The sequence below is a fragment of the Rhizobium sp. BK313 genome, assembly GCF_014193655.1.
Lineage (GTDB): Bacteria > Pseudomonadota > Alphaproteobacteria > Rhizobiales > Rhizobiaceae > Rhizobium.
This window is the reverse complement of sequence record NZ_JACHZQ010000012.1, coordinates 1-57671: the sequence shown is the minus strand read 5'-3', so window position 1 is coordinate 57671 and position 57671 is coordinate 1. Positions and strand designations below refer to the sequence as shown.

The window sequence follows — 57671 nt, the reverse complement described above, 5'->3', positions numbered from 1 at the left end:
GAGGTCAACCTCAGCCAACCTAAGATTTGCTTCCGCGACCAACGTTTCGGCCTGGTTGCTTTGCAATGTGGCCATTGCCGCGTCATAGTTGAACTGGGCATCGTCGAGGTTCTGCTGCGTCGATGCATTGCTCTTGCGCAAGCTTTTTTGCCGAGAGAGTGCAGCGTCTGCCTGCTTGACCTGGGCCTTTGCCTTGAGAACGTTTGCTGTCGCGGATTCAAGGTTGGCTTGCGCGCTTTTGACGTCTGCCTCAAGCTTGTTGGTATCGAGGACAGCCAAGACCTCGCCAGGGCTTACGACGCTGTTATAGTCGGCATCGACCTCTCGCACGATGCCGGACAGTTCACTCGACACATCCACCTGTTTCGTCGGCTGAAGAGTTCCGGTCGCCGAAATATTGACTGTCAGATCGCCGAATTTTGCGGATTGGGTCTCGTAAGACGGTGTGTCCCCCTGTCGGGAAAGCAATCCGATTGCGGCGATGGCGAGCATGATGAGAAGAGCTGGTGCAATAACGTATAGAGCTCTTTTCTTTCGCTTTTGCTTTTCAATACCCCTTTTGGCAAAGATCAATTCGAGGTTCACCGGAGGGCGTTCGAACGACTCTTCGGGTTTCAAAGGTCGAAGTCCTGAGGTCGGCAAAAGCTACTCCTTTACACCGCGAGCATTTCTTCGGGCGTGATTTTTGCGGGCAACAGAGGCAACGTGAAAATCGATTTTGACCTACCGCGTCTATTGGCCAGCGATCTTTACCATAAGTAGAGCGGCCGGCTCCAAGATTCAGGCCGCTCGCCTTTCCAGTCGATCGCGTGACGGTGTCGACTAATCCCTAACCGGCCATTGATGGGTGTATATGCATGTCAGGGCTTCGATCCCGCTGAACATATACCACGGCTGAGGATCTCGGCAGCTAGTAGCCATGGAGGCCACGGCCGTACCCGACTGGGCGTTGGGTTGGGCATTGAGCGCCTGGCTAACGGCCTCGATTGAGAGCGTTGTGTTCTGACCAGCGACTGGAATCAAGGCGGAAGAATTCGGCGGGGTGGACGCCATCGCGCTCCCCGTACCAACGAGGACTGTCAATAGTCCAATTGTCAGCACTTTCATAATTTTCTCCTTCAAAGAATGGTTGAACATGCAATGGCAAACACTTTCGCGCTCACCATTCGCAGGAATCGCAATTTTGCTGATTGTGCGCGCGAAAGCGCTTGGAAGAATGCGCGCGACGACCGAATTCATCAACTTTCTAGGATCTCGACTGAGCCGAAGCAAAATCTATCGAGACAACCAACTTCGCCTCATTTGAAGTCTCCCCATATAACAGGTTATAGATGACGCCCGAGGCCGCAGCCTGGATCCTAAAGTCGATTGATGAGACACTCATTTCGGTGAATGCCGACTCAAAAGATACTGACCGTTCTATCCCATTGTCAATGGGACAGAATGGTTGTTGGCTGCGGATTGTGATGAAGTAGGGGGAATTAATGGACGGGGATGGACGTTTTCATGAGGCCTAGTAAACGCCAGCTCGTTGTCGACAAGGCAACAGAGCTATTTTCGCAATACGGCTTCCAAGCCGTTGGAATAGATAGCATTATCGAAGAATCCAATGTCGCGCGCATGACTTTGTATCGGAACTTTGAGGGGAAAGACGATCTTATTCGAGCCGTTTTGGAGCAGCGATACGCATTTATCGTCGACGATATCAGCGATAGATTGACGCGCGTAGATGATCCAACCGCTCGGGTGAAAACAATCTTCGATTGGTATGGTGCCTGGTTTGACACTCCCGAGTTCGCAGGCTGCCTTTTCGAACGGGCGCTGGCCGAATTCGGACCGGACCATCCTCAGATTTCGGACGTCGCGATCAGATATCGCCGCAAGATAACTGACTGGATGGAGGAACTACTAGTCGTCCTTATGCCCGCCGACGCAGCTCGCAAATTAGCTGAAGTGTTCATCATGCTGCTAGATGGAGCGACTGTGGAAGCCAGAGCTTCCAAAAGTTCCGCATCTGCCGGCCGCGCTTGGGCAGCAGCTTTGTCTCTTCTTTCTCGCGATGTCTAGCATAACAATGCCATCAGACGTGATTTGCCGGCGTCTGGCAAACTGCCCATCGAACTATTCCAAAGTACAACAGGTCCGAGCGATCTCGTCGAGCATGTGGATTGTGCCTCTTGGGTGTCAATCGTCCTGATAATGCAATTTTGCTTTTTGTTTGGAGACAAGCATTTAAGCAATTTCAAGAAGGGCGTCGATGGTTGGATTCCTATCAAGAGCAACGCTTCCTCATACAGCTGGTCTCTCGCGTCGCGCTCTGGCTATGTCTTTGCCAGGGTCAGTGCGGCTTGGACTCCACCTTCAATGATCTCCGCCGCCCTCGATGGATCGGAAACAGCTCGCGCTATCTGAAGTGTGCCCACCATTAAGCTGAAGATCGCCATTGCACGCTCGGATGGTGAGGTCGATGGCGAGGCTGGAAGATACAACGCAAGCGTTTCGATATAACGCGCCAATCCATTCTCATAAGCCTTTCGAGTCGGATCCGGTTGACGCCCGATTTCAGGCAAGAGTGCGGCCGATGGGCAGCCCTCTTCGCTTCCTTGCAGATGGGCAATATTCAGATAGTCACGAATGACATCCTCAATCCCCAAATCGGCTATTCCGGCCTGCTCCAAATTTGCGAGCCGATCATTCAGAGCGCTGACGACGGCCTCCCTCACGAGCGCCTCTTTTGAATCGAAATGCGGATAGAATGCCCCGTTTGTCAGGCCGGCCTCCGACATGATTCCTGCCAGGCCCGATGCTGCCGCACCTTCTCTGCGAAAACGCTTGGAAGCGACGTCGATGATTCGACGTCGCGTGCTTTCCTTGTGACCCTTTTCAAAGCGCATCTATGTGTTCCGTAAATGGTGACGCTTCTGCATTACATCGTTCTCGCGTTTAAAGCAGCGCCTTGCGACAGGCTACGATGCTGCAGATTCGAGCACGGCCTGCAGATCTCTATCAAGATTTCTAGCGACTTCGTGGACGTCGGGGTCCCCAAACTGGCCGAAGGTGGAGATCGGCCGATCATATTCGAATGCGACACCGTCGCTGTCCTCGCGCAGGAGCACTCGAATAGGTGCATAGAGGCCGGCAGAGATGCGGTGCCGGGTCATTTTTGTCGCGGTAAGCGGATTGCCAATGTCGTATTGTATCGCTAGGCGCTGAAGACCGGCTACTTGAACCGCAGCGCCATGATCTCGAAATCCGAAAATCGATAGCGGCGGGAGCGCCTCCAGTTCACGAAGCGCTCTGGTCGTTTCCCGATGACGAAGGAGCGTAAAGATCCCGTCGTCGATCCTGGGAATCATACTTTCCAAGTTCGACTTGACGGCGTCGAAGTCTTTGCTGGAGTGGATTGTAACGTGTTCTACTTCAATCTTCTGGATGTCGACCGTTTTGCTTGCCATTCTCATGGTCCTTCTACGTTGGGGTTCGTGATCTGGTCGTCTTGTGCTGCTTGTTCTTCAGAGAGACGAGATAGCGAGCGCCTCCACCCGACGGGCAACTGACAGCAACCTGCGATCCCCGCCAAAGGGCGCATCGATTTCAAGGCCGATGGGAAGGCCGTTGCCCGCCTTGCCGATCGGGAGGCTGATCCCCGGAAGCCCGGCACCACTTGCTGGGACAGTGTTCTTCGCCAAGGCAGCGAAGGTCACTTCCTGCCCTGCGATCAGAAACTGGTTTTCCTTACCGATCTGGGGTGCGGTGCAAGGTGTCGTCGGGAGGAGAAGCGCCTCAGCCCCGCTTGTCGCAAATGCTTCGCTGAATAAGCGCTGAAGTTTGGGCCGATCATTGGCCAATACCTCGTTATAGCCATCGTCGGACAGCCATTTGGAGCCACTTGGCAGAACATGGTGCTGCCACGCTTCCTTCAGACCCGGCTTGAGGTCCCGGTAAATTTCCTCGAAGGAGGTGGGAATACCGTTCTCTCTGAGAAACGCGGAAACCGCACCCATCGTCTCACGGAAGAAGATGCTCCAGGTTGTCGTGTCGGCAAGCGCTGAGAATTCCTCTCCGAAATCAATTTCGACGATTTCGGCGCCGGCATCGCCTAGTCTGTGAATGACGTTGTTGAAACGTCCCTCGACCTCGGGATCGATGAGGTCGAGATATTGCTTGGGCGCATAGGCGAACTTCACGCCCTTCAGGTCACCCAATTCGGTGGCCATCGGTGCAGGATCCTTCGTGACGACCTCATCGATGAGCTTGCAGTCTTCGACAGTGCGGGCGAACACGCCAGTGGTATCGAGAATATGGGAAATCGGCGCGACACCGTTTCGCGGCCAACGCCCTGTCGTGGGCTTGAAGCCAACCACTCCACATAACGACGCCGGCACTCGGATTGAACCGATGGTGTCTCCCCCGAATGCTGCGGGCACGATGCCAGCGGCAACGGCCGCCGCGGACCCGCTTGAGGACCCACCACTGACGCGATTAGGAGCGCGAGGATTTTTTACCTGGCCATATGGACTGTTGTCTCCCGTCAACCCAAAGGACATCTCGACAAGGTTGTTCTTTCCGAACACGATTGCGCCAGCTTGCCTGATCGCGCCAACCACCCCGGCGTCTTGCGATGGCACGTAATCCTTCAGATTGCTGACGCCAAGTGTCGTGCGCAGGCCGGCTGTCAGGTAGCTGTCCTTGACCCCCAGAGGGACGCCAAGCAGCGGGCTTGATGCGCCAGCGGATCGGGCCTTGTCAGCTTCGCGTGCGACGGCGACAACAGCCTCCTCGTCGATCGTGATGAAAGCCTTAAGATCCGATTGCTCCCGGGCACGCTGCAGGAGCGCTTCCGCGTATGTCTCTGCCGAGAAGTCGCCGCTGTTCATGGCGCGAACAGCTTCTGCGACACCGATGGAGGTCAGCCCTTCGGTTTCGGTGGCGTGGTGTGCTCTTACGTCGTCGTGCATAGAAAATCTCCAATCTGGACTAGTTTTGAAAGGGCACTTCGCCAAACATCGACCAAAGCGCCTCTGATTAAATTACGATCATAATATTACATTATGAACGTAATGCAATCGAATTCTGTCAATCTTTTTTGCCGCGATGCAAGTGCCGCGGAAGGATGCACCTGGCTGTGAAGGCGACGAATAAAGGGGTTCCATTCCGCAGCCGGAATTTGGTCGTGAGGCGTGGACGAAATTTGGAGATGAGATATCAGCTCAGCGGAAAGGGGACATTTGCCAGAACTCAGTGTGCCGTTCTGCTACCGGTGGCTGTCCCGGGAGGCGGCCGCCAGCTTGACGGCAGGCTTCCTTATCAAAAGGAGCCCCAGTGTGACCGGGAAGCTCTTGGCCGTCGACGCCGACGTCGTATTGGCGCGGAAGAGCCTTCATCTGCCATGAGAGTGACGGCGCGGATTGATCGACTTCTTGCCATCGCGTCGGCGACCCAGCGATTGTCTCATACTCGCGGAGACGGGGTGCAGGCTTAATTTCAGAAGCATCCAGCTCGACTATCGCCGCGCGCACCAGGGGTCCCGTCATCTGGTGCCTGACGCGCCCCGACCTGTTTTTTCCGGCACTCGCCCAGGTCGGGTTGAATGCCGACCGGGTGATCTTCGTCGAGTCCGACAAGGAAGAAGATGTGCTTGCCAATATGGAGGAGGGGCTCTCCGGTGGGCTTGGCGCTGTGGTGGGTGAACTCGCTCGCCTGCCAATGGTCGGCTCCCGCCGGCTGCAGCTGGCGGCCGAAAAAACAGGGACGATGGCGCTTGCCGTTCGGCGATGGCGCCGGCAGACGGAGGCGAATGACTTCGGTCAGCCGACGGCCTCGACCACGCGGTGGCGGGTCAGCGTCATGCCGTCGGAGGACTTGCCGGTGCCTGGCGTCGGCAGGGCCCAATGGTTCCTGGAATTGATGCGCGTGAAAGCGGGTGAATGTGCTGAGTTTCTCGTGAGGGCGTGCGATGACAAGGGTCGTCTCGATCTATCTTCCGGATCTGCCGACGGATCGTATTCGTCGCGCCGATCCCTCCATTCCACCTGACCAGGCGATCGCGGTGATTGCCAGGAGCGGTTCGAAGCGCTGGGTTTCGGCGGCAGACGCGGCGGCGCGAAAGTCCGGCGTTCGTATCGGCATGCCGGCAGCCAAGGCGCAGGCGCTGTTCCGTGGCCTGATGCTGGTCGATGCGGATCCTGCAGCGGATGCCGCAGCACTCGAACGCATCACGCTCTGGGCGCTGACGATCTACTCTCCGATTGTAGCCGTTGATGGCATCGACGGCATCGTCATGGATACCGAGGGTGCAGATCACCTGCAGGGCGGCGAACTGCCAATGGTGACGAAGATTGCCAATCAGTTCCTGGCCAGGAAGCTCACGGCCCGCGTCGCCGTCGCCGATGCTTGGGGGGCGGCTCATGCCTGCGCCCGCGCCATCAGCCGCGACACCGTCATCGTGCCTGCAGGTGAGACCGTTCGCCGAGCAGCAGGAGCCGGCGGTCGCACTTCGGCAGATGACGGACGGGCACAATGTCATCGAGGACTATAGCAATCTTGGACTGACGCAGCGGCAGCACCCGGTCGCCTTCCTTCGCAAGGACCTTTCCGCACGCAACATCATTACCTGTGCCGAGGCGATGACTGCGCGGGACGGGCGTTGGGTCTATACCGCCGGCCTAGTCCTTGTGCGGCAGAAGCCGGGATCGGCCCAAGGGCGTGATGTTCATCACCATCGAGGACGAAACGGGACCGGCCAATCTCGTCGTCTGGCCGACCCTGTTCGAGAAGCGTCGACGGGTCGTGCTCGGGTCGTCGATGATGGCGATCAATGGCAGGATCCAGCGGGAAGGGGAGGTCGTTCATCTTGTCGCCCAACAGCTCTTCGACCTGTCAGGCGACCTTGTCGGCATGGCTGGTCGCGATGAGGAGTTCAAATTGCCGACCGGTCGCGGTGACGAGTTCGCTCATAGCGGCGGCCCGGATCCGCGGGACAAGCCGAAGTCGGTTGTTGCCCCGCGCGACATGTTCGTGCCTTTATGCCGAGTTCGGCATAAAGGGGCGTTGGTGCGTGGATCGAGACTTGAACGGATGCCGGTCTTTGATGGAGCTGTTTACGCGGTGGCTCCATTACGGCGGACGGATTTCGGGCGTGCGCATTCGAGCATGCGGTTGAGGACTGTGCAGCCGATTGCGACTTCCGTCTGCTGAGCGTGGAACGAGCGGGCCCGCAGGCGCCGACCGATGATGACTTTGTACCGTCCGATTGCGGTCTCGACCAGCGCGCGCCTGCCATAGCCGGTGGAGATCTGCCACTTCATCCGGCCGTCTCTTTTGATTGTGGCGATATGCAGATCCCTTTGGCCGGGAGATCGATCATCGATTGGTTCGATTGCGTTGGCACGCGACGGAATGACGATGGCGGCATCGGCGCTGTGGTTGATGACAGCGTCGTAGGTCTGCTTTCCGTCATAAGCGCCGTCTGCGGTAAACTGTGCGATCGGACAACCGATCTGGTCGAGCAACGGTACCACCCGCGAGGCATCGCCCGTGTCTTGGTCTGTCATCGTATGGGCGATGATCTCGCCGTTATCGGCATCCAGCGCCAGATGCAACTTTCGCCAACTGCGGCGGGATCTGGTGCCATGTTTCTCTTCCAACCATTGGCCCGCGCCGTAAACCTCGAGTCCGGTGCTATCGACCAGAACATGCACCGGTCCGTCCGCTGGAAGCTGGCGATCATATTGTCTTCCGGGCGATCGCCATGTCCTTGCCCGGCGGCTCAGCGTGGTGTGATCGGGAACGGCGAGAGCCAGTCCCATCAATGACAGCAGTGATCCCAGGAACCCTTCCGTCTGGCGCAGACGCAGTCCGAATACCAGGCCCAGCGTCAACGTGGTTTCGATCGCCAGATCCGAATAGCGGGGATGCCCACCTCTCGTCTTGCGTCTTGGCGCTTGCCAGGACACAAGGGCTTCCGGCGTCAGCCACAGGGTCAAGCCGCCACGCCGACGGAGCCCTGCCTCGTACTCGGCCCAGTTCGTCACCTTGAATTTCATCTTGCCGATGTGATGGCGGCGGGTGCCATTGTGTTTGAAAGGCATGGTTGCGACAGACCAATTTGAGCTCCCCACCCGCCTACCCCAATCCGATTAACGATCCGCGCACCAACGTCAGTCTTGTTATGTAGATGCTACAACACGGAAAAAGAACGATAAATCGACATACTGCGTTGAGAAAACTGTCGATGGCCGCAAAATTTGCCCCACCATCCGACTGTCACGAAACGTAGATGAAGCATGCGATTTTCATCCGATCTGGAGTGTCACTCTAGCCGAAACTGCGCTGCGGGCCGTTACGAAGCCTACGTTCGGCGTGCGGCGGATGCCCGAAGAGCGCTTTGTATGCGCGGCTAAACGCGGCCTCGGATTCATAGCCAATGTTCAGACCAATTTGGCCCACCCTCATATCGCCCTTGACCAATAAATCTCGCGCCAGCGCCAGGCGCCATTCATTGTGGTAGCGTAGCGGCGATCGGCCCACCAGCCTCGTAAATCGGTCGCAAAAACTAGATTTGGACATTCCGGCGATCTCGGCGAGGTCCTTGATACGCCATCGCTGGGAAGGCCTTTCGTGAATGGCCTTCACTGCCCGAGCGACACGCGTATCGACCAGCCCCCCGAGCCATCCTGCGGTTTGGCCTTGCTGAACCCAAGTGCGAAGGGTCCGGATCACCACCAGGTCGATCAGGCGCGAGATCATCAAGGCTGCACCAGGTTGGAGATCGTCGGCCTCGATCATCAGGAATTGGATAATTCCCTCAATCCATCCGGCTGCCTCTGAGCGCCGGATGTAAATCCAGGGAGGCAACGCAAGGAGCATGCCGCGGAGGCTATCTGGATCAAACCAGAAATGACAGGCGACAAAGGCGGCAGGCGCGTTGTCTGGCACCAAACGTAGATCCGCCGGACCGTGCGGTAAAAGAAGCAAGCCCCCGGTCTCCAGGACCAGCTGAGTTCCTTGGTCGCCCTCAAGAGTTAGTGCGCCCTGCGTCACGATCACAACCTGAGCCGTTCCCGCCTCCAGTTCCGCCGCCTGACGGACTTGTAGCGTGCGAGAATAAAGCTTGTCGCCGGTGAGGCGAATTTGGGCAAGCACGTGGGACAACAAATCCGTCGACAGGGCCTCACGTACATTGGTGTCCGGATAAATGGTCAAGTTTTCAGGAAGGTCTATCATGGTTCATTTCACCGCTTAGCACTACACCACTGGTGCAATGGAGGTCGTATATAACTCAATATACGGCATCCTCCAGAGAGAAGCCGATTACCCTTGCCGCCTGCAAGCTCAATCAACATTTTGCCGATTTTCCGCTGCGGCTGCGCATCAAAGAGGACCTTCCAATGAAACTTCTGAACGTCGCCGCGGCCCTAGCCGCCATTCTGGGCATCACCAGCCCCGCCGTCGCCGAAACAGCCCCGGCCCGCAACGTGGTGCTCGTCCACGGCGCCTTCGCCGGCCCTTCAAGCTGGAACAAGGTTGCCGGTATTCTGCGCAAGAAAGGCTTCAGGGTTTCCGAGGTCGCCATCCCTCTCACCTCTCTAGACGCCGACATCGCCGCGACAAAAAGGGTACTAGCGGCACAGAAGGGGCCGACAGTTCTGGTCGGGCACTCCTGGGGAGGTGTGGTGATCGGCGAAGCCGGCGATAGTCCCAAGGTGAAGGCGCTGGTTTATGTGGCGGCCTTCGCGCCCGACAAGGGCGAGAGCGTCCAGGCACTATCGAGCAACGGCCCGCCCACCGAGGGACTGAAAGCGGTGCACGCAGACGCCAAGGGCTTCCTGTCGATTGATCCGCAGGCATTCCCCCGTGTATTTGTCGGCGACGTCCCAGCCGCTGAAGGCGCCGCGCTGGCCAAGGTACAGATGCCGATCAGCGCCGCGGCGTTTGGTGCCAAGGCCAGCATCGCCGCCTGGCACGACAAGCCCACCTACTACGCAATCTCCGGCAATGACATGATGTTGCCGCCTCAGGCTGAGGGGTTCTTTGCGCAGCGCATGAAGGCCAAGACCGTGACGATCCCGTCGAGCCATGCTTCACCGGTTTCCCACTCAAAAGAGGTGGCAGCGCTTATCGAAGAGGCCGCAAAGGGAAAGTGATCTCCATATAGACCGGCAATGAGCCTTGGGTAGATCATGCCCATTGGCTCATTGCCAGGAAACCATGGCAGCTTTGTCCTGCACGATCAGACTTTTCACGCTGCCTTCCGCCTCGGAACACCCGATCAAAACGCCATGCGATCGTCTTTCCCGCTACCGCCAAACAGACGGTTTTCTCGAGCATCTGGAGAATGACATGACCGAAATCAACGCTGCGGCGATCCGCGACAGCGTCGCGCTGGAATCAGCGCCCACCCAGTATGTCGAAGGCGACGGCATCCGCTTCGCCTATCGTCGCCTCGGCCCATCGACCGGAACTCCGCTGGTCTTTCTGCAACACTTCTCGGGCAATATTGACGCCTGGGATCCCGCCGTCGTGAATGCTCTTGCTAGCGATCGCCCGGTGATCGTTTTCGACAATGCTGGCGTCGGTTGTTCCACTGGCCAAACGCCTGACAATGTTGCGGCGATGGCCCGCGACGCGGTTACCTTGATCGATGCACTCGGCCTTTCCGAAGTTGACCTGCTGGGCTTTTCCCTCGGCGGCTGCGTTGCTCAGCAGATCGCCGCCGACCAGAAGCCCCTCGTCCGCAAGCTTGTTCTCGCCGGCACCGCGCCGCACGGCGGGGAGGAACACCTCCTATCAGTTCTACAGGAAGCCTTTTCCAAACAAGCGCCGGACGTGCGGCTGCCTTTGTTCTTCACGAAGTCAACCGCCAGCCAAGCAGCCGGTAAGGCGTTTCTGGATCGGGTTTACGCTCGGAAGGAAGATCGGGACGTCGAGAGCGACAATAGCGTGACTGATCCGCAGGCCATGGCGCTGATCAGCTGGTGCGCCACCCCTGATCCCGAGCACGTACTGTTGCGTGCCATTCGGCAGCCTACTCTTGTGGTCTGCGGCAGCAACGACACCATGCTGCCTGCTGACAATGCCTATACGATGTTCAAAGCCATGAGCAACGCGCACTTGATACTCTATCCCGACTCCGGCCACGGCGCTTTTTTTCAGCACCATCAGGCTTTTGTCAGCCACGTCCGCACCTTCCTCGACGGTTAAATGAGAACGCAATCGGCCCGGTCCATACATGAACGACCGAGCGAGCGGTCTCGCCCGAGTAGAAATTCTATCTTTTGCCGTGTGCGGGAGTAAAAAATGAACGAAACAATAGATGAGCGTCTTGATGCGGAATTCGCACGCGAGGTCGAAGAAAACCAACTTCAACTTCGCGGCGCTCTTCGAGCCACTTATGATTTCATCGTCTGCGGTTCTGGATCGTCTGGTTCTGTCGTCGCGCGGCGATTGGCCGAAAATTCAGACGTCTCGGTGCTGCTGATCGAGGCTGGCGGAAGTGACAGCGCCACCGAGGTACAGATAGCGGCGGCGTGGCCGCTTAATCTGGGGAGTGCGCGCGATTGGGCTTTCAATGCATTGCCCAATCCGTATCTCAACGGGCGGTCGCTCCCGATGAGTATGGGCAAGGTGCTGGGTGGAGGATCAAGCATCAACGTTATGCTTTGGGTCCGCGGCCATAAGAGCGACTGGGATTATTTTGCCGCCGAGGCAGGCGATCCTGCCTGGAGCTATGAATCCGTTCTGGGCATTTACCGCGAGATCGAGAACTGGCAGGGCGCACCCGATCCGGCCCGCCGCGGGCAGGATGGTCTCTTGTACGTAACGCCCCCGCTTGATCCACACCCCGTGGCGGCTGCGATGCTCGATGCGGCCAGCGAGCTCGATATTCCCGTCTTCGACGATTTGAACGGCGCCATGATGGAAGGCTCCGGGGGCGCTTCCTATTTCAACTTGCGAATTCGCGATGGCAAACGGCAATCGATCTTCCGATCCTACACTTTTCCGCTGATGAACCAGCCGAATCTCACGGTACTGACGGGAACTTTGGTCACCCGCGTAATCATCGACCGAGGAGCAGCGGTTGGCGTGGAGTGTATCCGCGACGGTCGGACTCAACGCTTCCTCGCGTCGCAGGAGGTGATCCTGTCCCTGGGTGCGATCCAGACTCCCAAGGTACTGATGCAGTCAGGTATCGGCGACGCCAAAGTGCTGACATCTCTCGGCATTCCGGTGGTCCAAGATCTTCCTGGAGTAGGCGCCAATTTCCAGGACCACGTCATGGTCTCAAGTTGCATTTGGGAATATCCAGACCCGTTACCCCCTCACGATAATGGTGGCGAAGCAACTATCTTCGCCAGGAGCACGTCGGAATTGGACAGTCCGGATATCCAATTGCTACAAATCCAATTCCCGGTCGCCACGCCCGAACTCGCGGCGCGTTACCCTGTGCAAGCCGGCTCATGGGGAATATTTCCAGCCCTGCTACGCCCGCACAGCGTTGGCCGCCTGCGCCTCACAGGTGCCAAGCCGGAAGATCCAATCCTGATCGACTCGCAGATCCTGTCCGATCCGGCAGACCTGATCGCATTGCGGCGATGCGTGGAGCTTGCTCGCGAGGTTGGCAACTCCCAGGCTCTTGAGAGTTTTGTGAAGCGGGAGGTCATGCCGCACACACGCTCCTCTGCCGACATCGATAATTTCATCCGCGACGGCCTGACGACCGTTTGGCATCAGAGCTGCACTGCCAAGATGGGGCAGGACGATATGTCTGTCGTGGATGGCCGCCTTAAGGTTTACGGCGTCGACAGGCTCCGTATCGCAGATGCTTCCGTGATGCCGCGGGTTCCCTTGGCCAACACCATGGCTCCCAGCGTCATCATCGGGGAGCAGGCAAGCAGGGCAATCGTGCGCGAGCGGCGCCTATAGCCATCCTGTGTTGAGGCGCAGGCTCAGCGGAATAGAACATCGCGAGCCCATTCCCACGCGGCAGGTACGCGCTGTGCAGTTAACTTGCTTGATTAAAAGGCATATCGACATGATTAAAAATTCTCCTATATCTGCAGACTTGCAGGACCTCGGTACGCTTGATGCCTTATCGGAATTTTTTTGGGCAACGGAGGCCACCTTCAGTCGATTGGCATTGCTAGTGGCCGAATTGAACGGAACACGTGATCACGCTCAGTGGTCTGAGGCAGTGCAGACCGTCATCTCCCGCTACCCTTTGATGTCTGCAAGCATCAGGAAGACTCCAGGCCAGCGACCCGTTTTCGTCCGATCACAGCTGACCGATCCAATCTGCGAGTTCCGGTGTTCCCAAGACTTGGATCTTGATCTGTTGATCGCTTGCCAGCTCGGTCAATCTTTCGGCCTAGGTGAAGATCGTCTCTATCGTTTTGTGATCATAGAGCATACCGACCGAACGGTTGTGATTTTTGTCGGCCATCATGCCGCGTTCGACGGTCGCACGAATATTTTGATAATGGGCGATCTCCTTCGAGCGAGGAAAGGCCAAATGACTGCCGTTCGTTTGCTACCGCCAACTCGCAGTGAACTACTCGGGTTACCAGCGCCATCGCCTTTTTATGACGAGTTGATGGCGCCGTCCGACGAATCAAAATCGGATCACACCGACGGTTTGAAGTAAAGAATTCGAAATGTACTTTGAATATCTACTTATTTATACGTTTTCCAGGCATTCCGACTAATTACAATGGATTAATGGTCCATTGATTTATATATTTGAAGTCAAGCGCAAATTTATTATCATGGTCGAGACACGATGAGGGTTTCGAGGCATGCCAATATCAGTTGCGTTTGTTGATGATCATCCAATTTTGCTCGAAGGTCTCGTCAGTATTTATTCCGGAAAGGATGATCTTTTTATTTCCGCTCAGGGCGAAAATGCAGTGGATGCGTTAAGGATCGCCGAGGAGCATCGTCCCGACGTTCTCGTCCTCGACCTTAATATGCCCGGCGACGCGATCGCGGCCATTGAAGTGATCATACGGAATTATCATTCGACCAGGATCATCGTCTTTACGGCGGCATCGAATATCGACACCGCCATTCGCGTACTCGATCTCGGTGTCAATGGTTATGTGCTCAAGGGGAGCACAGCGAGGGATTTGCACGAGGCGATCAGGATCGTTCATAGCGGCAACACCTTCATCACGCCGGGCTTCGCGACCAAGGTGATCCTGTCGATGAAAGCAGCTGAAATGCGTCGCAAGACTCAGGTTCAGAAGCAATTGAGCGCTCGCGAGGAGCAAATCGTCCGCTACCTGATGATGGGAAAGACGAACCGGGAGATTGCCCGGATGTTGGATATCAGCGAGAAGACGGTCAAACATTACATGACGCTGTTGATGCAGAAGCTTGATGCGCGCAATCGTCTGGAAGTCGTGCTCGCTGCGCAGAAATTGGACGTTTCCCCGGAATTTGCTGGCGTCGACGCGAGCGTACGCTTCAACTAGATTTGATCATAAGCTTCGGCCGCCGGCAGTGAGGCGATGACAAAGGTTCCGTTTTGGCGTCTGACGGTGCGCATGCATCCTCCGAAGGCATGTATTCGCCGCTTTTGGGTAAGCTTGCCGAGCTTGATCCGTTCGAGATTGCCCGTTGGCAAGGAATCTGATGAATTACCAATATCGGCAACGCTGATAAAGATCCGGCTTCCGTGTTTGGCGTAGCGAAGACAGAGCCGGTTGCGGGGCGCATGACGATGCGCATTCATCAGAGCCTCCTGCACGAAGCGATAAGCACAGATGTTGAGATGGGACATCAGGCGGGTCTCGTCGATCTCGCCCTCCATGTCGACCGGCGTCCCCACCAAATTCGTATGCCGCGCAATCGCCAGGCGGATGGTTTCGCTGAGACAGAGCCCTGTCAGCTCGGGGAGCACGAGACCCGTGGAGATATTGCGAAGATCATCGAGGACTTGCGTCGTCAGCGTTGCCAGTCTGTCGAGATTTTCCTTCAGCGGCCCATCGACAAGCCCGGATATAAGATCGCTCAATCGCAATTGTATGAGCGTCAGCACCTGTACTGGCCCGTCATGAAGTTCACCGCCAATCTGGTCGAGGATTTTCTCATTAAGCTTGCCCGCCTCCATTCGCGCATGTTCGGCGCCTATTCGCAGATTCTTGTTCTGCCTCGAAAGATTGAGGGCACGCCTCAGACTGTTCCGCAGGGCTTCATGCTGACGGTCGATAAGCTGACTGCCCCGCCGCACGAGCAGATAGAGAGCTGCGAGCATCGGTATCGTCACAGTTCCGACGATCAGCAAGGTCGATTCCCATGCGGTTGTCAGTTCGGATGACAGATATTCCGGCTCCTCATAAAATTCGCCGACCAGAACGATGGTACCGGAGGAATCGCGAACCAGCGGCGCATACACTTCTATGTACATCGCTGCTCGCTCGCCGTCGTCGTAGGGGTGCTTTTCTCCTTCTGTCGTGCGAGATACGACGATTTCGTCGCCCAGCGCTTGCTTAAGCTCGGGAAAGATCACCGGCTTTTCGATGGAACTGCCCGATGTCGAATAGAATAGGCTTCCATCGCTGTTCCATATCTTGATCTCCCGGACATGCTGCCCAAGCGCGCTGCTACCCAGCAATTCCTGAAGCCTGTCGCGGGCCTCCGGAGAAATGCGCCCGTCGCGCCAATCGCCTTTTTCGATAAGCGGAGCGACGAAAGTCTGCAAATAGCGGGCGCCAACCGTACCAACACCTTTCAGGGCCGCGCGCTCGAGACTGTTAGTGGTCCAGACGCCGAGCAAAAACATCAGGGCAACGACCACGATGGATGCGATGACAATGAACTGCGTCTCCAGGCGCAGGACGCGAAATTGTCTGGACAGCGAGCCAAGAAGGGTCCCATTTCGTCTATTGAGGGCGGCTGCAAAATCAGGTGCATCTGTCATCATATATGCCTTGTCATTGTTCCGAGGCTGACATGGGCTGTTTTAGGAAAGAGGCGTCAGCTTTGCTTGCCCAGCAACTTCTGCGCCGCCAGAGCGATTTCCACTCGATTTCTCGCGTTCATTTTCATCAGGATATTGGATACGTGAAATTTCACGGTCCGGAGTTGGATACCCGTCGATTCGGCGATGTGCTTGTTGCTCGAGCCCTCGCCGAGAAGCCGGAATATCTGCTGTTCCCGGGGCGATAACATGCCAAACTGCTGCGGAGTATCGCGCTGCTGCGACTGCGATTTCATGGCATTGAAAAGCAGTGCGCCGGCCTTTGGGTCGAGATAGGTCTCGTTCCTGCCGATTGCGGCCAGGGCGGCGATGAGGTCGGGCGCCGCGATGCCCTTCAGTATATACCCCACCGCGCCGGCCTCGAGAGCTTGCAGGACATCGTCCTCGTCTTCAGAGACGGTGAGCATGACAATCTTGACAGCCGGCCAGCGTGCGTGGATTTCCCGCGCGGCTGCAATACCGTTTCCTGGCATCGAAATGTCGAGAAGAGCGATCGACGGCGCTAGCGTCGCGACCAGCGAAATCGTCTCTTCCTTCGAGGCTCCTTCGCCGACGACCTCGATCTCACCATGGTCGGCCAACGCTTGCAGGACGCCTTTGCGGAAGAGTGCATGATCGTCAACAAGTATGAGAGATGCCGCTTTCCCCATTCAGAATTCCCACCTCCAAATCGAAACTCATTTTCAAGTGCGCTCCCCGACCGGCCCGACGTTCGAACGAGAGCCTGCCTCCAAGGCTTTCGATCCTTTGACGCAAACCATGTATGCCCATACCGGGATTGGATGTTACATCGGTCGTGCCTCGCGACCGACCGCTGTCATGGACGGAAACCTCCATCTTGCGCGTATCGATCCGACATCGAACCTGCTGCCCATTGCCATCGGCATGACGATAGGCGTTGTTGAGGCCCTCCTGTATGAAACGGTAGAGGCATGTTTTTATGGCTGCCGGCAGCTCGATGTCTGTACCGGCCGGTTTGAACTCCACGATCGTACGGGTTCGAGCCTCATGCAGTTTGATGGCTCTCATGAGGATTGCTTCGGCGTGCAGGTGTTCGATTTCGGGAAGCACCAGGGCTTTGGCGATGATACGGATTTCGGTGAGGGCACTATCAAGTGCGTCCGCCAAAGTCGCCAAGGCAGCCTTTCGACGAGGAGCGGTTCTAGCCGTGCGAACCTGCTCGATCTGAAGCATCGCAAAGCCAAGCATCTGCGAAGGACCGTCGTGCAGGTCGGCCCCGATACTGCGAATGAATTTCTCGTTGAGATTTGCAAGTTCCAAAGATGCGACGCGTGCGCGGTTTCTCAGCTCCGATATTTCCGATGAAATTGCCTCGGCCTCTTCAGCACGCTGTATCAAATGCCGCCGCTGCAGCTCTATCGTCCGGCTCCCACGCTGCACGATGCCGAAAAGGCAGGCCATCAAAAAAGCCGATACAAGCGCCACGGCTCCCCAACTTGTCCACTGCAACCGAGCCGCCTCCTCCGCCAGCACGGCTTCGTGAATTTCAGCAACGGCGATAATCCGTCCCGTAGAATGATCTCGGAGGGGACTGTAAATCTCCAGATAGCGTGTGTGAAAATTACGCAATGTGTGTTCGGGCGCAGTGAGATCCGCGTGATAGACGGCTACTTCACCCGACAGCGCCTGGGTTAACCCGAGCGGCGGATTGAAGTGGCGGCTTATCAGCTCTTTTGAAAGGGAATAGGCAACCGTTCCATTCGGCGTCCATATTTCCAGATGCGGAAAACGCTCCCGAAAGGCAGGATCGGCCAGCAGATTGTCGAGTTGGGCGATGTCCTGCGGCGGCAGGGTCTTCGCCGTTGCCAACTCCTGCACGATCGGCTCCGTCATGCTTTGCACGAAAAGGGCGGCGGCGCTCGCCTTGTTGCGGACAGCGCTGCCGGTGGTGATTTCGGAAATCAGATGGCCTGCGACCAGTGTTGCAAACAGGATGAGGACGCCGCTTGCTGCCAGAAATTGCATCGAGAGGGTTTGTGCCCTGAACCAGGCGAGCAGAGACCAGACCCCCGGTCGCGGCCGCTGTGATATCCGCTCCATGGCGTGAACGGTAGCAGTCGGCATTTCGACCATATTGAACAAGGCCCTCCCCGCGCGAGTCAACGGCCAATGATCGCAACATATTAGGGAAAATGAAAGCCCCGTCGATCCTGGCCGAAAGACGGGCCGGGAACTGACCTTTAGGCCAGTTTCCACCGTGTCTGCCGGACAAGGTCAGCGCTACCAAAGACGGATCGAAGCCGGGACGAAAATCGAAAACATCGTCGGACCATCCGCCGTTTCCTCATCGCCGCATTTGCGTGAGGATGACTCCACGGCGGAATGTTGCTGGAGAGGGGGACGATCCAGATCGCACGTAAAATGACCGGCCGGCGCCGCAAAGGCGTCTTGGGCCGAATGGCGAAGCTTTGACAGCGCACGGACGATGCCGCGCGACCAGCACTAGGGGGATATCATGGTACAGATCAACAAACACGACCTTACTTTCATCCTGAAGCAGATCAAGATTGCCGAAGCCAATTCGGCCGGCACGGCCTTGACCGAGATCTATGTCGACGACGCCGGCAATGTCGTTCCGGCCGGGACGCCTGGTGCGGTCCTTGCCATCAGCCACCCCCTGGCGCCCTATGGTCTGCGTACCGTCGATGGCAGCTACAACAATCTCATCGAGGGACGCGAACAATGGGGTGCTGCCGACAATCCTTTCCCGCATGTCGCCGACCCTTCGTATCGCGATGAGGACGACGATGCGATGCCGTTTCCGGGCTATGTCGGGCCTGATGCGACAATTCCGGATGCCAGCGGGCCATTGGTCGACCAGAACAACGACTACGGCACGCCGGGAAGCGTCGTCGATGCCGATCCGCGCATCATTTCGAACCTGATCGTCGATCAGACGCTCGACAACCCCGCTGCGATTTACGCGGCGCTGACCTATGCGGGCTATTCCGGTGCCGCTCTCAACACCGCGCTGACTGCCATAGTTCAGGCCAAGAACGCACTTGATACGGCGGTGACGAACGCCGGCACCGGTGCCGGATCGATTCCGGCTCTCCAGGCTGCCGTGACCGCGGCTCAGCTGGCGTCGGATAACGCGCAATCCCTTGCGATTGCCGCGAACGCGCAGGCCGCAGCCGATCAGGCAGCCTATGATGCTGCGCAGGCCGAGGTCGCTACCGCCACTCAGGGCCGGGACGCCGCGCTCGCAGCCTACACCGGTCTGTTGACGGATGCGGTGCCCAACGGAAGTCAGCTGGCGGAAATCGACGCGGCCCTTTCCGCATTCACGACCGCACAGGCGCTCTTGGAGCAGGAACAGGCGGAAGTCGCACCGCTGGGTGTCGCCGCCACTGCATCCGCGGAGGCCGCAGGCACGGCCACTGCGCAGGCCGCGGCCGCGGCACAGACGCTTTCGACCGCGCAGCAGGCGCTGCTCGACGCACAGAATGCGAATTCGGGAGCAGTTGCGGCCATCGCGGCAGCGCAAACCGCGCTGGATACGCTGCTTTCCACACACGGCGTCGAGATGGAAGGCAATTCCGTCATCATTCCGAACGTGTCGCCCGATGAAGGTCTGTCGGCGCCATACAACTCGTGGTTCACGCTCTTCGGCCAGTTCTTCGATCATGGTCTGGATCTGGTCGCAAAGCAGGGCGGCACCGTCTATATCCCGTTGCAACCGGACGATCCGCTCTACAATCCCGCAAGTCCGCGCACCAATTTCATGGTGCTAACCCGCACCACGCCTGATGCCGACAACCTGACCACCCCATGGGTGGATCAGAACCAGACCTACACCTCGAATGCGTCGCATCAGATGTTTCTGCGCGAATATGCCATGGTCGACGGCAAGCCGTTGGCGACCGGTATGCTGCTGCAGGGCGATCGCGGACTTGCGACCTGGGCTGACGTCAAAGAGCAGGCCGCGACCATGCTCGGCTTCAACCTGACGGACGCCGATGTCGGCAACGTTCCGCTTTTCGCAGTCGATGACTACGGCGAATTCATTCGCGGTCCGAACGGCTTCCCGCAGCTCGTCATTGGCCTTGGCGCCGACAACGCCTTCGGCACGGTCGATGACGTTCTCCTCGAAGGTAACCCAACGGCCAATGGCGGCATCGGGGTAACCATTCCTGCCACGGCCTTCCGCACGGGCCATGCCTTCCTCGACGACATCGCGCACAGCGCAAAGACCGTCAACGATCGCGGCCAGGTGCTGACCGCCGACGCCGACGACGCCGTTGGGCTAGCTGCTGGGACGCTCGTCTACGACGACGAGCTTCTCGACGCGCACTACATCACCGGCGACGGACGCGGTAACGAAAACATCGGTCTTTCGGCTGTCCACCATATTTTCCATTCCGAGCACAACAATATGGTCGAGCAGGTGAAGGAGCAGGCGCTTGCGTCCGGCGATCTGGCCTTCCTCAACGAATGGCTACGCGTCGATGTGGCGGTGATGCCGACCGATCCGGCTGCGATCGCCGCGCTGCAATGGGACGGCGAGCGCCTTTTCCAGGCGGCGCGCTTCACGACCGAGATGCAGTATCAGCACCTCGTTTTCGAGGAGTTCGCCCGCAAGGTGCAGCCTGATGTCGACGCCTTCGTCTTCAACCCGAGCACCGACATCAATCCGGCGATTTTCGCGGAATTCGCGCATGTCGTCTATCGGTTTGGGCACTCGATGCTGCGCGAGCAGGTCGCCGCGACCAATCCCGACGGCAGCGATGCGAGTCTCGATCTCTTCGATGCTTTCCTCAATCCATTGGCCTTCGGTTCCGAAACGATCGACCACGACGCGGCGGCCGGCGCGATCGTGCGCGGCATGACCAACCAAGTCGGTAACGAGATCGACGAATTCGTAACCCATGTGCTGCGCAACCAGCTTGTCGGCATTCCGCTCGATCTCGCGGCCATCAACATTGCGCGTGGTCGCGATGCCGGCATTCCGTCCCTTAACGAGGCACGCGCTCAGTTCAAGGAGGCCGCAAGTGGCGATACGCAGCTCGATCCCTACGAAAACTGGATCGATTTCGCGCTTAACCTGAAGAACCCGGCGTCGATCGTGAACTTCATCGCCGCCTACGGCACGCATGCTTCGCTTGCGAGTGCGGCAACCGTCGACGCCAAGCGCGATGCAGCCACCAAGCTCGTGTTCGGCGACGCTTCGCTCGACGAAGCGGATCGGCAGGACTTCCTCAACGGACGCAACAGCTATGCCAGCAATCTCGGCGGGCTCAATCTCGTCGATCTTTGGGTCGGCGGCCTTGCCGAAAAGAAGATGGCCTTCGGCGGTATGCTGGGCTCCACCTTCTCCTTCATCTTCGAACTACAGCTCGAAAACCTGCAGAATGCTGACCGCTTCTACTATCTGTCGCGCGTTCAGGGCCTGAATTTCCTGAACGAGCTGGAAAACAACTCCTTTGCCAAGATGGTGCTGAACAACACCGATCTCGGCGAGAGCGGCTATGCCGTACCGGGCGATATCTTCTCGGTGCCCGACCATGTGCTCTACATGGATCATGCCATGCAGAATGCCTTTGATTACGAAGACCCGCAGCAGGAAGATCCCTTCCTCGAGGTCCTCTCACCGATGGTCGAACGTCGCGATGCGGCCGGTAATCTGATCAATCCCGTCGACAACCCGGCGGCCGTCACAAGCTATATCCGCATCAACAGCAACGACCATGTGCTGATCCAGGGCACCAACAGTGCCGACCACATCGTCGCCGGCGGCGGTGACGACTCCGTCTGGGGCCGCGGCGGCAACGACCGGATCGAAGCCGGCTACGGCGTCGACAAGATCCATGGCGGCGAAGGCGACGACATTATCACCAACAACGGCACCGATATCGGCGAAGTCGATATGCTGCACGGCGAAGACGGCAACGACGTCATTCACGGCGGCTCGGGCTTGGCTTTGATCTTCGGCAACAAGGGCCAGGACTTCATCATCACCGGCCCTGACGGCAAGGAAGCTTTCGGCGGCGAGGGCAACGATTTCATCCTCGGCGGCGATGGCGGGGACTTCCTGCTCGGCAATGAAGGCGACGACTGGCTCGAAGGTGGCAACGGCTTCGACACCACCGCCGGCGACAATTCCGAGCTGTTCTTCAATTCGACGATCATCGGGCACGACGTCATGTTCGCCGGTGAGAACGAGCACGATTTCGACGCCGAATCCGGCGACGACATCATGGTCCAGGGCGAAAGCGTCATGCGCAATGAAGGCATGCTCGGCTACGACTGGTCGATCCACAAGGGCAACAGCCAGGCCGCGGACTCGGACCTGACGACGCCGATCTTCACCACCGACGAGCAGGATATCCTGCGCGACCGCTTCGATGCGGTCGAGGCGCTGTCCGGTTGGGAGAAGGACGACCGCCTCTGGGGCGACAACCGCGGCGATCTGAACGGGGAAGGCGAAATTGAAGGCAATCCCAATCTTGCAGGTGCAGAAAACACGATGGTGGGCCATGAGTTGACCCAGGCCGGCGTCGATCGCATCAGCGGGTTGCGCGCCGTTCTGGGCGACTGGGTCGCGGCAGCACCGGCCGATCCCGCTGTCGATCGCGAGAAGATAATCGCTTTCGACGACGGAAACATCCTGCTTGGCGGCGGCGGCGACGACACGATCGAGGGTCGTGGCGGCAATGACGTCATCGATGGCGACGCCTGGCTTAACGTTCGGATCAGCATCCGTGACACCAACGGCGTCCAGCTTGCCACCGTCGACAGCATGGCGGCGACCATCAGCGTGCCGCCGAACCATCCCTACTACTCGGCCTGGAACGGCAAGACGCTGCAGACACTGATGCTCTCGGGCGCGATCAATCCCGTGCAGCTCAATATCGTCCGCGAAATTCTCGATGGCGAACAGGCAGGGGATATCGACACCGCCGTCTATTGGGACGACCGGACGAATTACAGCTTCTCGACGGGCGCAGACGGTACGCTTCTGGTTTCGCATACCGGCTTCGACACTGCGAATGTGCCCGCTGGCGCGAACAATGTGTCCGATGGTCTCGATAAGCTGCGTAACATCGAACGGCTGCAGTTCGCAGATGGTGCGCTCAACGTGATCACCGGTACGGCCGGAAATAATACGGGGGCGACGGCCTTGAACGGTACGGCCGGGGATGACCTCATCATGGGGCTTGCCGGCAATGACACGCTCAACGGCAACGGCGGAAACGACATCCTGATCGGCGGTGCCGGCAACGATGCACTGAACGGCGGTGCTGGCGACGATACCTACGCGTTCGGTGTTGCTGACGGGACGGATACGATCACCGAAAGCAGCGGCACGGACCGGATCACCATCATGGGTGGGGCACTGACCGGGCTCAGCTTCTCCGAGACCACCACCGGCGCTGGAAACGACAACCTCGTCATCCAGTTCAACGGTCAGCAGATCACGGTGACCGATCATTTCGAGACTACGGGTGAAACAGTCGAATTCATCAACCTCGACGGCAGCACGTATGAAGGCTACGCCTTTGCCGGCGACTACGCGATCAGCACGGACGATAACGGCGACCGCACCGCGGCGGCGGGCGTCAATACGGTCCTTGCCGGAACGACTGCCGGGGACACGCTGCTCGGCGATACCGGTGACGACCTGCTATTCGGCAACGGCGGTAATGACGACCTCGATGGCGGCGCTGGCGATGACCTCCTGGTCGGTGGCACAGGCAGCGACGAGATGGTCGGTGGTCTTGGCGCTGATACGATGGTTGGTGGCGCCGACAGCGACACCTACACCGTCGACGATGCTGGCGATGTGGTCGTTGAAGCGACAGGGGGCGGCACTACCGATACCGTCGAAACCACGCTTGCCGCCTACACGCTGACGGCCAATGTCGAGAACCTGACCTATACCGGCGCCGGCGCTTTTGCCGGAACCGGAAACGACCTCGCAAACCGCATAGAGGGCGGGGCAGGGGTCGACACGCTGACCGGTCTTGGCGGCAACGACACCTATGTCGTGACGGCGGGTGACATCGTGGTCGAGGCCGCGAACGGTGGCACCGACACTATCCAGTCGGCGGCAAGCTATGTGCTTGGCGCCGAGCTTGAAAACCTCACGCTCACCGGCAACGCCGTCATCGACGGAACGGGCAACGGCCTGAACAACGTGATCGCGGGCAATACCGCCGCAAACCAGCTCTTTGGCGGCGCGGGCAACGACACCATCGATGGCGGCGACGGCAGCGACCTCATCGACGGCGGCATTGGCAACGATACGCTGAACGGCGGCGGTGGCAACGATACCGATACTATCATCGGGGGCGCAGGCAACGACGTGATCGATGTCAGCAACGGCAACGATGTCGTCGTCTACAATGCCGCCGGCTTCGGCAACGACACCATCAACAGCTTCGATGCAGCCGGCGGGACGGCAACGACCCAGGATCGTATCGACCTTAGCGCGCTCGGTATCACGGTGGCGAATTTTGCTTCGAGAGTGACGATCGAAGATGTGGTCGACGCCGGAACCGATGACACGCGCGTTACGGTCCGCGATGCGGCCAATGCCGTGATCGGCACGATCTTCATCGAAGAAGTGGATGGCCTTGATATCACCGCCAGCGACTTCGTTCTGGCCACGACGTCTGCCCCTATCGGGGGGGCGACCGCCGGCAACAACAACCTCAATGGTGGTGCCGGCAACGATACGATCGATGCCCTTGCGGGCAACGATACGGTGAATGGCAATGCCGGCAATGACACGATCGTCGGCAATCTCGGCAACGACACCATCAATGCCGGCGCGGGCGACGACACGATTATCTGGAACGCCAATGCAACCGGCGCCACGGACGGCAGGGATCTCGTCAACGGTGGAACGGAAACGACTGTTGGTGACACCTTCGTCGTCAACGGCAATGCCTCCGCCGAAACCTACCGCATTTACACACGGGCGGCTTGGGACGCGGTGCCGGGTAACGTGCTAAGCAGCCTGAATGCTGCGACGGAAATCGTGATCACTCGAAACGGCACGAACAATGCGGCAATCATTGCCGAGCTGACCGAGATCGAGGAAATCCGCATCAACGGTGCCGACCCCGCCGGGGCTGGGACTGCGGGTAACGACAGTTTCGAACTGATCGGCGATTTCTCCGGCACGCATCTGCGCCTGAACACCGTCACCATCGATGGCGACCAGGGCGACGATACGATCGACATCTCGGCGCTGACCTCGGCTCATCGTATCGTCTTCCGTTCGAACGGCGGCAACGACACGGTCGTCGGAACGCTGCGACCACAAGATGTTATCGAACTTCCGGCGGGCACGACGCTCGACGAATACACGATCAGCGAAACCGGCGGCGTGAAGACCATGACGAACGGGACGCACACCATCACCTTCGTCAGCGAGGGAATGCCGACTTTCCAGGATGAGAATGGAGAGGCTGAGGACGAAGACGACGATCATCCCAACGACGGCGACAGCGATGTCGAAGACAGTGATGATCCGAACGAGGGAACAGGCGGTTCCGACGATGAGGATGACGTCGATGAAAATGGAGGCAATGCGCCTGCGCCAATCGCCGCCCGGACGCTTGTAGGAACAGCCGGCAGCGACGTTCTGCTGGGCGCAGCGGCAGTCGATACGATCCTTGCCGGAGCAGGCGCCGACATCCTGGTGGGCGAGGAAGGCGACGACATCCTGCGTGGCGAGGATGGCGACGACGTCGTATCCGCCGGCGGCGGGGTCGATGTTGTCTCGGGGGGCACCGGAGACGATGAAATCCATGGCGGCGACGGCAATGACATGCTGTTCGGCAATGCCGGCAAGGACATGATCTATGGCGACGAGGGCAACGACATCGTCGAGGGCGGCGCTGATGACGACCAGATCTGGTCAGGTGCGGGCAACGACACCGTTCTAGCCACCAATGGCGACGGCAACGATCTCTATTGGGGTGGCGATGGCAGCGACACCTTGGACTATGCTGCCGCAACCGCCAATCTGACGGTCGATATCGGCAGCGGCTACATGCAGCGCGGCAGCGTGTCCGGCAGCGGAACCGGAACTGACGTGACCTATGGTTTCGAGAATTTCGTCGGCGGCTCCGGCCATGACGTGATTACGGCGTCGGTCGCTGCCAATGTCATCGACGGCGGTCTTGGAGATGATGTCTTCCGATTTACCTCGGTGGCGGCGGCTCAGGGCGATAAGATCTATGGCTTCCAGCCCGGCGACAAGATCGATTTCTCGCAGATCGATGCGGATACGGGCACGGCGGGCAACCAGCACTTCACCCTTGCCGCGGGCGCTACGCTCACGGCGGCGGGCCAGATCGTCGTCACGCACGATACCGTCAACGGCGAGGAACTCACCACGATCCGAGGCAATGTGGACGGCGATCCGGACGCGGACTTCGAACTGTTGTTGACCGGCACGCACAACCTCAAAGCCGCCGACTTCAACGGCGTCTCTTAAAGACGGGAACCGAGTCCCATGGCCTGCCCCGGCGGCCATGGGACCGAGTTTTGACGAGGGACGGAGGGTATCATGGTCAGGAAGAAAGCAGCGCCGCAACACAAGATCGAGGGTCTGCGCGGCATTTTTGTCTATCTGTTCGGATTGTCCGGCATCATCAACATCCTTGCGCTTACGGGCGCGTTCTACATGCTGCAAATCTACGATCGTGCGCTGACGAGCGGCAGCCTCTCGACGCTCCTCGCCTTGTCGGTCCTTGCGATCGGCCTCTACCTGTTTCAAGGGATCTTCGACATCATGCGCTCGCAGATCCTGGTGAGGCTGGGGGCGAGGATCGATACGCAACTTGCGCCGCTGGCCCATGAAGTCGTCATCGAGATGCCGCGTTACGGCTATTCCACAGCGGAAGCGGCCGAGCGCGGCCGCGATGTCGATACGCTGCGGGGGTTCCTAGCCGGCCAAGGCCCCGTCGCCCTCTTCGATCTACCCTGGATACCTGTCTATCTCGTCTTCGTCTGGCTGCTGCATCCCATGCTGGGCATGTTGACGCTCGGCGGAGCGCTCGTCCTCGCGATGTTGACGCTTGTGGCGGAGTTACTCACCCGTCACCACGCGCAATCGATGATCAAGGTGTCCGTGACCCGCAATTCGGTGATGGACTCCAATGCGCGCAACAGCGATGTGCTCCATGCCATGGGCATGACGCGTCGAGCCGTCGAGCGCTTCGAGCGGGCAAACACACGGCATCTCGAATGTCAGACCAAGACGTCGGATATCGGCGGCACTTTGTCTGGCCTTTCGAAGGTGCTGCGCATGATGCTGCAGTCGGCGATCCTGGGGCTAGGTGCATACCTTGCCATACGCGGGGATCTCTCCGCCGGCTCCATCATCGCCTCGTCCATCGTGACGGCGCGAGCCTTGGCGCCGGTCGATCAGGCGATTGCTCAATGGAAGGGCGTGGTCGCAGCCCGACGCAGCTATCGCCGGGTGAACGAAACGCTTGCGGTCCTGAAGGACAAGACGGGCGTTATCGATCTTCCGGCACCACAGCACAGCTTGACGGTCGACAATATCACCACCGTCGCTCCGGCCAGCGGTGCCGTTCTCGTGAGCGAGGTCAGTCTGGAACTCAAAGCCGGCCAGGCATTGGGACTTATCGGGCCGAGCGGCGGCGGCAAGACCACTCTCGCCCGCAGCATTCTCGGCATCTGGCCGGTGCTGCGCGGCTCGATCCGTATCGACGGCGCAGATCTCCGGCAATGGCCTGAAAGCTTCTACCGCGATCATGTTGGTTATCTTCCGCAGGACGTGGCGTTGATGGATGGCACGATCGCCGACAATATTTCGCGCTTTGCCGAGATTCCGGATGCCCGGAAGATCATCCAGGCCGCAAAGACCGCCGGCATCCATGAAATGGTCGTGCATCTCCGGGACGGCTATCAGACCGAGCTCGGTCCGCACGGCACGGCGCTTTCGGCCGGCCAGCGCCAGCGCATCGCGCTCGCGCGCGCGCTGTATGGTGATCCCTTCCTGATCATCCTGGACGAGCCGAACTCCAATCTCGACGCCGAAGGCGAAGAAGCGCTGACCAAGGCGATCACGGCGGTGCGCGAACGCGGGGGCATCGTCGTGATCGTCGCTCACCGGCCAAGCGCGCTGCAGGCGGTCGACATGGTCGGGCTCGTGCAGGGAGGACGGCTGACGGCCTTTGGTCCCAAGGAGCAGATCATCCAGCCGCCAAAGGCGCGTCCGCTCGTGGTCGAAAAGACGACAGGCATCGAGCGCCAAAAGTCGATGGTCGGCGAGTAACAAGGAACCGGGCGAGGGGAGGCCGCAATGGACAAGAAGCTGGTTCTGGAGTTGCCGGACGCACAGGCGGCGATCGCTCCCTTGACGAAATATCAAATTGCCGAGGGGAAGGAGAGGCGCAGGACCACGCTGCTCTTTCCGGTCGTCCTTTTGGGAGCGTTGGGCGCCGTCTTAGGCAAGATGCAGGCAGATCAGCCCGAGGTTGAAAAGCAGGCGCCCGCAGAGCCGGAAAATCCCGCGGCAGCTGTCGAAGAGACGAGTTCGGATATCGAGGTGATCGAAGAGGTTGCCGCATTTCTTCACGAAATGGCAGCGCAATCGATATTCGGTGGAATTGAAGAAGACCGTGAGAAGCGCCTTGCTTCCGTTCGCGTCGGCTTTGCCGATACCGGCGGCCTCGCGGCCGACAGCCGCACGTTCCGGGCAGGCAACGCCAACGACAACGATCTCGGCGTCATCGATCGCAGCGATAGTTTCGAATTCCCGCCGATCGGCTCGCAAGGCGGTGGCTCGCATCCGCCAGTCCAGGGTCCGAGGACCGGCTTACCCGGTGGCGATAAGACGCCGGCGAGCGGCGTTGGACTGTTTGAGCCGCCGATCGGAGACGGCGAAAGTCCGTTCCCAACCGTTGCCGAAGACGACGGGGATGATGCGCCGCTGCGCGTCAACCGCTTTCCATATGTGCTTGGGAGGACTCTCCTCGCCAATGGGCTGATGAATCTCTCCGTTATCATTATGCTGGACGATCTCCTGGCAATGACGCGCGATCCGGACGGAGACACACTGGCGGTAAAGAACCTCGGCGTCTCTAGTGGTACGATCCGAGCCTATGGCGACAACGCATGGATATACACGCCCGAGCGCGGTTACGTCGGCGAGGTAAGCTTTTCCTACGGTGTTTCCGATGGCCATGGCACGGTCGCTACAAAGGCGTTCCTAAACCTCCTCAAGCATCCGCCGCGCGAACTGATGGGCACGAGCGACGACGACATGCTGCTTGGGACGCCGCAGGAAGACATCATTGTCGGGCTTGACGGCAACGACACGATCCATGGCCGGGAATCGGACGACATTCTTGTTGCCGGTGACGGGGACGACCACGTGATCGGCGGCGATGGTAACGATGTGCTCTATGGCGACGACGGGCATGATCACCTCTTTGGCGGCAAGGGAAACGATGTCCTTTTTGGCGGGGAGGGGAACGACCAGCTCTTCGGTGATGAGGGTGATGACATCCTGATCGCGGGGGCGGGCGATGACGTCCTTCATGGCGGCAGCGGCGCGGACCAGCTCTTCGGCGATAGCGGCAACGACATGCTCTACGGAGAAGCGGGTAACGATCTTCTCGACGGCGGCGGTGGACACGATGTGCTGGTCGGCGGCGGTGGCGACGATGCAGTGGTGGCCGGCGCCGGTGACGATATGCTTCTGGCGGGTCTTGCCGGCGAAGAAGCGCGGGGCGCCGGAGTGCAACCCTCGGACGGAAATGATGTCTATTCCGGCGGCGAGGGCTTTGACCTCCTCGATGCCGCAGCCGCGACGAATGCGGTCACCATAGACCTCAGCGCCGGGACGGCAGTCGGCGAGGATATCGGCAGCGACAGGCTGGACGGTATCGAGGGCGCCGTCGGTGGCGCCAGCGCGGATGTGCTGACGGGCAATGCGGAGGCAAATAATTTTGACGGAGCAGCCGGCGACGATGTGCTGACGGGCGGGGACGGGGACGATGTCATAGCCGGCGGCGCGGGTGACGACATCGTGGTGGCCACCGCCCGAGATAGCGGCGATTGCGACGGTGATCATGATGACGGCGACGATGTTTATTCGGGGGGAGAGGGTTTCGATACGCTCGACCTGACTGCACTGGTTCAGGAAGTCCTCGCGGATCTTGAAGCCGAATTTGCCGATGGCGCGGAAATCGGTTCGGATCGCGTCCATGGCTTCGAAGCAGTTCTTGGCGGCAATGACGATGATTTGCTTCGCGGTAACGCCCAGGCTAACCTTCTTGCCGGCGGGGACGGCGATGACAGGCTCAGCGGCCGTGGCGGCGACGACATATTGATTGGAGGCGCTGGCGACGATGTTGCCTGGGGCGATGCCGGAAACGACACCGTCATCGTCGCGGTGGTTGCCGCTGGGGAGGGCGGCAATGACGGCGCGGATCGCTATGACGGCGGAGAGGGGTGCGACACCTATGACGCTTCCGATCTTTTGCAGGCTGTCGTCATCGATCTCGATCGCGGCACGGCAACGGGCTGCGATATCGGCATCGATCAGCTCGAAAGCATAGAAGCGGCAATCGGCGGGAGCGGGGCAGACACGATCGTTGCCAGCAATGCCGTCAACTTCCTTGCCGGCGGCGGCGACGCCGACGTCTTTGTTTTCCGCAGCGTGGAAGCCATTGTGAATGAAGAGCGCGGGCGCGACGAAATCAGGGATTTCGGCGTCGGCGACCGGATCGATCTGTCCGAATTGGCATCCGGTGTGGGCGGCCTCGTCTTTCGAAGCCTGCTGGAACAGGCCGACGAAGCCCATGTTAAAAGCGTGACCTTCTATCATCAAAAATTCGATGACGGCGAGCGGACAGTCGTGAAGGCAATCATAGACCTGGAGCGGGATCAGGACATCGAGATCCTGCTCTATGGACGTCACGAACTGACGGAACAGGACTTCATTCTCGCGGCACTTGAATCCGTTGCCGATGAGCCGACCGGCCGTGGCTGAAATACGTGTTAACGATCTTGGGGGCCTGATTATGGAAGAGAACAATCGCACGAAACCGAGGGACCAGTTCGGCATCTCCGCCAGGGTATGCTTTTCCGCGGTACTTGCCGGGGCTTTGGTCTTCGGCGTCGGGGGATGGGCAGCGCAAGCCAAACTCTCGGGAGCTGTCATCGCGCAGGGGCAGGTTATCGTCTCGCAGCAGGTCAAAATGATCCAGCATCGCGATGGCGGCATCGTCTCCGAAATCCTGGTTCGCAATGGCGATGCCGTCCGCAAGGGCGACGTGCTCCTGAGGCTCGACGAAACGCAGACCCGCGTGGAACTGGCAATCGTCCAAACACAGTTGCAGCAGCTTATGGGAATGGGCGCCCGGCTGGCAGCGGAGCGCGATGGAGCGGATCGCATCGATTTTTCCGGCTGGCACCTGCCGCCGGCGTTGATCGCAAGTGAGACCAAATTGTTCGAAGAAAATCGCCGGATGCTCTCGAATCAGCGCGAGCAACTCCGCCTGCAAGCGGCTCAGTTGCAGGAGCAGGTCAAAGGATTTCAGGCGCAGGGAGAATCGAACGATCGCGAAGGTGCGATCGTCAAACAGGAACTGGCAAAGATGGAGCGCCTGCTGAAAAACGGGCTTGTGCCCATCTCCCAACAGCGCGATCTGCTCCGCCAGATGGCTCGTATCGACGGGGCGAGAGGGGAACTCGCCGCCCGTATCGCCGAGGCCGAAGGTCAGATCAGCGAGACGCAGATGAAACTTCTGTCCATCGATCAGAATACGCGAAAGGAAGCGCAAACGGAGATCGTCGGCATCGAATCGAAAATCGCCGAGCTGCGAGAGCGCGAAGTGGCGGCTCGTGATCGGCTGTCGCGCATGGAGGTTCGCGCGCCGGTCGATGGCTTGGTCTACGACGTCCAGATCCACACCATCGGCGGTATCATCGGCGCCGGCGCGACGGTCATGTCCATTGCGCCGCAGAGCGAGGACATGAACGTAGAAATTCGTGTTGCCCCTGTCGATATCGACCGGATTGCGCCAGGACTGTCGGCGCGCATGCGGTTTACGGCGTTCAATCAACGCACGACACCGGAAGTGAACGGCAGTGTCGAGGTCGTCGCGGCCGCTACGACCGTCGACCGAGCGACAGGTCAGCCTTTCTATCTTGCAACGCTGTCGCTGGATGATGTTACAGAGCTGGGCAGCCGGGAACTCATGCCGGGAATGCCGGTCGAGGTTTACGTGCAGACCGAGGAGCGCAGCGCCCTATCTTATCTGACAAAGCCGTTTACCGACCAAATGATGCGCGCCTTCCGAGAGGACTAGACATAGTTTGGTCGCGGGCAGTTTGTCAGAACGTTCAGCCGGGCTGGTCGTTCGACTATGACAAGCCCTTGCATGGCGATGTCACCTTAACTTGAATTCAGTTGCGCGGGAGACGTTCTGCCTTGAGGATTGATCTCAGGCCGGGGCTCCGGCCGCAGCTATCCATTCTCCGATCGCATGGATGCGGTGAATGCGGTTTTGGAATGCGGAGCGTTGCGCGCGGGGTGGGACGAAGAGGTTACGGACAGCGGAGAAGACAGAGACGAAGCGCTGAAGGCCTCCCGGTGATCGAAAGCCTTGCATCATCCGCTGCCGTTTTCGCAACGGCACATGAGAATTCTCGGCCCGGTTGTTCAGACCCTTGTGGGATCGGTGTTGGACGTGCGGCATGACCTGTCGCCGAGCTGCTCCATAGGAGCGCAACTTGTCACTGATCAACCGCTTCGGTGCAATACCCTGCTTCTTCAGAAGGCGGGTCAGTAATCGTCTAGCAGCCTTGGTATTGCGGCGGTTCTGGACGATTTCGTCAAGCACATACCCGTCTTGATCGACGGCCCGCCATAGCCAGTGTTTCCTGCCGGCAATGGTGATGACGACCTCGTCCAGATGCCACACATCATTCCCGCTGGGCTTCTTGCGGCTAAGGCGACGCGCATAATCCGGGCCGAATTTCTTCCCCACCGGCGGATCGTTTCATAGGACACGACAATGCCGCGCTCCAGCAGCAATTCCTCGACAAGGCGCAGGCTCAGCGGAAACCGAAAGTAGAGCCAGACCGCGTGGGCGATGATGTGGGGTGGGAAGCGATGGCGCTTGTAGCTGACTGGCGAAGTGTTCATGCTCGCGCGTCTATCGCAGCCGCTCCTTACAAGGAATTACCGTGACATCGCCCAGCGGAGATTACATCCGTCTGGCGGCTTTTGATCGCCCGGTATCTGAGGCAAGACCTCACCTGTAAAAGTATTGTAAAAGTATTGCTTTTTGATGTAAACTGCCTCCTAACAAGGAGCGTTGACATGGCGAGAGCAAAGACATTTTCGTTGGGTGACAACTATGATGGCATCCTATCCGACCTCGTGAAAAATGGGCGCTTCGGTACGGAAACCGAAGCTGTGCGTGCCGGCATCCGCATGCTGGCCGACTACGAAATCAAGATGCGTTCGCTTCGTAACGACATTCAGGCGGCAGATGCTGAAATCGATGCTGGTCTTGGCAAGCGGTACGCCAATGGTAGGGACTTGTTCAATGACGTGATGAACGAAGGCTGAGACGATTAACACGAAAGCACTTGTTATCGCTCCGCTTGCTCTCGCCGACTTGCGAGGCATCCGACGCTACATCGCCGAGAGCAGCCCGCACTATGCGCTGGAGTTCCTTGCTGATCTAACCGCAAAAATATCCTGGATCGCGGAAGTGGATTTCACGGGCTCTCCGCGCGACCATATTTCGGAAGGTTTGCGCGCTTACCCTTATCGGCAGCGATGCATTTATTACCGATCTTATCCTGACAGGATTGTGGTTCTCCGCGTCATGCATGGCGCGCGAGATATCAAACCCCAGGACTTCGAATTCTAGATTCACGGAAATTTTGTGGATATACCTGACTGCCCGTGGGAACCATGCGTGGCGCTCTTGAGATCCCATGCCCTACCAAGTGTCGGAATCGGCGCGGGTGTCGGCCGTGGCGGCTTCGGGGACAGTCGATGTGGCAATTATGTATGCGCCCCAACATCGCCCGGCCTCAAAATCGATTTGCTCATGGAAGAAAAGCTTGTGCTTGCGACAACCGACTCCGGAGCGGAGGGTGCCGAGGTGGCTAGCTACATTTACATGGATTGGGGGGCGGATTTCGTGCTACATCACGATCTCAATTTCTCGGATGTCACACCCTACCTTTCCTTCGATCTCGGTTCCTTGGCGCTTAGCTATGTTCTTGCGAGCGGCGGCTCCGGCTATTTCAGGATGAGCGCGGAGGAGCATACAGCGGCGGGGCAACTCCACCTCGTGCTCGACATGCCGCAGTACTCCTACCCGGTTTACGCGGTTGAAATCTGCAAATGCTGACGAGAGCGTTGTGGCCCTTGCCCTGGTGGGGTTACTCGCCCTATCCGAGGACAACATGGCGGCCTGCAGCCAACTGCGATCGATGGAAACAGGAGATCGACCGTGGTTCCGGTTCCTGGCTCACTGGAAATGAGTAGATGCCCCCCGACCATCTGCGTAGTCGAGTATACCTGGGACAATCCCATCCCGACCGTTTTCGCCCCTAGTCTTAAGGAATGGACGTCCTGATCATAGCTCGTTCCACTTACGTTCCGGATGTCCAAGGGCTAGCGGTTATGTGGAATCTCGTCGAGATGGCTTATTGTAGCCTACCAGTTGGAGCGATGCCGTCCTCGGCGTTCTCCTTCACGATGGATAGGATGCCGCCCGTGGTGGTCGGCACAGCGAATACTCTAGTTTTGCCGCGGTGCAGATCCAGCAATAGTTTACCGAACTCTTCAAAGGATACGACCACGCCGGTCTCAATGAGCACGCGGACGAAATCCGGCATATCGAGAATAACCCGTTCTCGTTCCCCACCCTCTGTTATGACTAGCCGGAATCTGTGTTGATCCTTTTCGGTCGTGGATGAGGTCAAGGCTTATTCTAACGGAATCATTCATTTCGTTAGTCCAGTCGGAAAACCATGGCTCGAGCTTATCACAGATGAAAGCGTCCGGACTACCGGTGTCGCTCATCGTCCGCTCCGAAAAGGGTAGGGAAGAGTGGTCATGAAATTCATCGCCGCCCGGACAGGATCTTCCGTTTTGGCGAACTGCTGCTTCTCCTCGACCGTGATAGCAAACACCTGGCCGCCCATGCGCAGAAACAGCTTGTTGGGATCCATGCCAATCTCGGCCGAGCCGTCTTCTGGTAGTGCCGAGTGCAAAGCCTCACCGAGGTGATTGTAGACGTCGTTGCGCGTGGTCATCCGGTTTTCCTCTCGCGGGGCTGGTCCCAGCATAGCGGCGTGGTTGCGATCGTAGGCGCCTTTCACGTTGAAGACGAAGGATACCTGGTGCATTGCGTTCTCTCGATCTTGTCTATGCGTTCGTTATAGCAGCGGGCGCGCTGGCGCGACATCTGGTGATGAGTGGCTATTTCGTCAGGTCAGCGAACGGCAGAGGTGCGGCGTCGCCAGCCAGTTAGAGATGCGACACTGGCACCAACAGTCAGCCCCCGATCCGGCCGACGCGCGTTGTGCGCTTCGGTGCCTGCCACGACGACAAGGCTTTCGCGGTCATCCACAGTGTCAGGCTGCGCCGCAGCCGAAGGCAAGCCTTCATACTCCGCCCGAGTTTGTCATCTTGCCAATGCGATGGAGGTGGGCGGAGTTGTGTTTGAAAGGCAGCGTTGGAAAGTCCAGTTATTGAGCCTGCCACCCGCCCACGACGACGCGATTAACGATCCGCGCACCAACGTCCGATGCATCTCTTCCATCTAGACATGTCTATCAACGTGCGATTGGCCGGATCGGCCTCATAGGGCTTGCCGACATCGGTGGATACCTGCCACAACCTATTGCGAACTACCCCAAAAATTCGCGGGACCTTTCGGTGCGTCGGTGGGTGCAGTCCTCTGCCTTGTTTTCAGGACGGGGGTTCCACGCATAATATTGGTCTACAATCGCAGCATTGCCGTTCCGGGAGGAAACGATGTTTAGAATATGCGGTTTCTTAGTTGAGGCAGGGGTCTAAACGACGCTGGATATCCTTGACCAACTGGGCTGATTCCCCCGCGATTGCCGGTATTGTGCCCGATCGTCGCGAGATCGCAAAAGGCAGGCCGGCAAAATAAAGGCCAGCGGTCGTCACCGTCTGCCTTGTTACAGGGTCGGGTTGCTTGGAGCAAATTGAACGACGGCATCAACTCAAGGCAGTGCGGAGGCTGAGCCCCGTCAAAGCCAAAGAGATAGCGGCAAAGGATAAGGCTCGCCAGTCCATCGGGTTGCCGATCAGAAATCCGAAGCTGATAGAAATTCCTGCGTAGGCCAGTGTGGCTGCTGCCGTCACCCAAGCCAGCCCGAGGTCCTGGGGTCGATCGGCTCGCAGCCAATTCATCGCGGCCACAACAACAATGAGAACCGATACGCAGAGCGCCCAAAACAACGCATGCGGCTGACCCTTGTAAAACTTGAGCGACCCGATCGTGTGACCCGCAGCCCCCAGCACCAACAATCCTACTAGTGTCCTAGTCAACATTGTCATTCTCATCTCCGCCTGAATTTACGATAACCACCGCCGAAAAGCTCGATCGATTGATGGAGTCTTTTTAATTGAGGCGTCAATGCTGAGTTTTCAGTAACGCCGCTGGCCGCAACATCATCGAAGTCTTTTGGGCGTGTCGAGATCAAACCGATGCGTTTTGCAGTCTGTGCTCGATTTCTTCTAAGAAGCCGGGCAGTGGGTACCAGCTGGAATGGACGAGATGCAGCGCGCCGTTGATGCTTGAGACGCCAATGGTTTGCTCCGCATCGTGGCCTCGAAGGACCACCGGTGCCCAAAGGGCCTCGATCGTCAGATTCCCGATCGTAGATGAATACGGAACCTGCCCAAGATTGGAGACGAGCATGGTTTCGGAGAAGGCGTCTGCGTTGAAACGAGCGCCATCAGCTTCATCCATGTCAGTCGACATTGCCTCATAGACCGCGCTGAAGACGGGGGCTCCGCCCTCAAGCGTCTTCAGCGGAACTAAGGAAGCCGTGACTGATCTAGCCATCTCCCACGCATCGTCAGGTGCGTTGGGTTCGATCACCGTTGAAGCTTTTGCTATTGCAACAACGCACTCGTCGTTTAGCCCTAGTAGTTTACGAAGGTCCACCGGAGAAAAGATGCTTACCGCACCGTCGCGCCACGTTGGGTCAATGCTGCGCCCTGCCAAAGTTGCTGTGGCACAAACGATACCGTGTACAGTGGTCCTTTCAAGACGAGCACGCTCGCGAAGTAGGTTGGTCGTCTCAGGTTTGAGGACGAGGCTTGTTACGTGTACAGGCTTTTTCAGGCATTCGACAGCGAGCGTGTGCGAGAATTTCTTGCCAGGCGCCGATGATGGTCGTGTAGGAACACCCAATTTCTGGTCGATCGAGGGCGGGAATTCATAGGGATCCAGTAGCTGCCCCGAAATTGCCGAAAGCAAATCCCGCAGCATAAAGATCGATGACAAGCCATCAGCAATCGCGTGATGGGTGACCAGCAGAACGAAGGACTTCTCAAGCTCATGGATCAACACCACGCGAGCAAGCGGCCCCTCCGTCGGATCAAACAGCGTACTGATCTCACGTTCCGCTTCTCGCTCCCAGGTTGTTCCAGAAGGCGCGACGCGCAGCGGGATGGGGCGTCGGGAGCCTTTGTAGAAATGGGGCACTCGCTGTCGCGTGGAATCGATCGAAACAGATAGCATCGGATGACGCGCCTGCAATGCATCCACAGCCGCCCTCCAATCAGTCACGAGAGTTTGTCCTTTTATCTCCGCGACGATGCAGAAATGCTTGGGACAGCTATGATCGAAGAGCCAGAAGAACTCCTCAATGACGCCTAGCGGTCGCACAACGTCGAAATCGGTATCCAAAACGCTATCCTTTTCGTTCTAATGATTTGATTTTTGTCGGCCGTAAGAAGCTACTTGGATTGAAGTTGACACGGTGACGCCTCGCCGCCGAAAGCCCACGCTTGGGACATGGCGCCTGATACAGCGCTGACCTCCATAGCGTCAGCGATCACGGATTCATTGTGGTAGAGACGCTGCTCGTGCCCACTTTCGGGACCCGAAGTGCGCTTCCTGACCTAAATCGTATAATCCTACTGTCCCCGCGTTCCGAACGCCTTTACGTCACAACGACCGTGACAGTTGGTCATCGCTCTTCTTCGAAGTTTGACCTCCAAAGGCGACTTCCGATGAACACAGGAATTAGCTTTGGATACTGTTCGTGTTGAACAAGACGCCAAACCTGGCGTGCAGCTACCGATTGGCGGTCTATGGAAGCCAAGGAGAGGTTGCGGGTTGGGAGTGCCTCTGGTCCAGATCGTCCGAGGTCTCACTGCAATCATACGTGTGGTCCCGTAAGGACCACTTCCAGCTCGTGAGCGATCACTGAGCAGTTGTTGTTGCCTTTTCCGTCAGACGTCTTCCAACGCGTGTTGTCAGCTGGAAGCGCGCAATGACAGCTTGCAGTCGCAAATAAAAAGATGCGGCACCGCCAAGACGACCGCTTCACGACTTGCTTCTAGCGTCCATAACCGGTTCATGGAGTGCATCGGACAGATAGCGGCCGAAATCTGCCATTGATTCTGTTTCCCCGCTCTCCACCCAGATGATCTTATCGCGCAAGTATGCGACCATTGCCTGTAATTGCTGTGCTTTTTTTTCAAGCAGATCCAATTGTCCGCGGAGCACTTGGACGCTGCGCTCGCGGGTCATACGGCCTTCACGCCGCGCCTTGGCGATGCCTGCGATCTCCTTAAGCGACATACCAAGTGACTGCGCAATACGGATTATCCGAGCGGCCTGAACGTCCTCAGCGGAGAACAGTTGGTAAGGGCGGCGCCCGCCTTTGGCGGTTGTTTGCGGCTGAAGGAGGCCTAAGCGCACGTAGAAACGGATTGTATCCCGGCTAAGGCCGGCTGCAAGTGTGAACTCTGAAATCAGCATCGCTTTTCCTGTTGACTAGGGACTATGCTCCACACTTACAAGAACTGTCATCTTTTCATGTCAAAGGAAATAACAATGGGAATGGTGACAAAAAGCGCCAAGTTCAAAATTGGCGGGGAGCTGCCTGTCTGTCGGATGGGTTACGGCGCAATGCAGTTGACCGGGCCTGGGGTATGGGGACCGCCTGACGACGAAGACAATGCGCGCGCTGTGCTCCGCCGGGCGATCGAACTCGGCGTAAACTTCATCGACACCGCAGATGTTTATGGCCCCGATGACAACGAACGGACCATCCGCGACGCTCTCTACCCCTATCCCGCAGGCCTCGTCATCGGCACGAAGGGGGGCTTGGTTCGCGCTGGCCCTGCGACGCGGGAAAATCCTGGCATTTCCATGAATGGCTCTGAACGCCACATCCGGGGTGCAGTCGAAGGCAGCCTACGCAAGCTGAAGCTTGAATGCATCGATCTTTACCAACTCCATCGGATTGATCCGGTGATTCCTATCGAGGAGACCATGGGCGTCTTCCGCGCCCTTCGCGACGAAGGTAAGATCCGTCATGTTGGCCTTTCGGAAGTTGGTGTGGAGGAAATCGAGCGCGCGCGGTCTGTGCTTGAGATTGCGACGGTGCAAAACGTCTATAATCTCGTCACACGCATGCATGAGGACGTGCTTGCTTACTGTGAACAGAACATGATCGCCTTCATTCCGTTCTGGCCTCTACATTCCGGGCACCTGGCCAGATCAGAGGCGATGCATGATATAGCCAAGCGTTGCGGGGCGACCACTGCGCAAGTCGCGCTTGCGTGGCTGTTGCAAAAATCACCGTCGATCATTCTCATTCCCGGGACGTCATCGATTGAACATCTCGAACAAAATATCGGAGCCCTTGATGTGGAGCTGTCAGCGGCAGATATCGATGCACTCGAACTGATGGTCGGCAATCAGAGCTAGCTAAGCTTTCATTCGGACAAACCAGTTCGATTGCTACATTCGGGCGCGGAGCTGGTCTGTAAGTCAGTGCGACGCAGCCACGTTGCGAGCGCTCGGCAGTACCTTGCGGTATTTCGTTTCGATGTTCCGCCCAGCAGTATCAGGGCGCGCAGCCAAGATGTTGTTTTCCTGGCTGCGAAGGAGTGAGCTGTTAGCATTCGACTGACCCAAATAGAAGCTTGCGATCCATGTTGAGCGTTACCGCCGCTCAGACGAATAACCGCCCAACCTCAGTCGCTGGCGTTCCAGTCGCACGCAAACGACGGATTGACGAACCGCTGATTCTTGGGCAGGGAGGCGATCAGTGCCCTGTCTTCCTCATCCAGCCGGATCGACGCTGCCTCCAGATTGGCCTTCTGGGTTTCGGCTCGCGCAGCCTTCGGAATGGCGATCACCCCTTCCTGGCCGAGGAGCCAAGCAATTGCGACTTGCGAGCCACTAACGTTGTGTTTCCGGCCAATCGACTGAAGGATAGGGTCGCTTGCAGCCCGCCCCTGTGCCAGCGGCGCATAGGCTGTCAGCGCGATATTCTTGGCACGCAGGTACTGCAGCATCGGCGCCTGCGACAGATAGGGATGATACTCGATCTGATGAACGGCGATAGGAGCCTGTATCTCCTCCACAGCGCGTCTGATCATCGGCATGTTGAAATTGCAGACACCGATCGCTCGCGCATAGCCGTGTTCACGAAGACGCTCCATCGCGGTTAGGGTCGCCGCAATGTCCATGTCTGCCGAAGGCCAATGGACGAGAAAGAGATCAACATAATCCATCTTCAGCTTTTCGAGGCTCGTCGCGAAAGCCCGGTGCAGTGCGTCCGGAGCGAGTTGGTCGTGCCAGACCTTGGTCGTCACGAAGAGTTCGCGGCGATGAATGCCCGAGTCTGCGATCGCCGTGCCGACCGCCGCTTCATTCTCATACATCGCCGCAGTATCGATATGCCGGTATCCGAGCGAAAGCGCGCTTTCGACCGCCGGCTGCGCACTGAGGCCCGGCATCCGGAATGTACCGAGGCCGAGCCTCGGGATCCTGACATCTTGCGTTTCGATCATGTCCATCGAGTCTTCTCCTTCTGCACTGGCTGCCGATGCAGGCGGTGCATCCGCCCGCATCTTGATCCTCTTCTTAGGCGCGATCGTCGGTATTGGCCCCGGCCACCAGCGCCGCCACGACCTGCTGCAGGGATGTCGCACCCTTCGTCGACGACCGACCTCCGTCCTTGAAGTCGATCCAGCTTTCGTTGAAGCCGTCGAGCATGCGAATGCGCGGCATCGGATTCTTCATGCCCTGAGAAAGAAATAGTTCCTCCCAGGTATCGCGCTTGACGATCTCGACCTTGACCGGCCGGTTGAGCGCGCCTTCGAAGGCACGCGCCAAATCGTTCGGCGATACACGCTGAGCGGCCTCTAGTTCGACAACGCGTTTTCCGGTCCAATCCTCCTGGATCAGCTCTGCCGCCAGGATGCCGATGTCCTTTGTTGCGATCATCGGAAACTTCTTGTCGGACGGCTGAAGGAAGCTGTGGAGGACTCCCGAATCGCGTGCGGTGGCGACATCCCACAAAGCGTTTTCCATGAACCAGGCAGGACGCAGGAACGTCACGGGCAACTCAATTTTATCGAGGGCCTCTTCCAACATCGTGCGCTGAGACAGCAGATTGTCCTCTGTCGCGTCGGCGCCGATCGTCGACAGGCAGAGAACCCTTTTCGGGCGTGCCGTCTTTAGAGCGGTGACCACGCTGTCGATCACCTTTTGCGCCTCGGGATAGCCAGGTTCGGGGTCGAACTCGGACGGCGGAAGAATGAACACGGCTTCGGCGCCGGCAAAGGCCGCCGACAGCGCCTTTGCATCTTCCATCTCCGCTATCGCGATCTCGCAGCCGAGAGCCGCCCACGAAGCGCCCTTTGTTTGATCGCGAACGATCGCCCGCACGGCTTTACCGTTGGCGAGCAGCGTTCGGGCGAGTGCACCGCCGACTTTGCCGGTGATTCCAGTGATTGCAAACATGTGTGAGGTTCCATCTAAAATAGGAGGAGGGTTAAGCGAGTCCGTCATAGAGGCCGCGTTCGAAGTCGCCGTAGAGTGCAACGACACGGTCGTCATAGAAGGGAAGGAGCTGGGTAAAGAGGGATCCAGTGACCTTGCGAACCGGATCGATCCAGAAGTAGCAGTTGAGCAGGCCGGCCCAGGATACGCTGCCCGCGGAGCGGCCATGCGGTCCGGGCTCTGTATTGATATCGAAAGAATAGCCCCATTTATGTTTCTGATCCGGGAACTGATCGAAACTGTTGGAATAGGCCGGCGCGGCCGAGTCCATCTTTCGCACATTCAGATCGCCGATCTGGTTCTGCATCATCATCGCAACGGTCGCAGGCTTGAGGATCTGAGCGCCATTGAACTTGCCGCCATGCATCAGCGCCTGAAGCAGCATCATGTAGTCGCGCGGGGTGCTGAACGCGCCACCGCCACCCATGAAGAATTCAGGACGCTGGGGCATTTCGAAGGCCATGGCCTTCAAGCTGCCGTCGCTCTCACGGCTGAAGCATGTCGCGGTGCGACGCTTCTGCTCGCTGCCGATCAGGAACCCCGAATCCTTCATTCCGAGCGGCGCGAAGATGTTTTCGCGGAAATAGACTTCCAGGGACTGATCGCTGACCGCCTCGACCAGCTTGCCGGTCCAGTCCATGCTGATGCCGTATTGCCAGCGCTCGCCGGGTTCGAATTCGAGCGGCACGTTGAAGGCGGCATTCTGGCAGGTGGCGATATCAGGCAAACCGGTGGCCGTCTCGTAGCGCACTATCACATCACTCCAGTTCGCATAGGTGTAACCGGAGGTGTGGGTGAGCAGGTGATGAACCTTGATTGTATTTTTGGCCGGACGCAGCTGCGGCTGGCCGTTGGCGTAAAAACCCACGAGTACCTTGGGCGCAGCAAGCTGCGGCAGGTATTTCGATGCGTCGTCATCGAGCTTGAGGCGACCCTGCTCAATCAACTGCATGCAAGCGGTCGCCGTGATCGCCTTGGTCATCGACAGCAGCCAGAAGACCGTGTCGGGCCGCATCGGCGCGCCGGTTTCCGGGTTCGCCTTGCCGAACAGACCTTCGTAGATCATGCCCTTCCGCGTTGCCGCCATGACAACTGCGCCAGCAACAGTGCGATCGTTCACGGCCTTCGACATCGCAGCATCGATGGACTTGAACTTTCCGCCCAAAAGGCGCGGGCTTTCACTGGCTGCCTGGACCGCCGTCGCCCCAAGATAGGCCGCCGCAGCCGCCATGGTACCGCGCGCCAGCACGGTTCTTCTCGTCATCTCATTCATGATTTTCACCTTCAATCCAGACGGATCGCGGGTCTGGTAAACCGCTCGCCTTCCTGAGGCGGACGTCAATTTGCTAACACAGCGATGCGTGTTGCTGAAAGATCATAATGGTCATAACAAAAATGACAAAAAATCACTACTATTCGCCATCAATGGATGCGAGATCTTGGTCATGAGCTTCGATGGACGTCTTCTCACTGGAGTAAGCGTGTTCTTGGCGGTTGCCGACGCCGGCAATTTCGCCAAGGCCGCCGATGTATTGGGGGTGACCCCTTCCGGTATCAGCCGGGCGATCGGACGACTAGAAACGAGGATGGGCGTGCGCCTGTTTGACCGCACACCGCGTTCCGTCGCCTTGACCGAAGAGGGACGTCTGTTTCGTCTGCAGGCTCTACCGCTCGTCGCCGGTCTGGAGGAGGCCGCCGCGATCGCAGCGGGATCGGCGGCTGCGGTTGCCGGGAGGCTGCGCGTATCGATCGACCCATGGTTTGCAAGGATGGTATTAGCGCCTCAGCTTCCGCGGCTCACCGAAAAATATCCAGATCTGAAAATCGATCTTATGACGACGAATGCGCGTGACGACATGATGAGCGGGTTCGACGTGGCTGTCCGATTTGGCTCGACCAATGCCGGCTCACTAATAGCAAGAAAGCTTCTGGACATCCGCGTCATCACTTGCGCGGCCCCGGCCTATCTCGAGAAATTCGGCGAGCCGGCCCGGCCGGAGGATATAGATGGTTACGAAGTTATTCTGTTCCGAGACCCCGAGACCGGCCGAGCTTTCCCCTGGGAATTTCATCGAGGTAATGAAGTTGTCAGCGCGAAAGTCGACGGCAAAATCATTTTTGACGACCCATCCGCTGCGATTGCCGCCTGCATTGCCGGCCAAGGTATCTTTCAGAGCCTGGAGATCGGTTTGGATCCCTGGCTCAAAAGCGGCGGACTGAGACAAATTCTCAAAGACTGGTCGGACGAACATTATCCCTTGTATGCGTACCATCCGGCGCGTCATCTGCCACCGGCAAAGGTCCGAGCGTTCCTCGATTTTGTGCAGCAGATTGCCAAGGAAAAAGCGCGAGACGGCTGAGGGAAAAAGAAGATATCTTACTGGGCGGCTGCGAGACGCAACTGAACCGTTTTCGCCGTGGCGAATGATTTTACGTCGAGAAGAGACCGTCAAACGCTGTTTCTAAGGACCAGGGAGCCCGTCAGCATTCGAGTGATGCCGTCGTCGGTTGGCTTGATGTTTGTATCATCGATGAGGCCCAAAGCTTCCTGTACCATGAGCTCCACCGGCTGCCTCACCGTCGTCAGCCTGTAAGCATTCCATGAGGCCATCGGAATATCATCGAAGCCGACGACAGCAAGATCCTCCGGAACCCGAACGCCGCGTTCACGCGCAACGTCGATCAGGGCAAGCGCCATGATGTCGTTACAGCAGAAAATTGCGCTTGGAGGGTCCTTCATTGACAACAATGTCTGACCGGCAACATAGCCGCCAGGATACTCAAAATCGCCCAGGGACTGGGCGTGGGTGCTGACGCCAGCTTCGGCAAGCACCTCACGGAACCCACGAGCCCGTTCTGCATGCGTGGACGTATTGGCAACGCCGCCGATAAAGCCAATCTTGCGGTGACCGCGCTCCAGCAACAGTCGGCCGACATCCCGCCCTCCCTGATAGTTGTCGCAAGCAACCGCGTTTATTCGAATATCCCTTTGTACACGGTTGAGAAGGACCACTTTGATCTGATGCTGCCGGCAAGCCCGTGCCATCTTTGAGGTGAGCTGCGCCGAAGTTACGATGACCGCCGATGGTCGCGATGCCAAAATTTGATCTGTGGCGGCATCAACATCAGAGTTGGCAGGCAGCGCATAGACCACCAGCTGACGGCCACTTTCCTGAAGCCGCCTTGCCAAAAGGTCCAACACGGTTGGGTAGAAGGGATTCAATAGGTCACCTGCGACAAGGGTGATTGTCCCCTCTGCGATGACCTCAGCGGTTCTCCGAGCAGGGCTAATGTAACCAATAGCCTCCGCGGCGGCGAGGATCCGCTTCCGCTTTTCAGGATGGATCGGCGCATTCGGGCTGAATGCGCGTGAGACTGCTGAAAGAGAGACCTCAGCAGCGTGCGCCACCTGCTTCGCGGTCGGCTTATTGGTCGTTGACATTGAAATTTTTTCACTTTGTCGATGAAAACTTGCAATGAACTTTTAGCACCGTATTGTTTGCGTCGGAAGGGAGAACATCATGGCTATTACCTACCTCAAACGCGGCAAACCTGAATCTGATCGATCAGAGGATGATACCAAGGTTAGCAACGTCGTCGCTGACATCCTGAAGAACATTGAAACCCGCGGCGATGCGGCGGTGCGGGAACTGTCTGAAAAATTCGACAATTACGCACCACCATCGTTTCGGCTGTCCGCCGGCGAGATCGAATCCTTGGTAAACAAGGTTTCGGCACGCGATATGGAGGACATCAAGTTCGCGCAAGCACAGGTGCGTAATTTTGCGCAGGCACAGCGAGATTCGATGCTCGACATCGAAGTCGAAACGCTTCCCGGCGTGATCCTGGGTCATCGGAATATTCCCGTCCAATCGGTCGGCTGCTATATTCCCGGTGGCAGATTCCCTATGGTGGCCTCTGCCCACATGTCGGTCGTCACCGCCGCCGTTGCAGGCGTACCGCGCATAGCAGCGGCTACGCCTGCGTTCAAAGGGGCGCCAAACCCTGCCGTAATTGCGGCGATGCACCTCGGCGGCGCCCATGAGATCTATGTGTTCGGCGGCGTCCAGGCGATCGGTGCTTTAGCTCTTGGCACCGAAACGATCAAGCCTGTCGACATGCTCGTCGGACCCGGTAATGCTTTCGTCGCCGAGGCAAAACGTCAGCTCTATGGTCGCGTCGGGATTGATCTCTTTGCGGGTCCGACTGAAACGATGGTGATTGCTGACGAAACAGTGGACGCCGAGCTTTGCGCGACCGACCTGCTTGGTCAGGCCGAGCACGGCTACAATTCGCCGGCTGTTCTGCTCACCAACTCGCGCAAGCTCGCCCAAGGCACGCTTGAGGAAATTGACAGGCTTCTCGCGATCTTGCCGACAGCTGACACCGCTTCCCGAAGCTGGAGCGACTATGGCGAGGTTATCCTTTGTGACAGCTACGAAGAGATGCTCGAAGTTGCCAATGACATAGCCTCCGAGCACGTACAGGTCATGACCGACCGCGACGATTGGTTCCTTGCCAACATGCATTCCTATGGAGCGTTGTTCCTCGGCCCGCGGACAAATGTCGCGAACGGCGACAAGGTTATTGGCACAAACCATACGCTCCCGACCAAAAAGGCTGGTCGCTACACCGGCGGACTGTGGGTCGGAAAGTATCTTAAGACGCACTCCTATCAGAGGGTGTTGACCGACGAGGCTGCGGCCAAAATCGGGGAATACTGCTCACGCCTCTGCATCCTGGAGGGTTTCGTGGGTCATGCCGAACAGGCCAACGTGCGCGTTCGGCGCTACGGTGGCAAGAATCTGGCGTATGGAGCGGCGGCTGAGTAGCCGCCGCCGAGACAGGGTTTAGGTGATCTGATGACGTTAAAGTTGCCCCGCACCCCGTCCTTCAGGTTGGACGGCAAGACCGCGCTCGCGGTTGGAGCATCCTCCGGGATCGGCCAAGCGGCCGCTGTGGCGCTCGCCGAGGCGGGTGCCAAGGTGACCCTTGCGGCGCGTTCAATCGACAAGCTCGATCTAACCGTTGGCGCTTTGCATGCCCTGGGTCTTTCCGGCTCCGCGCTCGCGCTGGACGTCGGGAACGTCGAGGCTTTGGAGGAGACGATCGCGTCTCTTCCTGCCTTCGACATTCTTGTCAACAGCGCGGGCCTTGCGCGGCATGGTCCTGCGTTGACGACCACTCCTGCGGATTTCGACGCGGTCGCGTCGATCAATCTGCGAGGAGCCTACTTCCTGACACGGGCCGTCGCCAAACGTCTTATCGAAGCTGGGCGGCCCGGCTCGCTCATTAACGTTTCCTCCCAAATGGCTCATGTCGGCGGTGTAGATCGCGCCGTCTATAGCGCCACCAAGCATGCCGTTGAGGGCTTCACGAAGTCTATGGCGATCGAGTGGGGTCGTCACGGGATTCGGGTCAATACCATCTGCCCGACGTTTATCAGGACGCCGCTCGCCGAACAGACCCTTTCCAATCCAGACCGGCTCCGCTGGATCCAGGAGAAGATCAAGCTCGGCCGCATTGGTGAACTTGAAGACATCATGGGACCGGTCACGTTCCTCGCCTCCGATGCCTCCTCAATGATCACAGGAAGCGCTCTCATGGTGGATGGCGGCTGGACAGCGGATTAGCACAGAACGAGGTTTCAACATGAGAATCGGTGTTCCGCGAGAGCGAGCCGAGGGTGAGGCGCGGGTCGCGTTGACGCCCGAGAGCGCATTGCAGCTGCAAAAACTTGGCCATGAGTGCTTCATTGAGGCTGGAGCTGGCTTAGGGGCCGGCATTTCGGACGATGCCTATAGTTTGGCGGGCGTAGAGGTTGTCAACGCGACGAGGGCGCTGGTGGCGACAAGCGATGTGATTGCCAAGGTACGCCCCCCCACTGCCGACGAGATCGCACAGCTCCGCGATCGACAGACGCTGATCTCGTTCTTCTATCCGGGTCACAACAACGAGCTTCTGGAACTCGCTCGTGCGAATGGCCTCAACGTGATCGCCATGGACATGGTTCCGCGCATCTCGCGGGCGCAGAAAATGGATGCTCTGTCGTCGATGGCGAACATCGCGGGCTATCGCGCGGTGATCGAGGCCGGCAACAATTTTGGCCGCTTCTTCACCGGCCAGATCACTGCTGCCGGCAAGGTGCCGCCCGCCAAGGTTCTCGTGATCGGCGCCGGTGTTGCCGGCCTTGCGGCAATCGGCACCGCCACCTCGCTCGGCGCCATCACTTACGCCTTCGACGTTCGCCCCGAGGTGGCAGAGCAGATCGAGTCGTTGGGAGCCGAATTCGTCTATCTCGACTTCAGCGACGATCAGCAGGACGGCGCAATGACGGGCGGATATGCCGCCCCATCCTCGCCGGAGTTCCGCGAGAAGCAACTGGCAAAGTTCCGTGAACTCGCTCCGCAGATCGACATCGTCATCACTACCGCGCTGATCCCCGGCCGCGATGCGCCAAAGCTCTGGCTCGCCGACATGGTGGCGGCCATGAAGCCTGGCTCGGTCATCATCGACCTTGCCGCCGAACGCGGCGGCAACTGCGACCTGACCGTCGTCGACCAGAAGTTCGTTTCCGATAACGGTGTCGTGGTGATCGGTTATACCGACTTCCCGAGCCGTATGGCGGCCCAGGCCTCGACACTTTATGCCACCAATGTCCGCCACATCATGGCCGACCTGACGCCGGGCAAGGACGGCAAGCTCGTCCACAATATGGAAGACGATGTCATCCGCGGCGCGACCGTCACCTTCGAAGGCGCGATCACCTATCCGCCGCCGCCGCCCAAGATCCAGGCGATCGCCGCGAGCAAGCCCAAGGAGAAGGTGAGGGAACTGACGCCTGAGGAGAAGCGGGCACGGGAAGTCGCCGCCTTCAAGGCGCAGACCAGGAATCAGGGCCTTCTGCTTCTCGCCGGCACGGCATTGCTGCTTCTCGTCGGCGCCTACGCGCCGGAAAGCTTCATGGGCCATTTTGTGGTCTTCATGCTCGCTTGCTTCATCGGTTTCCAGGTGATCTGGAACGTCTCGCATTCGCTGCATACACCGCTGATGGCGGTGACGAACGCCGTCTCCGGCATCGTCATCCTCGGCTCGCTGCTGCAGCTCGGCTCCGGCAATTGGCTGGTCATGGTGCTTTCGGCGCTGTCAGTCCTGATTGCCACGATCAACATCGTCGGCGGCTTCCTGGTGACACGGCGCATGCTCTCCATGTTCCAGAGGTCCTGAGCCGGCATAAGGGGGGAATAATCATCACCATCGGTATCGCCTCTGCCGCCTATGTTTCTGCGGCCGTTCTCTTCATCCTGTCGCTTGGCGGGCTCTCCGGCCAGGAAAGCGCCAAGCGCGCCGTCTGGTACGGCATGGCCGGCATGGCGCTTGCCGTCATCGCCACGGTCTTTGGACCCCAGGCTCTCGGATCCCAGGTTTTGGGGTCCGAGGGCGGCAAAAGCGCCAGCACCTGGCTCATCGTCCTCGTGATGATCGCCGGCGGCGCGCTCCTCGGCACCATCGTCGCAAGGCGGGTGCAGATGACCGAGATGCCGCAGCTCGTGGCAGCGCTGCATTCCTTCGTCGGCCTGGCGGCTGTCTTCATCGGCTTCAGCGCCCACCTCGAAGCGGCCCGCATCGCCGTCATGGATGAGACGGCGCGGGCGACCCTCGAAGGGTTTGCCGGCACCCTCGCCCACAAGACACCGGTCGAGCTCGCGATTATGAAGGTCGAGGTGTTTCTCGGCGTCTTCATCGGTGCGGTCACCTTCACGGGTTCGGTCATCGCCTTCGGCAAGCTTGCCGGCAAGGTGGACGGCAAGGCGAAGAAACTACCGGGCGGCCATGTGCTGAATGCCGGCGCGGTCCTTCTCTCCTTCACTCTGCTCATCGTCTATTCTAATGGCGGCGCGGCCTGGGCACTGATCGTGATGACGCTTCTTGCCTTCTTCGTCGGTTATCACCTGATCATGGGCATCGGCGGCGCCGACATGCCCGTCGTCGTCTCGATGCTGAACTCCTATTCCGGCTGGGCGGCAGCCGCGATCGGCTTCACGCTCGGCAACGACCTCTTGATCGTCACCGGCGCCCTGGTAGGCTCCTCCGGCGCCATCCTCTCCTACATCATGTGCAAGGCGATGAACCGCTCCTTCGTCTCGGTCATCCTTGGCGGCTTCGGCACGACCACGGGGCCGGCGATGGAGATCATCGGCGAGCAGATCGCCATCGATGCCGACGGTGTTGCCGCGGCGCTAAACGAGGCCGACAGCGTCGTGATCGTCCCAGGATACGGTATGGCGGTCGCGCAGGCTCAAGCTGCCGTGTCCGAGCTGACCCGCAAGCTGCGCGCCGCTGGCAAGACGGTCCGCTTCGCGATCCACCCGGTCGCTGGCCGGCTACCCGGCCACATGAACGTGTTGCTTGCTGAGGCCAAGGTGCCTTATGACATCGTGCTCGAAATGGACGAGATCAACGACGATTTCCCTGCGACCGACGTCGCAATCGTCATCGGCTCCAACGACATCGTCAACCCGGCCGCCCAGGAGGATCCAAACTCGCCGATCGCAGGCATGCCGGTTCTCGAAGTCTGGAAGGCAAAGCAGGTCTTCGTATCTAAGCGCGGCCAGGGCACCGGTTATTCCGGCATTGAAAACCCGCTGTTCTTCAAGGACAATACCCGCATGTTCTATGGCGATGCCAAGACGTCGATTACAGCGCTCCTCAACCAAATCTGACCCATCCAGCACCGTGAGCGCTTTTCGCCGTCGCGCAAGAGACGCACGTCGTGTCTCCGGCCAGGTGCTTTCTGCCGACCCTTGAAAAAATGCGGTTTCGTTTGATGACCTTCCGGTGATGGGTTCACTCCCGCCTGGGACATTCTCGAGTTTCCCACAGCGGCATGTTGGTTGCTTGCCTGTTTCCTCACCGAGGCGCCTGCGCCACCTTGTTCGCCTGAGATCGACAGGCGCGCTCGTTTTTCACAGGCGCTGATAACCAGTGTCCACCCCGTCGCCAGAGGTGGGGGGGCCGTCGGGCCAAACCAGCAATTTCTACCACTAAGTGCGCCATTATCGCGCTTCGAACGGATATGACAGGCTAATTGCGTGAGGCCTTGCCAAAGCCTAAACTTCGAGCTAAGTTATCAATCGATAACGAAGGAGGAGCGCCGCGATTGCGTTTCGTTACCAGTGTTCCTGACAACCAATGGGAGGATGTTATGAAAATTTCTCACACTATGGCGCGTTGCCTCCGGGGGGCAGCCGCAGTTGCTCTGATGGCTGCATCATTCTCGGCTGGCAGAGCGTACTCTGCGGATCAAAGCTTGATCGATGCGGCGGTGAAGGAAGGGCACCTAACGTACGCAACGAACATGACGGCCCCTGAAACGCAGAAGGTCCTCGAAAAGGCATTCCGCGAAACTTACAAGCTACCCGAATCCTTCCAGATAGAAGGTTATACGGCCGACTCGTCAGGAGTGGTTGCGCGCGTAGGTCAAGAGATGGCGGCCGACAAGGTATCCATCGATTGGGTTGCGGTGAACTCCGAGTCATTCTGGCGAGGTCTGGCAAAGAAAGGTGCCTTGCTCGAATATTGCTCCGAAAGTTACAAGACCCTTGTTTTCCTCAAGCGAGCCAAGGTCCTGGACGGCGGGTGCTACTTTCAGGCCGCCTCGGTTATCGTCTTCGGGGTGATGTGGAACCCTGCCTTCGTAAGTGAGGACATTACAAGCTGGGCGCAGCTCTCTGACCCCAAATACAAGGGGCAGATCATCATTGGCGACGCCCGAAAATCTGCTGGCTACCTTGATCAGTATGCCGGTCTTCGCCAGGCAAATGTCTGGACCGACGAATGGCTGCAAAAGATGAAGGCGCAAGACCCTTTCTTCGTCGTTCGATCGACGGATATCAGGGACCGTGTCATGTCGGGCGAGTTTCCGATTGCGATCTTTGGTTTTGGCCCTCGCGCTTACCAGGTGCGTGATCAGGTTCCTTTGAAGATGGCTTGGCCGAGTGAAGGTATCGTGGCAACGGGAAGCTATGCAGGAGTGCTGGCTAAAGCGCCCCACCCAAACGCAGGCAAGCTTTGGACGGACTTTATTTTCAGCGAAAAGGGGCAAGAGATCCTTGTCGAGCAGGAGGGAATTTCGTCCATCTCGAAAGTCAGGATTCCTGACGATGCTGTGCCATTCATCGCCGCTGTCGACAAGATCAAAACCGTATCAGTTGACTGGGACGCAATGACCCAGGAGGCGCTTGATAAATGGCGCACCGATTTTCGGCGAGTCTTCGGGGAGTAATGGCTATGCTTAGTGAGGTGATGATCGAGAGGAAACGGTCAATGAGGCCGAATATACCGAGCGATCGGATCGTTCAGGTTTTGGCCAGCATCTTTGTGTGCGCCATTATCATACTGCCGATGGGCGTCATCCTTCAACAAGCGCTGACAGTCGTGGGCCTCGACGGCACGAAAGAGCTTGGTTTGGACAACTTTGCACGGGCGTTCCAGACGCCTGTGTTCTTGAACGCGGTCACGAATACGATCCTGATCAGTACCGGAACTACTTTGCTCGCCTCTGTAGTTGGCGTGTCGCTCGCCTGGTTTGTCACTCGCACCGATCTTCCTGCGAAGCGACTGCTACATGTATGCAATACGATCCCCTTTTACCTTTCGCCTTTTATAGGCGCGATCGCGTGGACATACCTGACGGCACCTCGCGTTGGCTTGCTCAATGCTGCGGTCAACAGCCTCTTTGGCGTATCTGCAAGCCCGTTCAACATATACAGCCTATTCGGCATTATTTGGGTCCAGGGCATCTTCTTCGCTCCAGTCGTCTACATCATGACCTGCGCGGCATTGCAGCAGATGGACCCCTCACTCGAAGAGAGCTCGCGTTCGTGCGGACGCGGCATAATCTATACGATGTTGCGGGTCACGCTTCCGTTGGCAATGCCATCGATCTTGTCCTCGGTTATTCTGACGTTTGTCGCGTCGGCAGGCGAGTTTGGTGTTCCGTTGACGATCGGCGTTCCCCGAAACATTGAGACGGTCAGCACGCAAATTTTCGAGGTGTTGCAGAGGGCGCAACCTGACTACGGCATGGCCGCTACCCTGGGAAGCCTCCTTGGAGCGGCAACGATAGTATGCGTGCTCTTATATCGACACATGATTCTTCGCCGGAACTATATCACGCTGACCGGCAAAGGCTTCAGGCCAGCGACGCTCCGACTTGGGCCTTGGCGGTGGCTTGGGTTCGCATTGAATATCGTCTTCTGCCTTGTGGCCGTTGTGCTTCCTCTCATGGCACTCGCGCTTCAGTCATTGCAAAGCATTTGGCTTGGGTCGTTCAGGTGGTCGCAGTTCACACTAGGCAACTATAAGTATGTGATTTTCGAGAACGAGGTCACGATACGCGGGTTCGAAAATTCGCTGGTTCTTGCTCTCGTCGGGGCAACGGTCGGTGTTCTGCTGAGCGTGATCATCGCGCAGACTATCTATCGAAGCCGGCTTCCCGGACAGCGTCTTATCGATGTTGTGACATCGTTGCCGGTCGGAATTCCCGGAATTGTTCTGTCCATGGGATTTCTACTGATATCTTTGCGCAGCCCTCTCTACGGCACGCTCATCGTCATGCTGATAGCCTATCTTTCTCGTGACCTGCCGCTGGGACTGCGAAGCGTATCCGGCGTCATGCTATCGGTTTCTCCGGAACTTGAAGAGGCCTCGCGTTCCTGTGGCGCAGCTTACAGCCGTACCTTCCGGCGGGTCACGCTGCCACTACTGAAGCCTGGACTCCTGGCTGGTTGGGTTCTGCTCTTTGTACTCTTTCTTCGAGAGTTGCCAATGTCCATCCTTCTCTGGCAGCCAGGTACGGAAGTGACCTCCGTAGCACTTTGGCAGCTACTTGAGCATGCAACAAGCGGTAAGGCGGCCGCCTACGCCATGCTGCAATCGTTCGTCATCCTCGGTGTTGTCGTAATTTTTCAATTCGCCACGAACAAAAGCAGGGAGCATTAAAATGAGAGGATCGAGCAAACAGGCCTTTCTAGAAGTTGACCACATCGAGAAGAGTTACGGTGCGATGAAGGCCGTGGACCGCGTGAGCTTCTCGCTTGCCAAAGGGGAGTTCCTCACTTTGCTCGGACCGAGCGGGTGTGGCAAGACGACCTCCCTGAGAGCGATCGCGGGTTTCGAGACGATTACTGCTGGAAGAATTTCAATCGATGGCGAGCCAGTCTCCGACCCGGCAAACAACGTGCACCTGCCTCCTGAGAGGCGCCAATTCGGCATGGTCTTCCAGTCTTACGCGGTATGGCCTCACATGTCCGTTGCGGAGAACGTAGCTTACGGTCTCCACAACCTGAAATTGAGCAGAGCGGAAAGAGATCAGCGCATCAGGCGTGTCCTGGCGAAGGTCGGGTTAGAGGCTCAGCTGGAACGGCCGGCAACGATGTTGAGCGGTGGCCAGCAGCAACGCGTCGCTCTCGCTCGAGCGATCGTCTATGAGCCGAAGGTATTACTATTCGACGAGCCTCTAAGCAACCTCGACGCGAAGTTGCGTGAGGCCATGCGGCTTGAATTGCGGCGCTTGCAGGCGGAGCTCGGTATTACTTCGCTCTATGTGACCCACGATCAGGAGGAGGCAATGGTCGTATCCGACCGCGTGATCGTCATGAGCGGAGGGCACATCCAGCAGATTGGTTCGCCTTCTGAGATTTACGATCGTCCGGCCAACCGATTTGTCGCGGATTTCATTGGCTCGAGCAACCTACTCAGTGCGAAAGTTTCGAGGTACCAGGACGCCAGAGCTGTTGTCGAGACCAACGAACTCGCCGGGGCGGAAATTCTCTGTGACGCCCCCACACCGTTGCAGCCCGGATCGACCGTTACACTCAGCTTCCGTCCCGAGCACGCGACCTTGAGTGTCGAGCCCGTCGGGAAGGGTCGGAACGCCCTTTCCGGCCATGTTAGCGGACGCATCAACATGGGAAGCCACCTTGATTACCGTATCGCGATCGGCACAGCAGAAATCCGAGTTACTGCTCCGAGAAGCGTCGAGATTCCCTTGTCGCAGAAGGTCGATGTGGTTCTAGACTCACAGCGGATCCTTGCGCTTGCCTCTTAACGAACGAAAGGTTGGATCGCGATCGGGAAGGAAAGGTCGCCTTCCTTCCCGATCGTGGTCGCGCGGCCGAGAATTGTGACCTGGCGTGCATGATGAAGCGAACTGGCAGGATTATTCAATCACGTGTACACGTGCATCGCTTCGACCGCCAATGAAACCGGGGGCCGCGCAGTAACCTGCATGCCTTAATAGGTCATCGTGCGGTGGAAATCAGCCATGCAAGTGCGCCGTCTATGGACCTGAAATCAGCAAGCGATCTGGAACGCAGCTCTTTGCACTGATCACGCGCGATCGCCGTCAAGTCAGAACCAGGAAGGAGTTCGAACAATGTATCGCATCCCGGCTCCTTCAAGCTCGCAAGACACGTCAACCAGTCCAATCGTGTATTCAGCTGCCCTGACAGCTTCGCGATCGCCTCTTCCTTCGTTCGAGCGCAGGACCCGTCGACGCCGGACAAAACCGGAAATGACGGGGCCTGAAACGGCGTCTCCGACAAGGCCCTCTGGAATGCAGACACGGCAGGCGTCACAAGCGGTGTATGAGAGGCCGCGGTTATTGGAAGCGAAGTCGTTCGAGCCCCCAGGCTTTGTCTACCCGGGTAAGAATGTCGACCACTTCATTCACTTGAGCAATAACGACCCTCGCCGAAACGCCGTAGCCTCGACGATGACGGCTGTCCCTTCCGTATTCCCACCGGCTGTAAAGATTGCCATCCCTATCGGCAGCCTGAGCGCAGATTAGTGCGACCCTCGGCGTCAGATCTACGAAGTAACGGCCAAAGAGTTCGAGATACGTATGAATCGCGCTAGCCGCGTCGCCTGCGGGCCGGCGAAGGAGAAATCCAGTCGAGAGGCGATACCCGTTTCGAATATGTCGAGGTGCTCGGGCAAAGCCAGCACGGATTGGACAATGTGTAGCCCGCGCACGACAGCCGGATCGACGTTGCTAAGCGCCGAGGCGAGAAAATCAGCCTGTTTTTGATTGTTTCCTTCCAGGCAAAGACGATCGCGAGGCTCGATCACCGCCTGCATGAGCGCTGTCGCATCTGAAGCAGCTACCATCTTGCCCGAAGCGAATCTCGCTCCTCGTTCCAGTCGATCACGCTCATTTCTGCTCAGCTCGTTCCACATGCGTTATCCCTGGTGTAAACCACCAAAGAATACATTGAAGCCATGTGATGGCAATAAAGGATTTTTATGTCCCAATATATTGCCGTAAAATATACATATGTGCTAGTGAGCTGGGCCGCAGCAGAGGAGGCGAGTTTGCAAACGCATTCAAACTTCAAGGGAATCCGGTCACGCAGACCTGCCCTGATCGATCAGGTCACCTACGAGACGTGGTATCGGGAAAGCGTCGAAGATCCCGACCAATTCTGGGGCAAGCACGGCCAGCGGATCGACTGGTTCAAGCCCTATACCAAGGTCAAGAACACGTCCTTCACCGGCAAGGTCTCGATCAAATGGTTCGAAGGCGGTCTGACCAACGTTTCCTACAATTGCATCGACCGCCACCTGAAGAAGAACGGCGATAACGTGGCCTTCATCTGGGAGGGCGACAACCCCTATATCGACAAGAAGGTCACCTACAACGAGCTCTACGAGCACGTCTGCCGGCTGGCGAATGTCTTGAAGAAGCACGGCGTCAAGAAGGGTGATCGCGTCACCATCTACATGCCGATGATCCCCGAAGCCGCCTATGCGATGCTCGCCTGCGCGCGTATCGGCGCGGTGCACTCTGTCGTCTTTGGTGGCTTTTCCCCGGAGGCGCTGGCGGGCCGCATCGTCGACTGCCAGTCCACTTTCGTCATCACCTGCGACGAGGGCCTGCGCGGCGGAAAGCCGATCCCGCTCAAGGAAAACACCGACACCGCGATCGATATCGCCGCCAAGCAGTATCTCATGGTCAAGAATGTGCTCGTCGTGCGCCGCACCGGCGGCAAGACCGGCTGGGCGCCGGGCCGCGACCTCTGGTATCATCAGGAAATCGCCACGGTGAAGGCGGATTGCCCGCCGGTGAAGATGAAGGCGGAAGACCCGTTGTTCATCCTCTACACGTCAGGCTCGACCGGCAAGCCGAAGGGCGTGCTGCACACGACAGGCGGCTATCTCGTCTATGCGGCGATGACGCATGAATATACGTTCGATTATCATCCCGGCGATATCTACTGGTGCACGGCCGATGTCGGCTGGGTCACCGGCCATTCCTATATCGTCTATGGGCCGCTGGCGAACGGCGCGACCTCACTGATGTTCGAAGGCGTGCCGAATTTCCCGGATCAGGGCCGCTTCTGGGAGGTCATCGACAAGCACAAGGTCAATATCTTCTATACGGCGCCGACGGCGATCCGTTCGCTGATGGGCGCCGGCGACCAGTTCGTCAAGCGCTCGTCGCGCTCCAGCCTGCGCCTGCTCGGCACGGTCGGCGAGCCAATCAATCCGGAAGCCTGGGAGTGGTACTACAATGTCGTCGGAGACGGCCGTTGCCCGATCGTCGATACCTGGTGGCAGACGGAAACCGGCGGCCA

Annotated in this window: 42 protein-coding genes and 5 pseudogenes (1 of these 47 running past the window's edge); 26 read left to right on the top strand and 21 right to left on the bottom strand. The window is 58.3% G+C overall.

Going from position 1 to position 57671, the window contains the following annotated elements:
• Positions 1-618, bottom strand: the start of a protein-coding gene (locus tag FHT86_RS35560) for an efflux RND transporter periplasmic adaptor subunit (protein WP_246779820.1). Its footprint begins 660 nt before the window's first position; the window shows 618 of its 1278 coding nt (coding positions 1-618); its start codon is at positions 616-618; the stop codon falls past the left edge of the window.
• A gap of 204 nt (positions 619-822) precedes the next feature.
• Positions 823-1239 carry a hypothetical protein gene (locus FHT86_RS35555; protein ID WP_133704473.1) on the bottom strand — a complete coding sequence of 139 codons (417 nt, stop codon included), beginning with the start codon at positions 1237-1239 and terminating at the stop codon, positions 823-825.
• A 267-nt stretch (positions 1240-1506) separates the two neighbouring features.
• Here FHT86_RS35555 and FHT86_RS35550 point away from each other — a divergent pair, with 267 nt between their 5' ends.
• Positions 1507-2067 (top strand): TetR/AcrR family transcriptional regulator, encoded by a 561-nt coding sequence (locus tag FHT86_RS35550; protein WP_133704472.1) that lies wholly within the window; start codon positions 1507-1509, stop codon positions 2065-2067.
• A 254-nt stretch (positions 2068-2321) separates the two neighbouring features.
• Here the strand turns inward: FHT86_RS35550 and FHT86_RS35545 are convergent, their stop codons facing one another.
• The 3 genes from FHT86_RS35545 to FHT86_RS35535 all read right to left on the bottom strand — a co-directional run bounded on the left by FHT86_RS35545 (position 2322) and on the right by FHT86_RS35535 (position 4958).
• A complete protein-coding gene (locus FHT86_RS35545) occupies positions 2322-2894 on the bottom strand; it encodes a TetR/AcrR family transcriptional regulator (RefSeq protein WP_133704471.1) in 573 nt (190 codons plus the stop codon).
• Between the two features lie 72 nt (positions 2895-2966).
• The gene (locus FHT86_RS35540) at positions 2967-3455 is read right to left on the bottom strand and encodes a DUF302 domain-containing protein (protein WP_133704470.1); all 489 of its coding nucleotides are present in this window, start codon (positions 3453-3455) and stop codon (positions 2967-2969) included.
• Positions 3456-3512: 57 nt separating this feature from the next.
• On the bottom strand, positions 3513-4958 hold the full coding sequence (locus FHT86_RS35535) for an amidase family protein (protein WP_133704469.1): 1446 nt from the start codon (positions 4956-4958) through the stop codon (positions 3513-3515).
• A gap of 547 nt (positions 4959-5505) precedes the next feature.
• Here FHT86_RS35535 and FHT86_RS35530 point away from each other — a divergent pair.
• The 3 pseudogenes from FHT86_RS35530 to FHT86_RS35520 all read left to right on the top strand — a co-directional run.
• A pseudogene (locus FHT86_RS35530) lies at positions 5506-6036 on the top strand (ImuA family protein); the annotation flags it as partial.
• Positions 5957-6469 (top strand): annotated as a pseudogene (locus FHT86_RS35525) (DNA polymerase Y family protein); the annotation flags it as partial. The pseudogenes FHT86_RS35530 and FHT86_RS35525, both read left to right, overlap by 80 nt.
• Positions 6459-7023 (top strand): annotated as a pseudogene (locus FHT86_RS35520) (OB-fold nucleic acid binding domain-containing protein); the annotation flags it as partial. The pseudogenes FHT86_RS35525 and FHT86_RS35520, both read left to right, overlap by 11 nt.
• A gap of 77 nt (positions 7024-7100) precedes the next feature.
• Here FHT86_RS35520 and FHT86_RS35515 read toward each other — a convergent pair.
• Positions 7101-8090: an IS5 family transposase gene (locus tag FHT86_RS35515; protein ID WP_133704468.1), complete on the bottom strand. Its 990-nt coding sequence runs from the start codon at positions 8088-8090 to the stop codon at positions 7101-7103.
• Positions 8091-8316: 226 nt separating this feature from the next.
• The gene (locus FHT86_RS35510; protein WP_133704467.1) at positions 8317-9225 is read right to left on the bottom strand and encodes an AraC family transcriptional regulator; all 909 of its coding nucleotides are present in this window, start codon (positions 9223-9225) and stop codon (positions 8317-8319) included.
• Positions 9226-9389: 164 nt separating this feature from the next.
• On the opposite strand from FHT86_RS35510, the gene FHT86_RS35505 reads away from it, so the two are divergent.
• From FHT86_RS35505 to FHT86_RS35485, 5 genes are all read left to right on the top strand, one after another.
• Positions 9390-10145, top strand: coding sequence for an alpha/beta fold hydrolase (locus FHT86_RS35505; RefSeq protein WP_133704466.1), 756 nt, complete (start codon positions 9390-9392; stop codon positions 10143-10145).
• Between the two features lie 196 nt (positions 10146-10341).
• A complete protein-coding gene (locus FHT86_RS35500; RefSeq protein WP_133704465.1) occupies positions 10342-11202 on the top strand; it encodes an alpha/beta fold hydrolase in 861 nt (286 codons plus the stop codon).
• Between the two features lie 96 nt (positions 11203-11298).
• Complete coding sequence (locus FHT86_RS35495; protein ID WP_133704464.1) at positions 11299-12924, top strand: GMC family oxidoreductase; 1626 nt, start codon at positions 11299-11301, stop codon at positions 12922-12924.
• A 109-nt stretch (positions 12925-13033) separates the two neighbouring features.
• A complete protein-coding gene (locus tag FHT86_RS35490; RefSeq protein WP_133704463.1) occupies positions 13034-13642 on the top strand; it encodes a hypothetical protein in 609 nt (202 codons plus the stop codon).
• 151 nt (positions 13643-13793) lie between these two features.
• Positions 13794-14471: a response regulator gene (locus FHT86_RS35485; RefSeq protein WP_133704462.1), complete on the top strand. Its 678-nt coding sequence runs from the start codon at positions 13794-13796 to the stop codon at positions 14469-14471.
• On the opposite strand, the gene FHT86_RS35480 is transcribed toward FHT86_RS35485, so the two are convergent.
• From FHT86_RS35480 to FHT86_RS35470, 3 genes are read right to left on the bottom strand one after another with little or no spacing between them, the layout of a single operon-like run.
• Positions 14468-15919 carry a sensor histidine kinase gene (locus FHT86_RS35480; protein ID WP_246779819.1) on the bottom strand — a complete coding sequence of 484 codons (1452 nt, stop codon included), beginning with the start codon at positions 15917-15919 and terminating at the stop codon, positions 14468-14470. The genes FHT86_RS35485 and FHT86_RS35480 overlap by 4 nt on opposite strands.
• A gap of 56 nt (positions 15920-15975) precedes the next feature.
• Positions 15976-16629 carry a response regulator gene (locus FHT86_RS35475; protein ID WP_133704460.1) on the bottom strand — a complete coding sequence of 218 codons (654 nt, stop codon included), beginning with the start codon at positions 16627-16629 and terminating at the stop codon, positions 15976-15978.
• Positions 16598-17833 (bottom strand): sensor histidine kinase, encoded by a 1236-nt coding sequence (locus tag FHT86_RS35470; RefSeq protein WP_166656684.1) that lies wholly within the window; start codon positions 17831-17833, stop codon positions 16598-16600. Before FHT86_RS35470 ends, FHT86_RS35475 begins: the two co-directional genes overlap by 32 nt.
• A gap of 622 nt (positions 17834-18455) precedes the next feature.
• On the opposite strand from FHT86_RS35470, the gene FHT86_RS35465 reads away from it, so the two are divergent.
• The 4 genes from FHT86_RS35465 (at position 18456) to FHT86_RS35450 (ending at position 32304) form a co-directional block, all read left to right on the top strand.
• Positions 18456-26450, top strand: a complete 7995-nt coding sequence (locus tag FHT86_RS35465; RefSeq protein WP_133704458.1) for a peroxidase family protein — start codon at positions 18456-18458, stop codon at positions 26448-26450.
• Positions 26451-26522: 72 nt separating this feature from the next.
• Complete coding sequence (locus FHT86_RS35460) at positions 26523-28259, top strand: type I secretion system permease/ATPase (RefSeq protein WP_133704457.1); 1737 nt, start codon at positions 26523-26525, stop codon at positions 28257-28259.
• A 27-nt stretch (positions 28260-28286) separates the two neighbouring features.
• Positions 28287-30983: a cadherin-like domain-containing protein gene (locus tag FHT86_RS35455; RefSeq protein ID WP_133704456.1), complete on the top strand. Its 2697-nt coding sequence runs from the start codon at positions 28287-28289 to the stop codon at positions 30981-30983.
• Positions 30984-31014: 31 nt separating this feature from the next.
• Complete coding sequence (locus FHT86_RS35450; RefSeq protein ID WP_246779818.1) at positions 31015-32304, top strand: HlyD family type I secretion periplasmic adaptor subunit; 1290 nt, start codon at positions 31015-31017, stop codon at positions 32302-32304.
• Positions 32305-32439: 135 nt separating this feature from the next.
• Here the strand turns inward: FHT86_RS35450 and FHT86_RS35445 are convergent.
• Positions 32440-33143, bottom strand: a pseudogene (locus FHT86_RS35445) (IS6 family transposase).
• 177 nt (positions 33144-33320) lie between these two features.
• Here FHT86_RS35445 and FHT86_RS35440 point away from each other — a divergent pair.
• The 3 genes from FHT86_RS35440 to FHT86_RS35430 all read left to right on the top strand — a co-directional run bounded on the left by FHT86_RS35440 (position 33321) and on the right by FHT86_RS35430 (position 34368).
• Entirely contained in the window at positions 33321-33572 is a 252-nt protein-coding gene (locus FHT86_RS35440) for a type II toxin-antitoxin system ParD family antitoxin (RefSeq protein WP_133704454.1), read from the top strand.
• 4 nt (positions 33573-33576) lie between these two features.
• Positions 33577-33879, top strand: a complete 303-nt coding sequence (locus FHT86_RS35435; RefSeq protein ID WP_133704504.1) for a type II toxin-antitoxin system RelE/ParE family toxin — start codon at positions 33577-33579, stop codon at positions 33877-33879.
• A gap of 183 nt (positions 33880-34062) precedes the next feature.
• Positions 34063-34368: a hypothetical protein gene (locus FHT86_RS35430; protein WP_246779817.1), complete on the top strand. Its 306-nt coding sequence runs from the start codon at positions 34063-34065 to the stop codon at positions 34366-34368.
• Between the two features lie 298 nt (positions 34369-34666).
• On the opposite strand, the gene FHT86_RS35425 is transcribed toward FHT86_RS35430, so the two are convergent.
• The 5 genes from FHT86_RS35425 to FHT86_RS35405 all read right to left on the bottom strand — a co-directional run bounded on the left by FHT86_RS35425 (position 34667) and on the right by FHT86_RS35405 (position 38994).
• Complete coding sequence (locus FHT86_RS35425; RefSeq protein WP_133704453.1) at positions 34667-34858, bottom strand: hypothetical protein; 192 nt, start codon at positions 34856-34858, stop codon at positions 34667-34669.
• Positions 34859-35041: 183 nt separating this feature from the next.
• Entirely contained in the window at positions 35042-35278 is a 237-nt protein-coding gene (locus tag FHT86_RS35420; protein WP_133704452.1) for a hypothetical protein, read from the bottom strand.
• 934 nt (positions 35279-36212) lie between these two features.
• A complete protein-coding gene (locus FHT86_RS35415) occupies positions 36213-36554 on the bottom strand; it encodes a hypothetical protein (RefSeq protein ID WP_133704451.1) in 342 nt (113 codons plus the stop codon).
• A gap of 142 nt (positions 36555-36696) precedes the next feature.
• On the bottom strand, positions 36697-37914 hold the full coding sequence (locus tag FHT86_RS35410; RefSeq protein WP_133704450.1) for a phthiocerol/phthiodiolone dimycocerosyl transferase family protein: 1218 nt from the start codon (positions 37912-37914) through the stop codon (positions 36697-36699).
• A 642-nt stretch (positions 37915-38556) separates the two neighbouring features.
• Positions 38557-38994 (bottom strand): MerR family transcriptional regulator, encoded by a 438-nt coding sequence (locus FHT86_RS35405; protein ID WP_133704449.1) that lies wholly within the window; start codon positions 38992-38994, stop codon positions 38557-38559.
• Between the two features lie 75 nt (positions 38995-39069).
• Here FHT86_RS35405 and FHT86_RS35400 point away from each other — a divergent pair, with 75 nt between their 5' ends.
• Positions 39070-39948, top strand: coding sequence for an aldo/keto reductase (locus FHT86_RS35400; RefSeq protein WP_133704448.1), 879 nt, complete (start codon positions 39070-39072; stop codon positions 39946-39948).
• Between the two features lie 269 nt (positions 39949-40217).
• Here FHT86_RS35400 and FHT86_RS35395 read toward each other — a convergent pair whose 3' ends face one another.
• The 3 genes from FHT86_RS35395 to FHT86_RS35385 all read right to left on the bottom strand — a co-directional run bounded on the left by FHT86_RS35395 (position 40218) and on the right by FHT86_RS35385 (position 43306).
• Entirely contained in the window at positions 40218-41045 is an 828-nt protein-coding gene (locus FHT86_RS35395) for an aldo/keto reductase (RefSeq protein WP_133704447.1), read from the bottom strand.
• A gap of 67 nt (positions 41046-41112) precedes the next feature.
• On the bottom strand, positions 41113-41994 hold the full coding sequence (locus FHT86_RS35390) for an NmrA family NAD(P)-binding protein (RefSeq protein WP_133704446.1): 882 nt from the start codon (positions 41992-41994) through the stop codon (positions 41113-41115).
• A 31-nt stretch (positions 41995-42025) separates the two neighbouring features.
• Positions 42026-43306, bottom strand: coding sequence for a serine hydrolase domain-containing protein (locus tag FHT86_RS35385; protein WP_133704445.1), 1281 nt, complete (start codon positions 43304-43306; stop codon positions 42026-42028).
• Between the two features lie 88 nt (positions 43307-43394).
• Here FHT86_RS35385 and FHT86_RS35380 point away from each other — a divergent pair, with 88 nt between their 5' ends.
• The gene (locus tag FHT86_RS35380; protein ID WP_312862657.1) at positions 43395-44393 is read left to right on the top strand and encodes a LysR family transcriptional regulator; all 999 of its coding nucleotides are present in this window, start codon (positions 43395-43397) and stop codon (positions 44391-44393) included.
• Between the two features lie 89 nt (positions 44394-44482).
• Here FHT86_RS35380 and FHT86_RS35375 read toward each other — a convergent pair whose 3' ends face one another.
• On the bottom strand, positions 44483-45475 hold the full coding sequence (locus FHT86_RS35375) for a substrate-binding domain-containing protein (protein ID WP_133704444.1): 993 nt from the start codon (positions 45473-45475) through the stop codon (positions 44483-44485).
• A gap of 79 nt (positions 45476-45554) precedes the next feature.
• On the opposite strand from FHT86_RS35375, the gene hisD reads away from it, so the two are divergent.
• The 7 genes from hisD to FHT86_RS35340 all read left to right on the top strand — a co-directional run bounded on the left by hisD (position 45555) and on the right by FHT86_RS35340 (position 55144).
• Positions 45555-46865 (top strand): histidinol dehydrogenase, encoded by a 1311-nt coding sequence (hisD, locus tag FHT86_RS35370; protein WP_133704443.1) that lies wholly within the window; start codon positions 45555-45557, stop codon positions 46863-46865.
• Positions 46866-46895: 30 nt separating this feature from the next.
• A complete protein-coding gene (locus tag FHT86_RS35365; RefSeq protein ID WP_166656683.1) occupies positions 46896-47666 on the top strand; it encodes an SDR family NAD(P)-dependent oxidoreductase in 771 nt (256 codons plus the stop codon).
• A gap of 19 nt (positions 47667-47685) precedes the next feature.
• A complete protein-coding gene (locus tag FHT86_RS35360; RefSeq protein WP_133704441.1) occupies positions 47686-49260 on the top strand; it encodes a Re/Si-specific NAD(P)(+) transhydrogenase subunit alpha in 1575 nt (524 codons plus the stop codon).
• 23 nt (positions 49261-49283) lie between these two features.
• A complete protein-coding gene (locus tag FHT86_RS35355) occupies positions 49284-50756 on the top strand; it encodes an NAD(P)(+) transhydrogenase (Re/Si-specific) subunit beta (protein WP_133704502.1) in 1473 nt (490 codons plus the stop codon).
• Between the two features lie 437 nt (positions 50757-51193).
• Entirely contained in the window at positions 51194-52318 is a 1125-nt protein-coding gene (locus tag FHT86_RS35350; RefSeq protein WP_133704440.1) for an ABC transporter substrate-binding protein, read from the top strand.
• 41 nt (positions 52319-52359) lie between these two features.
• Positions 52360-54036, top strand: a complete 1677-nt coding sequence (locus FHT86_RS35345; RefSeq protein WP_166656682.1) for an iron ABC transporter permease — start codon at positions 52360-52362, stop codon at positions 54034-54036.
• A gap of 1 nt (position 54037) precedes the next feature.
• Positions 54038-55144, top strand: a complete 1107-nt coding sequence (locus FHT86_RS35340) for an ABC transporter ATP-binding protein (protein WP_133704438.1) — start codon at positions 54038-54040, stop codon at positions 55142-55144.
• A gap of 552 nt (positions 55145-55696) precedes the next feature.
• On the opposite strand, the pseudogene FHT86_RS35335 reads toward FHT86_RS35340, so the two are convergent.
• Positions 55697-56274: pseudogene (locus tag FHT86_RS35335) on the bottom strand (malonate decarboxylase subunit alpha).
• A 162-nt stretch (positions 56275-56436) separates the two neighbouring features.
• Between FHT86_RS35335 and FHT86_RS35330 the strand changes: the two are divergent.
• On the top strand, positions 56437-57671 hold a 1235-nt coding region (locus FHT86_RS35330), incomplete at its 3' end, for an acetate--CoA ligase (protein ID WP_409527650.1).

Excerpts from the sequence above, each read along its gene's own strand:
- FHT86_RS35555 (WP_133704473.1), bottom strand. The coding sequence starts at position 1,239 with ATGAATTCGGTCGTCGCGCGCATTCTTCCAAGCGCTTTCGCGCGCACA.
- FHT86_RS35550 (WP_133704472.1), top strand. The coding sequence starts at position 1,507 with ATGAGGCCTAGTAAACGCCAGCTCGTTGTCGACAAGGCAACAGAGCTA.
- FHT86_RS35545 (WP_133704471.1), bottom strand. The coding sequence starts at position 2,894 with ATGCGCTTTGAAAAGGGTCACAAGGAAAGCACGCGACGTCGAATCATC.
- FHT86_RS35540 (WP_133704470.1), bottom strand. The coding sequence starts at position 3,455 with ATGGCAAGCAAAACGGTCGACATCCAGAAGATTGAAGTAGAACACGTT.
- FHT86_RS35535 (WP_133704469.1), bottom strand. The coding sequence starts at position 4,958 with ATGCACGACGACGTAAGAGCACACCACGCCACCGAAACCGAAGGGCTG.
- FHT86_RS35515 (WP_133704468.1), bottom strand. The coding sequence starts at position 8,090 with ATGCCTTTCAAACACAATGGCACCCGCCGCCATCACATCGGCAAGATG.
- FHT86_RS35510 (WP_133704467.1), bottom strand. The coding sequence starts at position 9,225 with ATGATAGACCTTCCTGAAAACTTGACCATTTATCCGGACACCAATGTA.
- FHT86_RS35505 (WP_133704466.1), top strand. The coding sequence starts at position 9,390 with ATGAAACTTCTGAACGTCGCCGCGGCCCTAGCCGCCATTCTGGGCATC.
- FHT86_RS35500 (WP_133704465.1), top strand. The coding sequence starts at position 10,342 with ATGACCGAAATCAACGCTGCGGCGATCCGCGACAGCGTCGCGCTGGAA.
- FHT86_RS35495 (WP_133704464.1), top strand. The coding sequence starts at position 11,299 with ATGAACGAAACAATAGATGAGCGTCTTGATGCGGAATTCGCACGCGAG.
- FHT86_RS35490 (WP_133704463.1), top strand. The coding sequence starts at position 13,034 with ATGATTAAAAATTCTCCTATATCTGCAGACTTGCAGGACCTCGGTACG.
- FHT86_RS35485 (WP_133704462.1), top strand. The coding sequence starts at position 13,794 with ATGCCAATATCAGTTGCGTTTGTTGATGATCATCCAATTTTGCTCGAA.
- FHT86_RS35480 (WP_246779819.1), bottom strand. The coding sequence starts at position 15,919 with ATGACAGATGCACCTGATTTTGCAGCCGCCCTCAATAGACGAAATGGG.
- FHT86_RS35475 (WP_133704460.1), bottom strand. The coding sequence starts at position 16,629 with ATGGGGAAAGCGGCATCTCTCATACTTGTTGACGATCATGCACTCTTC.
- FHT86_RS35470 (WP_166656684.1), bottom strand. The coding sequence starts at position 17,833 with ATGACGGAGCCGATCGTGCAGGAGTTGGCAACGGCGAAGACCCTGCCG.
- FHT86_RS35465 (WP_133704458.1), top strand. The coding sequence starts at position 18,456 with ATGGTACAGATCAACAAACACGACCTTACTTTCATCCTGAAGCAGATC.
- FHT86_RS35460 (WP_133704457.1), top strand. The coding sequence starts at position 26,523 with ATGGTCAGGAAGAAAGCAGCGCCGCAACACAAGATCGAGGGTCTGCGC.
- FHT86_RS35455 (WP_133704456.1), top strand. The coding sequence starts at position 28,287 with ATGGACAAGAAGCTGGTTCTGGAGTTGCCGGACGCACAGGCGGCGATC.
- FHT86_RS35450 (WP_246779818.1), top strand. The coding sequence starts at position 31,015 with ATGGAAGAGAACAATCGCACGAAACCGAGGGACCAGTTCGGCATCTCC.
- FHT86_RS35440 (WP_133704454.1), top strand. The coding sequence starts at position 33,321 with ATGGCGAGAGCAAAGACATTTTCGTTGGGTGACAACTATGATGGCATC.
- FHT86_RS35430 (WP_246779817.1), top strand. The coding sequence starts at position 34,063 with ATGGAAGAAAAGCTTGTGCTTGCGACAACCGACTCCGGAGCGGAGGGT.
- FHT86_RS35425 (WP_133704453.1), bottom strand. The coding sequence starts at position 34,858 with ATGCCGGATTTCGTCCGCGTGCTCATTGAGACCGGCGTGGTCGTATCC.
- FHT86_RS35420 (WP_133704452.1), bottom strand. The coding sequence starts at position 35,278 with ATGACCACGCGCAACGACGTCTACAATCACCTCGGTGAGGCTTTGCAC.
- FHT86_RS35415 (WP_133704451.1), bottom strand. The coding sequence starts at position 36,554 with ATGACAATGTTGACTAGGACACTAGTAGGATTGTTGGTGCTGGGGGCT.
- FHT86_RS35405 (WP_133704449.1), bottom strand. The coding sequence starts at position 38,994 with ATGCTGATTTCAGAGTTCACACTTGCAGCCGGCCTTAGCCGGGATACA.
- FHT86_RS35400 (WP_133704448.1), top strand. The coding sequence starts at position 39,070 with ATGGGAATGGTGACAAAAAGCGCCAAGTTCAAAATTGGCGGGGAGCTG.
- FHT86_RS35395 (WP_133704447.1), bottom strand. The coding sequence starts at position 41,045 with ATGGACATGATCGAAACGCAAGATGTCAGGATCCCGAGGCTCGGCCTC.
- FHT86_RS35390 (WP_133704446.1), bottom strand. The coding sequence starts at position 41,994 with ATGTTTGCAATCACTGGAATCACCGGCAAAGTCGGCGGTGCACTCGCC.
- FHT86_RS35385 (WP_133704445.1), bottom strand. The coding sequence starts at position 43,306 with ATGAATGAGATGACGAGAAGAACCGTGCTGGCGCGCGGTACCATGGCG.
- FHT86_RS35375 (WP_133704444.1), bottom strand. The coding sequence starts at position 45,475 with ATGTCAACGACCAATAAGCCGACCGCGAAGCAGGTGGCGCACGCTGCT.
- hisD (WP_133704443.1), top strand. The coding sequence starts at position 45,555 with ATGGCTATTACCTACCTCAAACGCGGCAAACCTGAATCTGATCGATCA.
- FHT86_RS35365 (WP_166656683.1), top strand. The coding sequence starts at position 46,896 with ATGACGTTAAAGTTGCCCCGCACCCCGTCCTTCAGGTTGGACGGCAAG.
- FHT86_RS35360 (WP_133704441.1), top strand. The coding sequence starts at position 47,686 with ATGAGAATCGGTGTTCCGCGAGAGCGAGCCGAGGGTGAGGCGCGGGTC.
- FHT86_RS35345 (WP_166656682.1), top strand. The coding sequence starts at position 52,360 with ATGAGGCCGAATATACCGAGCGATCGGATCGTTCAGGTTTTGGCCAGC.
- FHT86_RS35340 (WP_133704438.1), top strand. The coding sequence starts at position 54,038 with ATGAGAGGATCGAGCAAACAGGCCTTTCTAGAAGTTGACCACATCGAG.